Source organism: Lentzea roselyniae (assembly GCF_039537795.1).
In the GTDB taxonomy this organism is placed as follows: domain Bacteria; phylum Actinomycetota; class Actinomycetes; order Mycobacteriales; family Pseudonocardiaceae; genus Lentzea; species Lentzea atacamensis.
Map to the genome: position 1 here is coordinate 1 of NZ_BAABBE010000034.1, position 56523 is coordinate 56523.

Here is a 56523-nt window from a genome sequence, read left to right on the forward strand (position 1 = left end):
TCATCCCAGCGGCCGCCATGATCCATGGTTCCGGTTCCTTGTGGGCTCGCCGAACGAGCTCCTTCCACACCGCGTCCTTGGTCACCCAAGTGGTCTGCCGCTTGAGCAACAACACGCGAATCTCGTCGAGCGGCTCAAGCCGCGACGGAAGTCCGCAACCGAGTCGCACACCGTCGAGAGCAAGGGCATTGGGGAAGGTGGTCAGCTCGGCGAAACGCCGCTCGACGACATCGAGGCAGGACAGAGCACGATCTTGCATTTGCGGTGATCCCTTTCCGTACTGGGTTGGTCCCCCGACACCCCCTAATCGCCCTGTTCGGAGCCAAAATGATGAGGAATCACCCGATTTGGTGACATGTCGCCAGCGTGTCGCTTCCAGGGTTCAGGCCATCGTGTGGCTAGTGAGGCGCATCAGCGGAGCTGTGTCACCGTGTCGCGCCTTGGAGCGCTGAGTAGGACACACGTTCCTGTTCGAGACGGACGGCGGTACCGAGCGCGTCTTCGACAAGATCGTTGTACAGCGTGGCCTCGTCTGGATGTAGCGACCTGAGGTGTGCGTTGACCGGGGCGCTTTCGCGCACCCACTGATCCTCGTGGGCCAGCAGTGTCGCCCGGTCCATCAGCATCGAGCGAACGTGCCCGAACTTGGCCCGCAGCCGATCCAGGATGGCGAACCCGTGGGTGTCGATGTCGCCCCAGTACACCAGTTCCCGCTCCGACAACCAGCTCAGCGGTTCAAGTTGGGACAGCGCGTACCCGCCCCCGAAGACCACAACGGAATCCTCTACCGGCGGGAACGCCAGGTACGTGACATCGTTCTCCACCACGAACACCGTCGAGACCGGGAGAGGTCTCGTGGCGAGTTCGTCGACGCGGACGGCCAGTTCACTGAACCCCTCGTGGCTGCCGAGCCAACGAAACCGCACGTAGCCGGGTTTCCTGCGAAAGCGATATCGGCTGGTGAACTCCGAGTGCGGATAAGCAGGATCGATCCGATGTGCCGGGAGATGGTGGTCCAACAGGAGGCCGAGGATCTTGCGGTGGCCTTCGATGAACTTGGTGTCGACACCGGGAACGTCGACCTGGCGGACGTACATGTCGCGGGTCGCGTGGTTGTCGATCCAGAGCACAGTCGTGATCAGTTTGTCCCAGACACGGTCGAAACTGAGCGCCTCAAGGGGTTTTGCGATCATCCATCCGGCAGGTCCGGGCGCCAGTGTCTGTGTCGCATGTAGGAGTTCGGTGAAGCGCCGCACGTCCGATGTGCGGCGCAGCAGCGACCAGAGCTGGTCGTAGGAGTCGATCCAGACCCGGCCCGGCAACTCGTTCGTGCCGATGATCCTGCCGCCCACGGTCTTCGTCTCGACTCGCAGCAGGCGCTGATCGACCTCGCGCCACTGGGAGACCCACTCCTGAACTTCGCCGAATCGCGTGGACAGGTCACTGGCGGTGGGGCTGCGCAACGGGATTCCGAGCGGGACCCACTCCTCGCCGGCAGCGAACATCCTCAGGAAATCGCCGTTGTCCCAACGGCGCTTCAACCTGTTCACCACGTCGGTCGGTGTCGACCAGGTCCGCGGCGCCGCCATCAGTCGCCTCGCTCAGGCGTGTCTTGCATCGCGTGCGCTAGTTGCCGCTGCTTGTACTCCTCGATCGTGAGGCTCTGCAGGCGCGAGTAGCTACCGGTCTTGTTGTCCACGAAGCCCACCGCGGACACGTGTGGCTCGATCACATGGATCTTCTGCAGTGGCGTGACGATCAGCAGCTGAAGTCCCAGCTGTGCGAACAGGTTCAACGCGAACCGGGTCGACTCGTCGGAGCCGCGACCGAACGCCTCGTCGATCACGACGAAGCGGAAGGTCTTCGACTTCCCTCGGCCGTGGTCGAGTTTGAACTGGTACGCGAGCGATGCCGCCAGGATCGTGTAGGCGAGCTTCTCCTTCTGCCCTCCCGACTTCCCGCCCGAGTCGGTGTAATTCTCGTGCTCCGAGTCGTCGGAGTGCCAGCGTTCGGAGGCTGAGAACATGAACCAGTTGCGGACGTCTGTGACACGTTTCGTCCACGCCCGATCTGTCTCGGTCTGGCCCTCACGTCCCTTGAACCGCTCAATGATCTTCTTGACCTGCAGGAACTTCTGCTCCGAGTACTGATCCGACTCGTCACCGCCAAGCGTGCCGGTTGTGCAGTCTCGCAGTTCAGTGCGGAAGTCACGGATCTCGACGTTGATCGTGGGCTGCAGATCCAGCCGGATGTACCGGCCGGGGTTGTAGTCGATGCCGACCAGCGACTCGTTGATGGTCTCGACACGTCGCTTGATCAGGTCGACCTGTTTGTTCAGCTGGGAGTTGAACCCGGCGATGTCGCGGATGGTGTTGGTGTTGAGGTAGGTCTTGAAGTCTGTCTCGAACCTGGGCAGGTCGTCGTTGACGAGGCGGTCGTGGAACGCCCGGTACTCACCGGCCGAGTGCATCGAGTCGTCGGCTTCTTCTGTCTCCCGTGGGTACTTCTTGCGGAAGGCACTCATCTTGGCGATCGCCTTGTTGCCCGCCTTGGTCTGCTCACCCGTCCAGTACTCCACCAGTTTGGTGAGTTTTCTGTTCACCTCGTCCTGACAACGGTCGCAGTCCGCCGATGACCGCGGGTCCGCAGACTCCAGGTGCCGTGCGACGGCGTCGAAGATCTCCTGAGCCCGTGGATACGCGGGATCCGCGAGCATCTGCTCGACCGCGCGGAGCCCCGTCTCGGCTTCCTCCCGATCTCGGGAGAGACTGCCGATCCTGGTCGTCAGCGACTCCTGGTCCTTCTCCGCGGACTTGATGTCCGACGCGACGTGTTCAAGTTCCGTCGTCACCCGCTGCAGCTCGTCGGATGACTGCTCGAGGCGGTGCTTCTCGGTAGTGAGCGCCGTGATGCCGTTGACCACTGTTTGCCAGTCGATCTCGGCGTACGAGCCGAACTCGGTGAGCTTCGCCAGCGTGCCCTGCCGCTCGCTGGTCCTGCGGAAGTCCTCACTCAGGCCTTGTTTCCTGCTCAGAAGAGCGTTTCGCTCGTTCTGCACCTTGCCCGCCTGATCAAGCAGGGCATCGATCTTCTGCTCGTTGCTCCAGCCGAGAACGTAGGTGCGCCGGTCGTCGATGCGCCGGGTGTCGTTCTTCTCGTGCCAGCCCCGCGCACCCTTGATCTGGCCTTCACGCGTGATCGCCTTGGCGGCGCGGCGGAACTCGTCCATGGTGTCGACGCACTCGCAGTCGGCCCGATGCCTCAGTTCCCGTTCCAGCCATGCCGTGAAAGGAGATTCCTTGATCTCCAGCTTGGTGGCGAGCGTACGGTCACCGGCGACCGTGTCAGTCTCGCGACCGAGGCGATCGGGCACGCGGTAATAGACCAGCCGCGTGCCCAGGTTGTGGCCGTTGATCCAGTTCGACGCAGCGGTGTAGTGCTCGCTGGACACGAGCAGGGATAGGCCGAAACCGTGCAGCAGCCGCTCCGCGGCCCCCTCCCACTCCGCGCAGTCGGCGCGGACCTGGATGAGCTCACCGGCGAAGGGCAACTCCTCCTCGTCGACCCTCAGTTCGTCGCAGAGCTGGCCGCGCAGGTCCAGGCTGCGCTTCGGGATGTTGCTGCGCCGGTCCCGCAGGCTGACCAGTTCTTCGTTGAGCTCCTTTGCCTCGATCTCCAGGGTGTTGAGTCGCACGCCGAGCTCGGTGAGCCCGTTCTGCAGCTCGGCCTGGTCGTGTTCGAGAGCGCTCGCCGCGCCGACGATGTCGCGTTGCCGGCCGGAGAACTGCTCAGCGGACTCGACCGGCCGCAGGCCGGCATCGGCCAGCAGCTGGTGAAAGCGGCCGGACCGGTCCTGACGGCGGTCCCGCTCCGCGGAGTCGGTCCTGAGTTGTTTCTCGATCTCCGCCAGCCTGCCGCCACCGAACCCAGCCCGCGCCACCTTCAGCTCGATCTCCTTGCCGCGCAACGAGTCGAGCCGACCCTTGACCGCGTCGAGCTCGCCCTTGCGGCCGCCGAGATCCGACGTCAGCGTGGCGATCCGGTCGCGAAGCAGGTAGGACTTGCGGTCCGCGAAGTAGAACGGCAGCGCTTCGCGCTGCTCCTTGAGCGACTTGATCTCGGTCGCGAGCTGGTCGTACACGTCGCACTCGGCGAGCAGCGGGCGAAGCTCGGCGAGCTGCTCGCGTGCCTTGCGCACCGCGTCATGTGCCTTCGTCAGGTCCTCGAAGTGATCGACCAGCCGCTTGGTCCAGTCGGCCGCGTCGAAGGGCTCCAGCATGTGGCTGCGGACGAAGTCGTTGAGATTGCCGACAGACTTCATCGACACGGTCTGATGGAACAGCTCCATCGCCTGCTCGGACGGGATGTCCAGTCGTCGCCGAAAGTCCTTGCTGTACTGGGGGAAGTGATCGTGGGTACTGGCGCCGCCGCGACGCAGCCGCCGCTTGAGCGACGCGATGTCGCCGCCGAAGTCCGTGAAGTCCCCGGCGATCGTCAGATCCCGGTCCGCGGTCACGAAGAAGCGATTTGGCTGCCCTTCGCTGGCGCTGGCGAACCAGAACACCTGAGCGAGCGTGACCGTGGAGTCGTAGCCGACGTTGGTGAACACGCCCAGGATGACCGAGAACGAGCGGCGGTCACGCAGACCCACCGGCCTGGACGCGCCGGTCGCCTCACTGCGTTCCGACTTGTGGTAACCGAGAACGTACGACCGCAGGCTGCGTTCCCTGGCCTCGGCGCCTGCCGCCTTGTTGTACGAGATGCGGTGCGCCGGCAGCAACAGGGTCGTGATCGCGTCCACGACCGTCGACTTCCCCGAACCGATGTCGCCGGTCAGCAAGGCGTTCTCGCCGCGCACGCCGAGGGCCCACACGCGCTGGTCGAACGTGCCCCAGTTGTAGACCTCGAGCCGGTCGAGCCGGTAACCGGCCAGCTCGGTGACCTCCTCGCTCACCGGTCCTCCCCTCCGAGCTGGCGCGCGTACTCGGCGAGGCGCTGGTCGAACTCCGAGAGCCACTGCCCGTCGACGAACGCCTTCAAGATCCGCCGTACTTCGAACGTCGCGTCCTGCCCCTTGATCCTGCGCAGGAAACCCAAGTCGACAACCTTGTTGACCTGAGCGTCGATCTGGTCGACCAGCCTCGCCTCGTTGCTGCTCTCCGGCATGAACAGCCGCACCATCTCCACTATCTGGTCACGGGTGAGGATCAGCCTCGTGTCGCTGTTGCCCGCGTCGAACTCGGCAAGCTTCTTGCGCAACAGGGCCAGCAACAGGCTGACCGCGAACGACAACGCCCGCCGTGGGATCAGCCGGGGAACAGCGGCGTCCTCGTCGTCCACATCGGGTTTCGACCGCAGAAACGCATACCCCTCAGCCTCATCGATGACCACCGTTAGCCCCATGACACCGACGTAGTCGCGCACCTGTGCCTGCAGCGGGAGAAGGTGCTGCCACGCCTTCTCATGCGTATCGCGGTAAACCACTCCCTTGACCAGTTGCGTCACGGCCAACGACAGATCGAGTTCATCCTTGGCAGCGGATGTCATGCCCCCTCCACCTCGCCGGTCAGCATCTGCGTGAACGTGACCCGAGGAATGGTGGCCATTCGTTCGACACCGTCGAGATCGCGCCAGTGCACCCGTTCCCGCACCTGCTCGTCGAACACCACGCGGAACGACGGATCGCTCAACGACAGGTACGTCACCAGCTCGGTCAACCCCTGCTCCAGTGGCTGCCTGTCAAGAACCTCGGCGAGACCGATCTGGTCCCGCGTGCGCAACACCCGGCGAACCCCCTCGCTCAGTCGTTCCGGGTCGACATAGACCTGCTCGAACAGCAGCGAGGAGTCGATGTCCTCGTCCGCGGCGACGATGTCGGCGCTGTTCAACGCGACCTTCTCCGGTGGCGTGTACAGCGGGCGTTCCATCGGCAGCGCCACTACCGGAGCAATCCCCTCGACCTCGATCACGAGATCCACATTGACTTGTTCCCGCACCTTGAGTGCGTTCGACTCGATGCTGCGCAGAATGTCCATGACCCGGCGGTTCTCCAACCACACCTGATCGTCGAGAAACCTACGCAACTGCTCGGACAGCAGCCGGACCGTCGCCTGCGTACGTTCCGCCGCGTCCATCCAGTCGTAGTGGATGTGCCGCATCCTCGGGTCGGCTTCCCCGATGGCATCGAGTGCCTGCACGCGTTCGAGCAGCTCGCTCAGCTCTGTCTGCTTCTCGTGGGAAAGCAGAAAGTCGTAGAACGCCTGGAAACTCTTGCCTTGATCGGAGTCGGCGATGCTGTTGCGACTCCCCAGCACCTCGTCGAGCAGGGCGCCCTTGGCACCGTCCCAGGACGCGATCCGTTCCCGCAGATCACGATCCAGGGCCCGGAAGTTGGCCTCGACCTCGCGGAAGTCGGCGAGCAGCTCCCGCGCGATCGCCGCAAACTGCTGGTAGCGATCCTTCTGGGCCGGCGAGTCGAGCACCGCGAAGTCCCCGCGCTCGACCCGTGCGATTTCGACATCGATCTCGTGGCGGCGACGACGTAGTTCAGCCAGCCTGACCTCGGGGTCGGTCTCCGCACCGAACACCATTTGCCGGAGCAGCTCGAACACAGTGTTCAGGCGCGATTCGGTGCCGACGAACGACCGGGCGTGGAGGGTTTCGACCCACGCCAAGGCCTTCTCGACAGCTGATGTCGCGTCGTAGTGCGCCTCATCGGCAGCAACTGGGTAGTACTTGCGCAACCATCCCTTATCCGGGGCAGACCAGTCGTCCAGATACGCGCCAGCCGACTTCGGGAACCGGTGGTCGAGCCGCTCGTTCAGTGCGTGGAGCTCATCCTCCAGCCTGCCGGCCAGCTCTCCGCGCGAGATGGACCGAACGTTGTCCTCGACGAACACCTTGCCCAGAAAGCTGAGTATGAACGGCGCGTTGTCCGCGAGCAGAAGTTTCCAGGCAGGGCTGTTCTTGCGCAGCGATTCGAGATCCTCGAACTCCACGACACCTGCCTTCCGCCTGCAACGGCGTCCGCCTTCTCGAGGGTAGGGGAAAGCACCGACAGAACCGGGACAACCCATCGATGACGCATGTCGACCTCAAGCACAAGATCGTTACGCTCCGTAGTACAACGGTGTGACTAGCCTGACCATTTGACTACGACCGCGAGGGGAGAGTTCGTGAAGAGACCGAGCGGCCGATGGCGGATCGTGAAGATGACGAACTGGGACCAGGACGCCGTCGACCTCACCGAGCCAGGGTTCATCAAATTCGCCAGGAACAGCACCGGCGAGTTCGGCTTCGTCGCCATCCGCGGCTGGATGGACTGCCGGTGGACCGAGCGCGACGGCCGCCCCTTCGTCGAGTTCAGCTGGGAAGGCCACGACGAGGGCGACCAGGTCAGCGGACGCGGCTGGGCCGCACTGGCGGAGAACGGCTCCCTGACCGGACACCTGTTCATTCACCTGGGCGACGACTCGGGCTTCCACGCCGCACCATTCGAGGATCGACGTTGAGCGAATACCAGTACTACGAGTTCATTGCCATCGACCAGCCCCTCGACGCACAAGCGCAGGCCGAGGTGCGCTCGCTTTCCACCCGCGCGCGAATCACCGCGACAAGCTTTGTCAACGAGTACCACTGGGGCGACTTCCGCGGCGATCCAAGCCGACTGATGGAGCGCCACTACGACGCGCATCTCTACCTGGCCAACTGGGGCACCTGGCGGATCATGCTCCGCCTGCCCTGCGGCCTGCTCGACCTGGAAGTCGCTGAGCAGTACTGCGTCAGCGACCAGGTCACGGCCTGGACCGCCGGCCAGCACCTCGTCCTCAGCATGACCAGCGAGGACGAGTCCGGCGACTGGGACTACGACCCCGAGGTGTCCCTGTCGTCCATCGTCGGCATCCGCGACGAACTCGCTGGCGGCGATCACCGGGCGCTCTACCTGGTCTGGTTGGCCGGCTATGGCACCTGGGAGGACGACGAAGATGCTTTCGACCAGGACGAGAACGAGGAACTCGAACCGCCGGTGCCTCCTGGCCTGCGGACGCTCACCGCGTCACAGCACGCGCTGGCTGGTTTCCTCCGCCTCGACGACGACCTGCTCGCGGTGGCAGCCGAGGCAAGCCCATCGCTCCCCGATCGTGCCGAAGATCCCGAGCAGCTCGCGAACTGGCTGGCGGATCTGCCCGCCGGCGAGAAGGACCGGCTACTGCTGCACGTCGCCCAAGGACGTGCCGCAACCGCGCGAACCGAAATACTGCGCCGATTCCGCAGCATCATCGCCCCGGCGGTCGCCGCACCCGGCCGCCGGACCGTGGCCGATCTCCTGGACAGCGCCTGGCGCAGGCGTGCCGACCAGCAGCGCAAGGAAGCCGCACAACACGCCGAGGAGGAAGCCCGCCGAGAACACGCACGGAACCTTGTTCGCCAGAAGCGACTGGACGACCTGTCCCACGACGAAGAAGCCGCCTGGGCAAAGGTCGAGGTGCTGATCGCAACCCGAAAGCCCGCCGACTACGACGCCGCCGTAGCGTTACTCAGCGATCTCCAGGCCTTGGCCGAACGCGACGACCGGTTCGACACCTTCACCCTGCGCAGCATGGCATTGCGCCACGCCCATGCACGCAAACCCAGCCTCATCGACCGCCTCGACCGGGCCAGGATCTGATCGGTCGTGGATGACGATCTCTGGTCAGCAGAGGCAGCGGGCCTCGCAGAGGAACTCGAGAGCCTGCGCGCTCTCACCGCACAACTGCAGTCGGAGAACGCGCGCTTGTTGCGGTTGCTGGAGCTGACACCGAAACAGGCGGCGCCACCCGGCCCCGCTCAGACCGGTTTCTTCGAAGCACCTCCCGGCCCTGTCTACCGACAGTCAGCACCGGAGACGAAGGTGGACTTCTTCGCCGCCCTGTTCGCCGCCCGGACCGACATCTATGCCACCCGGTGGGAGAACACGCGTACCGGCAAGGCTGGATGGCTGCCGGCGGTGCGTGGCGGCTGGCGCAAAGGAGTTCGACACCAGGACCGCGACTACCTTCCGCTCGACAAAGGGGTTCTGCGCGACCATCTGACCGGTGCCGCGCATGTCGGGCTGTATCCGCTACTGGACAGTGATCTGTGCTGGTGGCTGGCGGCCGACTTCGACGGGCAAGCGGCGATGCTGGACGCCCTGGCGTATCTGAAGGCCGCCCGGACGTGGTCAGTGCCAGCAGCACTGGAAGTGTCACGTTCCGGCGTCGGAGCACATGCGTGGATGTTCTTCACCGCTCCCATACCCGCCGAGACCGCCCGCCGCCTCGGCACCGCCCTGCTGCGGGAGGCGATGGCGGTACGCGGCCGCATGGACTTGGCCAGCTACGACCGATTGTTCCCTTCACAGGACGTACTACCGGCAGGCGGCGTAGGAAACCTGATCGCCGCGCCCCTGCACGGCAAGGCCCGCCAGGACGGAGCAACGGTGTTCCTCGACCTGGCCACGATGGAACCTCACGAAGACCAATGGGCGTTCCTTTCATCGCTCGGACGGATGAGCCCAGCCGAGGTCAGCCGGGTCGCTCGCCGCGCCGGTCAAGTCACCGTCGGCGCGAGCATCGACCAGCTCAATGCGCCCGTCTCGACGAGGATCCGGGTCGCCGCGTCCCCGATCGTGCACGCCCGGCTCAGCTCTGGGATCCGTGTGGAGTCGGACGAGCTGACCCCTGCGTTGCACGCGACGCTGAAACACGCGGCATCGATGACGAACCCGCTGTTCTACGAGCGTCAGCGCCTGCGAATGTCCACATGGGATACCCCGCGGTTCCTGCGCAGCTACGACGAAACGCTGGATGGCGGACTTATCGTGCCGCGGGGCCTGGCAGACACGGTGGCATCACTGGTCGAGCAGGCAGGCAGCCGTCTGGAAGTGACCGACGAACGGCCAGCCGGAGAGACGCAGGAGTTCACGTTCACCGCCACGCTGACCTCCGCACAGCAAAAGGCCGTGAACGCCCTCCACGAACATGATCTCGGTGTACTGGTCGCGCCACCTGGAGCCGGCAAGACCGTCATCGCCTGCGCACTGATCGCAACCCATGCAACGTCCACTCTCGTACTCGTCGACCGCAAAGCCCTCGCCGACCAATGGCGCACGCGCATCGGCGACCTGCTCGGCGTCAAGGCCGGCCAACTCGGCGGCGGTCGCAGAAAGACCCGCGGCGTCGTCGACGTCGCGATGCTGCAGACGCTGGCCAGGAAAACCGACCTCGAGCAGCTCACCAGCGGCTACGGACTGGTGGTCGTGGACGAGTGCCACCACGTCCCCGCAGCGGCGTTCGAACACGCCATCAAACAAATCCCGGTACGCCGCTGGCTCGGGCTGACCGCCACCCCATACCGCCGTGACAAGCTCGACGACCTGATCGCACTGCAACTCGGCCCAGTCCGCCACACCATCGCACAAGCCACTCCCACCACCAACGACAACGCGCCCCAACTCGAGTTCGACAACGCTGCACAGCCGCCGACGCCCGTGCTTCACGTGCACGACACCGCGTTCCGCTACCTCGGTGACGCCGACCCCACGAAACCTGGCGGAATGGCAGCCATCTACCGCGAACTCGTCGCCGACCAGGCCCGGACAATCCAGGTTGTCGACGACGTGACCGCGGCACTGAAACGCGGCAGACACTGTCTGGTACTCACCCAGTGGACCACCCACGTCGAGAACCTGGCCAACGAGTTCCGCGAGCAGTCTCTCAACCCGGTCGTACTGCGCGGCGGCATGAGCACCAAAACCCGCAGGGACGCCCTCGCCCGGCTGCAAACGTCCGCAGACGGACCGCCACTTCTCGTCGTCGCCACAGGACCATTCGTCGGTGAGGGATTCGACTGCCCCGTCCTGGACACGCTGTTTCTGGCCGCGCCCATCGCGTTCAAGGGTCGCCTGGTCCAGTACGTGGGACGCGTTCTGCGCGCGCACCCAGGCAAAACCACCGCAGAAGTCCACGACTACCACGACATCAACACCGGCGTCCTGGCTTCCTCACTGTCCAAACGCGCACCCGGTTACATCAGCCTCGGCTTCCCTGATCCCCGCCGATCGAAATCGGCCTACTAACGTGCAACCAGCCGAGTTGCGATCATTGATCCGTGTTCGATAGCCCACCCGGAGCTGCTGGCAGGGCAAGCTGTGGCGCCCGACGACGGATGATCTACTTCCGACATGGTGCAGCAGCAGAGCGATCGCATGCCCCCACAGCTGCGCCTGTTCATCGAGGATGCTGAGGTCACGTAGGCAGGCTGCGACAAGCGAGGACGCATCTGTTGTCGGTCTTGTCCACAGCGGGCCCGGCCAGTTCGCGGTCAGGAGTACCCGGCCGGGTACGTGCTCAAGTCCGAGAGCCTGCTCGCACAAGCACTCGTTCAACTCTGCGACGGCCAGGTCGTAGCCTATGGGGCCGAGTCCAACGCACCATCCACCTCACGTGTCTCGTGCGGTGGCCATCAAGGTTGTACCTAGGGTGCCGGAGTTGATCACACGGCAACATCCTGCCGGCAATCTGACCGACCTGCGCTCGCACATATTGAGGCTCGTCCTGCCACTGGGCAGCGCTCACGCCACCCTCACCTGCAATAACAGAGAGAAGTACTAATGACCTCCGTCGCCGCGGACACCTCGACCGCCACTACTCGTCGCCCCTTCGTCGGCATGGCTGCCCTGTTTGCCTACCTGGCATCGATCCTCGCCGCGAACTGGGCGATCACGTACATCGGCATCGTTCCAGTCGGTTTCGGACTGCTCGCACCCGCGGGCGTCTACGCGGTCGGTGTCACTCTGACATTGAGGGACCTCGTGCAGTGGAGCCTAGGGAAGCGTGCCGCCTTGGCAGCTCTGACTGTGGCCGCCGTCTTGTCCTACTTCATCGCAGATCCAACTGTGGCAACCGCGTCCGCTGCCGCGTTCCTGGTCTCAGAGCTGATCGACTTCGTTGTGTTCACCTGGCTGGCGCCGCGCTGGGCTACCGCTGTGTTCGTGGGCGGCCTGGCAGGGCTCATCGCAGATTCCGTGCTGTTCCTGCTCATCGCTTTCGGCTCGCTGAGCTTCCTGCCTGGGCAGGTGCTGGGCAAGCTCTACGGCGTCCTCACCGCCGCCATCGTGATCGCCGTCCGCAGAAAGTGGCTCGGCGCCAACCCGGTTCGCCTCCAGTAAGACGCTGCGCGGCTGCGAAACCTTCGAGCGGACGGATCCGAACTCTGATCGATCTTGGTTCCGACGTGACCGTCGTGCGGTTCGCGGTGGTACTGGGACGCCCGCTACGCAACCACTACGGTCGCCGGTAAATCGAGTTATCACTGAAGTCATCGTCCTCGACCGGCCTCGGCATAGGCTTCCGCGGTTCAGGAGTGCCGAACGCCGGCACCGACACATCGGTGTCGAGCTGTCCTGCCTGTCCGCCGACCGCGTTCCGGAACTCGCCGAGCACGTTGGCCGCGGCGCCTTCCCTCGCCTGCCGCACCAACTCCATGAGCTTCACGGCGAGCTCGGGGTTCTGTGCGATCTTGAGATCGAGCAGAGCACCGTTCGGCGCCACCGTCACGGTCAACGCCTTGTCCTCGGAGGTGACGGTCTGTCCCGCCATCTCCAGGTTGCGGCGGAACGCGACCGCGTTGCGCTGCAGTTCCGCGGTCTTGGCCTCGAAGTCGGCCAGCCATTCATCCGGAGTCATCGTCCCCTCACTTCGTCGGCCTCGGCCCGTACTTCTCCAACCCGACTTTCTCAGGAACACCGAGACGGTCTCGGTGTATCGCCCTGTCGGGGCCCGTCACATCCTCAGTAGGCGGGTTGTCCGATGAGTAAGCGGCGAATCGCAATGACACGCCGTCGCGGTCATACGCCGTGCTCTGCCAGTAGTCGCGGGTCGCGATGTCCTTCAGCTTGTCGATGACCTCGTCCGAGACCGACTCCGCGCGGATGACGACTTCGAGGGTCAACCGCTGCCCCGAGTCGACGCCGTGCATGTAGTCGTACTTGGCGTCGGAGACTTCGGGCAGTTCCTTCCAGTCCGCCACGATCTTCTTCCCGACGTTGTCGACGTCCTCGTAGTACTGCGCGAGGACATTGCACCCGGTCAGCAGCCCGACCATGAGTACAACCAGGCCTATCAGCCGCACAACCGCACTCATTTCACGCCCTCTCTCGCCACCCGGTAACGCAGCAACTGCGACTCCAGCCCGCTGCCCCGGGTGAATGCGCCCGTACTGTCCATGAACCGGCGCACCGACGGATCCGAGCCCTCATCAAGCTGCTTCGCCACCGCGACGTAGTTCTGGTCGACTCGCGGCTTGTCCGGGTTGTCTTCGTCGTGGCGGTAGCCGCCGATTCCGTGATTACCGCCGACGGTGCCGGTCTGGTTCTCGAAGGTGACCGTCGTGCGGTTCGCGGTGTTCGGGTTATCACTGGCATCGAGGCGGGGAACGATGTCGTTCTTGTTCTCCAGCGACAGCATCTGCACGTTGTCGGGAATGTCGATCCGGCCGACAGGTGAGCCGGCGGTGATCACGTGCGTCACGTTGTATCCACCTGAGATGAGGTCGTTGGTCGATTGGGCGGCGACGATGCCGCCCTGGCTGTGGCCGACCAGCATCACCGGCACGCCACTGCCCTGTGCACCGGCCTCACGCAGCGCCCTCTCGATCCCCATTTGCAGCACGGTGTTGTTCCCTGCCATGGCGTCGATGTTGACGCCTGTATCGTTGGCGCTCTTGGGATCCCATGGCGAGTTCCAGTCCTTGGTGCCGGGGATGTCGACCACGTAACCGGTCACGTTCCCATTCGCGTCCTTGATGACTCGCACATCGATGTTGCTCTCGTCTGAGTCGTCATGCGGGTCGTTGCGTTCGTCGAGACCCAGCATGATGTCGCGCAAGCTGTGCGGCCCGGAGTCAGGCAAAGGTTCGAGAGCGGTGACGTCCGCCGTGCCGTCCGCGTAGGTCGCGGCCAGCAGATCCAACGTGGTGGCCAGATCAACGGGCACACCGAGCGAGGACAGCATGCCGGGAGACATGCCGATCAGCGTGTCGACCATGCCAGGGTGATCGACCAGCCACTTTTCCCAGTCACCGTCGTAGTTGGCGTACACATCGGCGGCGATTGCGGTGCCCGCTCCCAGCGCGGTGGCGACCGTGCCGCCCGGCACCGAAGCGACCGCCAAACCCGCCATCCAACGGGACGCGTCGAGACCCCTGGCGGCCAGCTCATCGGCAGCCTCGTAGGCCAGCTTCGTGGCACGCAAGGCGTCACCGCGCAGGCTGATGGCTGCGGAGGTGGCGGTGAGACCGTTGGGCCCATCGAGCGCTATGGCCATGGCAGCCTCGAACTTCGCCACTCCGGACGGATTCAGCAGAGCCGAGGCGAGCACGTCCGGCTCGGCGAGGAACTTGTGCCCGGCCAACGCGGTCTTGAGCATGTCATCGGCGACTTCACCGGTGAGGGCGCTCATCGCCACGAGGTCCTCGCCCTTGGCCCGGAACCCGCCGGCGCCACCGCTGATCTGAATGTCGGTGACCGGGGCAATGTCGATTTCCCGTCCCGCCGGACCGCTGGGCGTCACCGGGTTGTCGCGCATCACAGAGCTCCTGCCACTGCCGGGGCGACCCACGTGCCCAGATCCTCACGAGCGGCTGGTTCCAGTCGCACCATCCGACGCCCCGAACCGTCCGGCTCCGGTTCGAGACCGCTCCAGCCACCGTCGGTGTGCACCCAGCTGACCTGAGACGTCATACCGTTGCGGCCGACGACAAGACACCGCAAACCCCCGTCGGTCTCGGTGGCCACTTGCTGAGCGAGCGCGGCCTCACTGCCGGACAAGCTCAGTGCGGCGACAACGGCGGCTGGACCGCCGGGGTCGGCGTCGCGGAACAGCCTGGCGGCGCCCATCTCCTGCAGCGCCGACAGCGGCAGCCGCCCTCGCAACGGGGTCGGTTCTGGTCCTGCCCCGCCCAGGCGGGACTCAACACTGGATTCGATATCCGCATCCTCCGGTGGAACCGCTCGGATCAGCTCCTTGCCCAGGTCTGCCGAGGCGAACATCGACATCTCCACCGCGCCGTCGCCCAGCTCGAACAGCGACGCACCCAAAGGGCCGGAGATCGCGTGCATGCTGTGCAGTCCCTTGTCGCCGATCGCGGCGACCGTGTCCAGCATGACCATCGGCAACGCCAGGATCTCCAGGTTCTTCACCACCGACCGGTGAACCTCGCCACCCACGCCGTCGACCACCCGCTTCTTGATCAGCCCCGCCTCGGCAGGACCGATGTCGGCAGACGGCATCCACGCCGGCGGCAGCTCGACACTCGTGCGCTCGACCAGATACGCCAACTCGCCCGCGGTCAGCACCAGCCGGTGCGGTGCCGGGGTCACGCGGGCACCCCGTGCCCGCGCAGGTACTCGCCGACCTCGAGCCACGCCTTGTCGCCAGCGGGCGGCAGGTTGTCCGGCCCCCACTTCCAGCCCGTCCACGGCGGCTGCGGAGGCGACGGCGGCTGGCTACCACCGAACCCCAACACGTCAGCGACACCGTTCGCGAAATCCCTCGCCGCCTGGTTGAACGCGTCGACCGCACGGTTGAACCTGTCGATCGCACTGGTGAACCAGCCGACCACGGCCTCGGAGATCTTCTTGATCATCGCGATCAGCTCACGCACTTCCTGCGCGTGCCGACGCAGCAGCGCGGCTGCCTCGGTCAGTCCGTCCGCGGCCTTCTTCAGCTGCCGCTTGTCCCCGCCGACCGTCTCCCGGCAGCGCTCGGCCGCGACCGAATGCCACTCCATCCTCCGGGCGTCGTCGTCGAGTTTCTTGGCGCGATCTCGCACGCCATCAGCGCGTTTCTCGATGTCGCTCGCGATCCGGTCCAGCTCGTCCGGGTTCCCGTACATGCCCTCCACCCCTCACTCACAGCGAGCGAATCATGACAGGTGGTGGGCATGCATGCTCTTCACCCGGAATTGCGTGCTTCTACCTACTCGCTGACGCCACCCAGAACGCGATCTACTCACGGAACGTAGTGATCAACCCCTCAAACAGGGCAACTCCTTCTGTAACGCTCCGTAGACCGCAGGTCGACTGGCAGTATGACCGCCGGTCGCGCACCGTGGGAGCGGTGTGCTCGGGGAGGGAAGATCCACGTGTCAGGGGAGATCGTCTGCTCGTTCATCGAACTCGATGTGCTGGGAGTGGCGCTACGGCTCGACGTGCGGCAGTTTCCGTTCTCAATTCCGCACTTCGCCGTCGAAGCAGAGGAGCGGCTGAGGTTGGGGCAGGCCGCGCAGGATGACCTCATCGCACGCGGGTTGATCCGAGGTGACAACTTCGCCCCAGAGCTTGTACAGGCGCTGAACGTGTACGCGCGTGGGCGGGTCGCCATCGCCATGCGCGGTGTCACTGACCAGGAACAGCACCTCGCCCTCGCGGTGATCGACAACCACGTCGGCGTACTGGCAGTGCAGCAGGGCGAGGCGTTGCGGTTCGAACTGACGCAACCTGACTCGGTCATCCGCAGGCTCGTCGGGCTGTTGCCGCCTCAATCCGCAGGCCCAGGCACCTCGGTCACTGTGACTGCCAAAGCCGCACCGACTGGGCGGCGACGGGTCGAGGAGGACTTCTCCGAGTTCACGTTCACCTCGACCGTGCGAACGGCCGGGCACTCGCCGGCAGCGCAGCGAGCGGTGGCGGAGGACATCCTGCGGCACCCCCGGCTGGGCGGTGGCGACTTCCTCGTCACTGTCCGCGGCCGCAACACCCGGCAGAGCGCTCCGGTGACGATGAACTGGCTGGACACACAAACCGGCCGCTTTGCCGTGCTCAACAGCACCACTCCCGATGGACGGCTTCAGGCGACATACACGCCCGCTGATCTCGCCGCGCTCGACCGGCACCTCACTCACATTGTGAGGTCGGTGTCGTAATGGAACTGACGCCGCTGGTTACGCGTCGGAATCACCGGACACGGTGAGCGACGACTTGCTAACGTTGGAGCACCAGTCGGGGAGGGGCGGTTGTGACTGACATCTGGTCGAGCGTGACCGGTTTCGGCGACGCGCTGGACAGCCTGAAGGCCGTCGGTGCCAGTGGCGGCTGGGCCATCAATGAGTCCGGCGGCCAAGCCTTGATCAGCGCGGCCACAGACTTGTACGACGAGCTTGGCGAACACCTGGCTGATGCGAGGCGCCTGGGTCAGGAGCTGCCACTCGGGACGACCCCAGCAGCTCAGGTCTACAAGCCGTACCAAGCGACAGTCGCGACCGATCCGCATCAGGGCCTGATTCCGGTGCTGACGAAGCTGCGTGAGGAAGCCCTCGAGTTCAGGACCGAAGTCGAGAAGGCCATGGCGGCCTACAAGTCGACAGACGAGAGCAGCCAGCAAGGCATCAAGAAGGCCGGCGGACCCGCCGCGTGACGACTGAAGGAATGCAGTGACATCTCGCTTTGTCATGATCGCTCTGGCAGCAAGCGCTGCGATCGCTCTCAGCGCCTGCTCGGATGGACCATCCACCGGAACGCCACGTCCTGCGACAGAGACGACCACAACCTCCACCAGCGTCGGCAAGGACACTGCGTCCCTGGCTGAGACGGACCCCTGCAGCTTGTTGACCAGCAGCGAAGCATCCGAACTGGGCGCCTCGGGAACGCCGAAGCGGGAGAAGGTCGGAACCGCAGACGTGTGCAAGTGGCGCAAACCAGGCGAGGGCAATTTCGACGTGAGCGTCCGCGCGAATCTCGGTTTGGAGCAGGTAAAGCCCGACGGTGGCCAGATTGCTGACCTGACCGTGGGGAAGGGGAATCGCAAGGCGAAGAAAGTCAGCGGTGACGGCTCCGGCGTCTGCATCATCGCCCTCGATGTCTCACCATCATCACGGGTCGATGTCTCAGCGCTCGGGCGACCGAACGAGGATTCGTGCCCAGTGGCGTTGAAGCTGGCGGAACTGGTTGACCCGAAGTTGCCGTAAAGCGCTTGTCCTGACTGTGGGTTGAAGGGGTACGGGAATGAACGAGGGGCCGCGCGGTCAGTCTGGTGACGTCTATTCGCGGTACGGGCTGCAGCGTCATGGCGAGGTACAGACCGGTCAGCAGATCCATGAGCAGGTCACTGCGCTGAATCTTGCGACGCACGGACCGATCATGGGGGCCTTGATGGCCGTGGTGCAGGGCAACGGCCAGGTCGACGACCTGTTGGACGGGCAGGCCGTGAGCCTGCGCAACCAGGGCGTGTCGACCCGGCAGGCCCCGGCCGCACCCGGCGTGCACTACCTCGGAATCCCGCACCAGCAGCTGCACGAGATGGTCAACAACGGCGTCGATCCTGGCACGGTGGGCGCTGCTGGCGACACCTACACCCAGATCGGCAACAAGCTCACCGCGTTCCAGGACCGGATCGCCCGCGCGATCGGCAGCAGCGAGGCCGACTGGAGCGGCAAGGCCGCCGACCAAGCCCGCACCGCGGTCGCTGGTCTGGGCAACAAGGCTTCCGAGGCCGGGACGGCGGCCCAACTCGCGGGCACGCTGATCACTCAGCAGTCGCGGGCGTTGAGCACCGCGAAGTCCACGGTGCCGCCGCCACCTGCCGTTCCCTACGACCCCGCGGCGGCGAACGCCAGGCGGATGGCGATCACCGACCCGATCCTCTACGTCCAGCAGGCAGCTGCCGACGCAGCTGCCTTCCAGGAGCAGAAGAAGCAGCACGAGGACGCGGCGCGTGCGGTGGAGACCTACGACCGCACGGTGACGCAGACCGCGGCGGCCCAGCCCGCGTTCGCGCCCGCTCCCCCGGCACCACAGCCCCAGCCTCAACCCGAGCCCCAGCCGCGGCCCCCGATCGGCACTGGTGACTCGAACGGCCGCGGGCTCACGCCACCGCCGCAGGTCGGCGACACGACCAACACGGCGTGGTCGGCGCCGCCGGTCACCAACACCGGTGGGAACACCACCAACACCAGCGGTCTGGGCGGTGGCCAGAACAACCTCGGTCTGGGCGGCAACCAACTCGGCGATGGCAACAACAACCGCGGCGGTGGACTCAACCCTGGATTCCTGCCTGGCACCGGACCCGGTGACAAGGGTGTCGGCCGGAGCGGCGGACCCGGCGGTACGGGTGCCGTCCGCGGCGGCACCAGCACCGGCACAGGCGGCGGACGCGTGCCTGGCGGTACCGGAGTCGGCAATCCCAACGCTGCCAAGGGGTTCGGTCCCGGTGGGTCGGCGGGTGTGTTGCCCGGTGATGGTGCGGCGGGTCGTGGTGGCTCGGGTGCCGGTGGTGCCGCGAGTGGCCGCGGCGGCGCGGCCGCCGGCGCGATGGGTGCCATGGGAGCCGGTGGCGCGAAGGGCAAGGGCGAGGAGGATCTCGAGCGGACCACGCCGTCGTATCTGCTGGAACCGGACCCGGACGAGACCTTCGGTAGCGACGAGATGGTCGCACCGCCGGTGATCGGTGACTGGAGCGACCAGTAGATCGCCCAGCGTTCGGGCGGCAGCGTGATGACGACGTGGTGGCCGGGGTGTTCCCCGACCACCACGTCGCCTATCTACGGCACAAACTGAGCGCCCTGCAACGTCTGGCCCGCAAGCGCGTGGACACCATGTCGAGCACCAGTTCGGCGGTCCGGGTGACGAAGAGCTGCGGCCACATGGCTGGGTCAGCGGGTGGCTGCGGCATGTGTCGTGGTCGTTGGCCTGGTCGGCCAGTTCGGCCTAGCTCCCGAACGTTCCCGTCAGCTCTGCGCTGCTCGGAGCACAGCGTCGGCCACCGCGGTGAAACTCGGTGTCGGCGCTGCGAACAGCCCGGTGATCCAGCGCAACTGGTGCTGTCCGAACCTGCTGGGCGGTAGGTCGACCGATCGGCCGGACCGGATGTGGTCGACACCTCGCACGGCCAGTTCCGGAAGTGTCGGCCCGGTGTGCGGCGTCGTGATGAACGTCCAACGAACGCCGTGGTCGTCGGGCGCCTCGAAAACAGGGACCGACCGATCCAGCAGATTCCACGCGCGAATGCCGAGTTCTTTTGGCATGTCGAGGGCTTCGACTTCACGTCCGACGACGAGCCAGACACCTGAGCCGTACACGCCTACGGTCCAGCGGTGATCGTCCTGATAGGACTGTGCGGCAGCTTCGAACTCGGTCTGCGGCCCTTCAGCTCCACCGATTCCCAAGCGGGTCATGAGGATTCGCCTTGCGTGTGAGCCGAATCATCTTGTGACGCCAACCAGTCATGTCCCTCGTTCGCGCAGCCGCCGGCCGACAGCGCTTCTCCAAGGCGGGCTATCACAGCCCTCGACCGCTCTGCGTCCAGGCTGATGTGGTCGAGGGAACGGACAACCGCCTCGTAGCCCTTGATCGCAGCCTTCTCCTCGACGAAGAGGGTGGAGTTCTCGTTCCTCAGACACACCAGTGGCTCGTACTTGGCGAAGGTCAGCTGGGTGAACGGCCCGCGCATGCCCGCGTGCGCCCCGATCGCCGCGGGCACGATCCGAATCGTGATGTTCGAACGCACCGCCGTCCGCAGCAGGTGGTGCACCTGCTCAGCATGGACGTCGTGGCCACCGACCGGCAGTCGCAACGCGAATTCGTGGAGGAAGAAGGTGCTCTGCAGACCTGGCCGGAGGAGGGCCTGCTGCATTTCCAGCCCGGCCTTCACCCGCTCCTCCAACTCACCGACAGACACGTTGGCGGAGGCCGTGATCACCGCACGCCTGTAGGCGTCGGTCTGTAGGAGATCCGGCACTATGTGCGTCTGCCAGCTGATCAGTGTCTTGGCCACGGCCAGGTTTTCGACGAACGTACGAAGACGTACAGGCTCACACGTTCCATGCTCCTGCCACCAGCCCTTGATGTGTGTCTCCGGAAAGAGTTCCATGAGGTGATCGCGTTCGGCAGGCTTGGTGCGGCAGATGCCGAGCAGGAGAGCCAGTTCGACTTCGCTGGAGCCGCCCTTGCCGTTCACCAGTTCCGAGAGCCTGGCCTCGTCCCAGTCCGCGAGCTCGGCCGCTGCACGCGAAGAGAGACCGGCGCCTGCGATGGCCGCTCGCAGTCCATCACCGAACTCACGGCCTCGCGCCGTGGAGAACCTTTTCGGCATTGCGGAATTCCTTGCATCAGCTGGAGATCTGTCGTGCCTGGACGAACCACAGCAGACCGTCCAGCCACCGTTCACACCAGCTCACGCTTGCCGCAGCGATGTCGCAGGGATGTCGTATCCATCCGGCTTGATCAGCAGAAATGCCAACGACAAGCCGAGGTCACACGATTGGGTGTTCCTGCCGTTCAACGCCCAGCCAAGTCCAGTCTGGCCAGTTCGTCGTAACGATATGTCCGCCCGTCCCGTCGTAGCTCGACCAGCGAGACAGCTTCGACGGAAGTCTCCGCGGGCCGGAGCGCCCGCAGCCGGCTCACCAGCGGCAGCAGATCAGGAACCGGCACGGTTTGGTTGCAGTACGCGATGCTCAGGTGCGGCCGAAAGTCCTTGGTATGCATGCGATCTGCGCCGCCGAACACGTCATGAGTCGCCTCCGCCAACGTGCGGTGCAGCTCCAGCAAAGGCAACCACGGTGCGACCGTGAACCGGAGTGCGCCGCGCGAACCGGCCAAGGGACCGACGTCGAGAGCGAACGGTGCCAACGGCTTGCACTTCAGCTTGGCGATCTCGACAAGCCGGCCCACAGTGGCCCGTGCCGTCTCGTCCGTGAACGCCACGCGTCCGACGGTCAGGTGCAGCGCATCGAGCGGTACGGGGTCGAAGTCCGGCCGGAGCAGTTCGGCCTGGCACTGGCCGGCGAGGTCCTGCACGGCCTGATCGTCGTGGAACGACAGCATCCAGTGATACGTACGACGTCCCTCTAACCAGCCCGGTCGATCCCAATGGTTCTGCATTAAGTCGACCTCGGAGAACGCCTGCCAGTCGTGCGCTCGCAAAACGTCTGCGTTCTCCAAATCGGCCGGTGGGTCCAACGGGAACGTCACCGACCGATCTCCTTCATCGGCTTCTGCCAGTCACGCACTGCTTCAAGGAGAGTCGATCCAGCGTGCACAGACCCTCGTTGTTGAAGACTGCGTGCAAGTTCCTTGGCCCGCACGGCAACGGAGGCGATCGGCTTCGAGGCCGAACCCTCGAGCGCCTCCATACCCACGAATGCCGCATGCTCGAGATCGGCGTGGGCAGGCATGGTCAGGGCCGTTGCCTCGTCCAGCTTCATGAGCGAACGGCTCCAGTCGGAGTCCGAGGCTTCGACGACGGGCTCCAGATCCTTGGTCAACTTCAGCACCTGCGTGTAGTTCCCAATAGCAAGGCACGCTGTTGCGGCGTTGGCCGCGGTGCGCGCCCAGCCGTACGGCTCCAGGTCGATGCACGACGTCATGCCGACCGGGCCGTCCGCACGTTCGACCGTGTCGAAAGCGTCGCTCAGTGCTCGTTGGACTGTCTTCCGGTCGCCGAGCTTTCCGGCGGCCCGAGCCACACCGTTCGACAACAGTCGGATGCGCTGCCCTCCCTGACCGGCAAGCTCCACACCGGCTTCAGCCAGATCAAGAGCCTCCTTGTAGCGCTTCCGGTAGTAGGCCGCGAAGCTCTGCGTGCCTCTGACCCACGCCAGCATGGCGTTGTCGTTCAGCGATGTTGCGAGCAACGCAGCTTCAAGCGCGAAGTCTTCGGCATCGCTGAACTTGCTGAGGTTGACGGACATGTACGCCAGCAGCGCGGCCTGCTGAGCGCTCAACCGGGTCAGCGCCATTCGGTCGGCGTCGGTGGACACACGCAACCCGAGTTGCTGGCTGAGCCGCCGAAGGCTCAGCAGCTCAGGAGCAAGACGCTGCGGTCCTTCTTGTTCATACCGCGCGATAACGCCTTTGGTGTAGACGGCGACGGTGTTCAGCGTTTGGCCTGGGCCAAGTACGTCGATCAGTCCGGCGGCAGGGTGGGCCGGCGAGGCGGGCATCCAATCACCCGGATCCGCGTCGGCTCCATCAACTGCGGCTGCTGGTTCTGGAAGAGCAAGGATCGCGGCGAGCTCCCGCTGGGTAACACCAAGAGCACGCGCCAGACGCGGTTGAGTGAGCGGTTCCGGCGCTGAGCGGCCGCTCTCCCATCGCCACACCGCGCTGCGATCGGCTCCTACTTCCGCAGCCAACGACTCCTGCGTGAAGCCCGCGGCCTTACGCAGGTTCACGAGGTCGTGTCGTTGTGCCACCGCGCCTCCCCGGCTCCGATCGACGTCAATTGCCTTGTGGATCCTATCTGTGACCACCCGAAGAACCGCGTTTCCCTCCAAGATGCTTCATTTTCACCCGATCGGGCCATCAAACGGTTTCCGCAGGTCAACGAGGCCAGATACGACATACATGTCACATCGGCACGGAATCGACGACGTGGCTCTTTCATCAAGCTCGGTTTTGGCTGGATCACCACCGACAACGGCTGCGCTGTTCGCGCAACGACATCACGGAAGGTGATCAGGCATGGGTCGTTGCTACAAATGGCAGCCCCATGAAGGGGCTCGGCACGCGATACCTCGCGAGCTCGCGGTCAACGACGTGGGCCAGACCCTGTGCGACATAGAGGTTACGGCGCGGTCCGACGAGTGGCCAGACGAAGCACGGTGCTGGCCCACCTGCCCTGAATGCGATCTGGCTTGGCGAGAACACGAACAGATCCTTCCGTGGCCACGCCGCGCCAAGGCTCCGAGGACCAACCAGCAGGCCGACCCGCCGGCTCCCGCGGTCGACACCGGAATGGCCCAACTGGCGTGATAGCCCGGCACGTTCCTGGTGAACCATGAGGATCGCCGACAGAGTTTCCAAAGACGAGCGCCTGTCGTGGGACCGCAAGGGTGGCGTAGTCCTCGCAGCGTTCCTCGAACGCATCGGCACCGAGCACACAATCTCCTCCAACTCGAACTGCATCACGACGGATCGATGACCTTGGCCGTCAACATGCGCGACGCTGAAGCACACGACCGCATGGCCGCAGACGGCGTCCCGAAAATCCGAGCCGGCGTGGTGGAGAGCGTGATCGTCGACGCCATTGCCCTCGCCGCGGCGCATGTACGACGACTCGGCGGAGACGGGTCTATCGCCTGCGAGGTCAGGTTGCTGAGTCCACCGGATGTCCCAGTGATGCTGACGCGGAAGCACCGGTACGAAGGACTTGGTCAAGTACCGGGCTCGCGACTCCTACGGAAGGTAATTCCGGTGACAGCAGAGATCGCGTCGGATGCTGATGCGACCGAACTACGCGATGTCGCAGCACAGGTCGCGCAGGACGTCCTTCACCAGTTCGGGATCGAGAACCTCGTCGTAGTGCCGCCCAGTACTCACTAGCACCGCATCCGACTGATTCGTCAGCGGTGTCGCCTCTTCAGGCTTTCCAGTAGACGGTCTGCTTCACGACGTGCGGGCTCGGCCAGCGGCCCGTGCCCAGGTGGCACCGCCAGGATTTCTGCGCAGAAGAACAGCTGGGCCAGTAGCCCGGTCGTGGTCTCCAGATCGGCGCGACGTTCCCGCTGGATCCGCGTTGCGAGTTCCGGCACCGCCAGTGAGTTGCTCCACAGCATGGCGGCGTCCAGGCCACGTGGCGCGCGGCCGCCGGGTAACCCCGGCGCATTGCTGCGCCGAGGTCCCCTCAGAACCGTGCGTGCACCTCGTCGGTGCACACGGCTCAAGCAAGCCGCTTGGGCGGGCAGGTGCTGGTACTCGTTCTTGCGGTGCGCATTCCGCGGTAGCACGCGGTGTGTATCAAGCGGGTCTGATCGCCGCCCGTCGTCGTTCCGTTCCCGAGGTGGCGCAGGTAGTCCGCGGCTATCGCGCGACGGACGACGTGCTGCCACCACCGCTCCCAGTCCATGGGGACTGTGGCGGCTGATCGGGAGTGAGCAGATGTTCCCCGCAGAGCGGACATCGCGCGTCCTGCTTGGCGAGCAGGCGAAGCGTGTAGCCGTCAAGCGGGGGTTTGACCCGTCGACGCCGGGTGGCCCAGTACTCAGCCAAAGTCGGGTCGTCCGTGGACGCCCCGCCTCTGACCAGGCAGTGCCTGGCGATCTCGGTCCAGGAGGACTTGACCAGGAAGGTGCCGCTGTCGTGGTCACCGAAGACCCAGTGGTCGTTCCTGAACTTGTTGAACTTGCCGAAGTACCGGTTGGTGATCCAGTGCTTCGACTTCTTGGGGTGGCTGTGGCAGGCCCACTTGTACGTGAGGCGCCACATGTGGCTGTCGATGTGTTTGAACACCTCAGCGGCCACCACCCCTCGGTAGTAGGCGGCCCAGCCCCGGATGATGGGGTTGAGCCGGGCGATGACCGCCCTCTTGTTCGAGCCGCGTAGCGAGCGCAGCTCGGCTGAAAGCCGTTCCCGGTGTCGCTTGATGGAGGCCTTGCTCGGCTTGATCAGCAGCTTGCCGATGGGATAGCGGCGGATGTTGAACCCGAGGTAATCGAAGCCCTCGTCGAGGTGGACGACTCGCGTCTTCTCCTCGTTGAAGGCCAGCCCTCGTGGTTCGAGCCACTCGGCGAGCCTCGCCTTGACTTGCTCCGCCTGCTGCTTGGTGTAACAGCAGACGACGAAGTCGTCGGCGAACCTGACCAGGACCGGTGCGTTGCGCAGCGTCCTCCCCGCGCAGGAGGGGGCACTGCTGGTGCGAACGCCGGCCGCCTGCTCAAGGCCGTGAAGCGCGACGTTCAGGAGCAAGGGGCTGATTACGCCTCCCTGCGGAGTTCCCTCCACGGTGGGGGCGAAGCCCTTGCCTGCTTCGAACACCCCGGCCTTCAACCAGTCTCGAATCATGCCCCTTGCGGGAAACGAGCCGAGGACCTGGAGGAGGTGAGAGTGGTCGATCTTGTCAAACGCCGCCGCCAGGTCCGCGTCCAAGATCCACGCTCGTTTGGTGCGCTTTCCTCGCAGCGTGGTGAACAACATCTCGACCGCGTCCTGGCAACTACGACCAGGGCGGAATCCGTACGATCTGGACTCGAACTTGGCCTCCCACTCGGGTTCCAGCGCATTGCGGACCCGCCCCTGATGGCAGCGATCCATGATCACTGGAATCCCAAGTGGACGTTGCTTCCCGTTGGCCTTGGGGATATACACCCGCTTGGCGGGTCGTGGCTGCCAAGACCTCGCGCCGCGATGAACCTCGATCGCGACCTCAGCCCTGGCCTGGGAGGTCAGGGCGACCTTTCCATCCACTCCCGCCGTCTTGCGCCCAGCATTGCGCTGTGTCGCCTGTCGCACGCTCAGCAACGTGTTCGACCGGCTCCGCAGCATCAACCGTTGCAGGTTCCGGACCTTCGCCCAGTCCTGCGCCTGCGCCGCCTTGAAGATCCTCTGCCGCAGCCGCCGTACGTCATCCTCACAGGCACGCCAATCCACGGCGTCCCAGTCAAGGATCACGTCATCCGGTCCGTTCGCCATCGGCGTCTAACTTGTCCTTCTGTGCCAGCGTTTTCGGTGATCGTCTTCAAAGGCTCACCAGTCCATGTCAGCCCGTTTTCACGGCCAGGCACCAGACCCGGTATCCGGCTGGTTATCCGAGACGGTCGGCGGAGGTGCCGTCCGTGCTTGTCCCGGTTTCCCATTGCCTTTCGGCTCGCCGGCGTTCGCTTCTTGGACATCCTTTTCCCGCTCGGGACTTCAGCTCTCCTCGCGGTCGGCCTACCGTCGCCGCTCATCGCGGCCACGGACCCGGACGGGGTTTCCACGTTCCGCACGTGTGAGATGCAGCCGGGCTCGGGCGCCCTCTGAACCCCGGGGTCAGCGGTACCTACACGGTCAGCGATTGGGCGCCGACCGCCGCTTGCCGCTCCTCCACGGCGCAGACCCTGCACCCCGGCACAGCTTCCATCTATCCGAGGTCTCTGGGTAACGAGGCATCAACGAGGGTTCACTTGCGTTCGCCCATCCGGCTTTCCCCTCACCTCCAGACCCAGATGGAATGGGCTCTGGTTTGGTTTCCCCCTGAGCTTCACACCCCGCGATCACTCGCGGCGCATGTCAAGGGCGGGGACTGGCGTTCGGTACTCGCCAGGGATCACAACGTCAGCAGCTCGCCGACCCTCCTTGCCATGATCCACTCACATCGTGCGACTTCGTGTCGCAACCAGTCTTCCCAGTCGAGCAGCCAGCATTCAGGTGCGGTGAGGTTGGCCCAGCTCATGTCCGCGTGCGCCGCCGTCCACGCAGTCACCATCGTGTCGATCACCTCTGGGAACACGCTGACGATGGCGTCGGTGAGCCGGACCTGTGTCATCGGCATGGAGTGCAGCGTGGCGATCCGATCCGTCTCCACCGCGGACAGTGCGTCCAGCGAGGCGTTCAGCGTCGCCCACCAGCCGTCCGAGAGGTCCGGCATGGTGATGAGGGTGCCGCCCGGTTTGATCGGTTGCGCCGTGACCAGATCGATCTCGTCCCCGCGCCACACGAGGCCGAGCGCCGGATCGTCCCAGGTGCAGCATGCGTACCAGGCCGGCTTCGCGATGCCGGTCAGCGACGCGGCGGCGCGCAAGCCGTCGAAGCCTTGCCCGTGCGCCTTTTCCACAGTCCGCACTTCGATCCGTACCCAGGTCCCGCGGTCGGTGCGTGTGCCGATCGAACGCCGCTTGCGTACCAACGCGTTGCGGTCGAGGCGCGCTCCCAGATCGCGCTCGACCCGATCGAGGACATCCGCGGGTAGATGGACTCTCAGGTCTGGAGGCGGCATCAACGACACAAGCGTCAGCCTTCCAGAGGTCCTCGCGGCTCCAGTGCGCCACGGCGTGTCCGCCCCTGCATGGAATCACGCGATCAACGGTGGGCCTTCTCGAACTCGTCGATGATGCTGGCCGGGATCCGGCCTCGATCGGCCAGCTCGTGACCGCTCCTGCGTGCCCACTCACGGATAGCCCTGGTCTGCTCCTTCGTACGCGCCTCACCGACGATCGTGCGGGTAGCGGCACCGCGCTTGGCGCGACCACCGGTCCGGCGAGCCTTGGCCACGAAGTCACCGAGGCCATCGCGCAGCCTTCCCGCGTTCTCTGCGCTGAGGTCGATCTCGTACGTCACGCCATCAAGCCCGAACTGCACAGTCTCGATGTCGTCGGCCGTAGTGCCGTCAAGGTCGTCGATGAGCTGCACAAGAACTTTCTGCGCCATTCTTCCTACCTCACAAGTTTTATGCCGGACTGATGCAACGACAATTTAGCACCACCACACGCCCCTCACTCACACCATGGAACCGCACCGGGCGTATGCAGAGCAGACTTCTAGCTTGCACCGGAAGTGAACTAGGTGAGAGCCTCCGGCGAGTTCGCGGTGCTGGACTGGGCCAAGCACTACACCCGCAACATGAAAATTGGGGATCCTTAAGTACAGACTCCTGCACTCGACGACGTCACTTTTCTGGTTTGGGCGGCCAGAGTTCCCACCTGTTGGCCGCCCCTCTGCGCACGACGGCATCTGGGTATCGAACCTGGAGTTCGGTGAGCTTCGTGATCACCTCAGCGATCGGCAGCCCGGACGGGATGATGGCGAGCGGCGTCGGTTTCGGGGGAGCAAGAGACTCTTTGCGGGCATCGGCCGCCCGCATCAGGATGTCCCGTGCTTTCTTGAGCCGCGCTGCCCAATCTGGCCACGCTGGGCACGGCGCCGTCTCACGCACGCCGCTCTGCCAGGCGTAACCGTGCTGACTCGCAGGCCTGGCGCACTCGGAGCACATGTCCTGAGCTACCAAAGGAGGGATCGCGAGCAGCTTCTCCAATTCCCGTTCCGACGCGGCCAGTTCGCCCCGAATCTTGGACTTCTCAGCGCTCTTTGGCGGTGCTTTCGACAGCAGTGCAGCTTGCTCACTGACCAAGGACCTCAGGCGCCTGACTTCATCTTCGCGCCAGATCTTGAACATGATGCGGTGGATTTCACGACGCTCAGCGGGTAGCCGCCCCGCCTTGTCCACTACCGCTTCAGGGTCTCCCACCTCGCCCCGAAGCCTCTCGCACTTTGCCTCAAGCGCACTGTTTTCCTCCTGCGAGCCAACCCGCCACGTGCGGTCTTCTCGCTCACGCAGCTGCGCTTCACACTCCAACAGAGCGAGACGCGCGTTTTCACGGCGACCGTCGAAGTCAGGGATCCTGGCGAGGCGCTGCGCTTCCTTCTCTGCCAAGCGTTGCTTGAACTCGGCATCCGACTTCGTCCGCATCGCATCAAACTCATCCTTGGTCAAATATCGATGCCCAGGCTCCGCACGAGTCCATTGGTCGAATATGTCCACCGCTTCGGCGTAGTCGTCCGCCTGATCCTCCATAACCCACGGATTCCACAGGGACTCCTCGTGGAGTTGGATCATCAGGCTCCGGGACCGCTGGAACTCCTCCGCCGTCGAAGTCGCGCCCGGCAGAGGCTTCCAAAGAAAGCCACCATGCTCAACAGTGTGAACCACAAGACCTTTCTACTCACGCGACATGGACTCGGCTTCGTACCTCCCACAGGCGTCAAGCGCTCACGGTGTACGCAGGCCAAGCCGGTCATCGTCCGTCCACTCCGAGGACCTGCCGAGTTCCGCACAGTACTCAGCCCACGACCTACGGCTCCGGTCTGACGGCGTCGCTCGGGCCCAGTAGGTCACTTGGCCGTTGTAGCGCCAGGCGCCGGTCGCCGGTCCGTATTCACTGACCAGCTCACCCATCCGTTCCAGCCGGCCGAGAGCGACACCGAAACGGACACTGGACGCTGTGTAGGCGCGAGAGCCGAACATGGAGTGCCCTTGGTCGGCAACGTGGGCGGCGAACAGGTCAGGGAATTGCCTGCGCAGACGGTGCTCGACGATGCCGTACTCGACGAAGGGGTCACCGGCGTCCACACACCGATTGAGCGGTTCGAGCAGTTCGTCGGTCACACCTTCCTGCACCTCGCCCGGTAACTGGACGGCTTCGTGGGTGGTAAACCATTCGTGGTCGCCATGCTCCTGGTTGACACAGCGGTACTGCAGCAGGCGATCCGGAAGCCGTCGCGGCGGCAGCACATCGTCGGCGCTGAAGCACCTCGGACAGGTGATGATCACGATCGTTCCTCCGGTTCGCCGGCGAAGAGGGTGCGTTCGATCTCGTCGGGTGCGCATCGGTGGTCCTGTGCCAAGCGGGCGAGCAGGTCGCAGTAGCGCCCATAGGTTTCCGCCGGCCAGGGGCCGGTGCGGTGCAGCGATGTCCAACCGCACCGGTCACGCAGCCTGGTCGCCGCCACGCGGTCGAGGATGAGGCACGGATGGTCCGGTGCGCCGCCGCCGGCGAAGTACAGGAACTTGGTGAAGAACGACGGGCCCAGGGACCGGATCTCGTTGTATTGCCCCGGCCGCAGCAATGTGTACGCCCCGACCGGGTCACGCCGGGACACCTCCGCCGCCTTGGTGAGGAGACTCCTGGCGCGCGGCACGTCGGCGGCGATGCTGTTCAGCCGCCGCGCGTTCAACCGCAGATACCTACCTGACCCCCATGCCAGGGTGCGCCACAGCAAGGTGAACACATCATCGGATGCGGCCGCCCACACTTCAGCCCGAGTCAGTGTCGGTCCTGCCGGTGGTACGCCGGGCAGGCGCCGTGCCTTGACCACTTCGCGCCACCAAGGTCCGTTGATGGCGATTTCATGCTCGTCAACTGCCGCGCGGCGGGGCTGAGCGGGAACGGCCCAGACGGGCAGCGCCAGCCTCGTCAAGTCGGTCATCGGCATACCGCCTGCATCGCCAGATCCACGCTGCCGTTACCGAGCGGAACCTCGGCCAGCACTTGCTGGACAACAACCGCGGATTCCGACGACACGGTGAACCGCCGGGTGCGGCTCGGAACGTCCTGCAGTAACGGACGACCAAACATGAAGGATGACCTGCCAAGAGGCAGGCCGATCACGGTCGTGGTCGAGCAACACACGAACCCTGTATTCGGCTCATCATCAGCTGTTCAACCGGAAGGCGACCTCGTGAGACAGGCACACGCTGACCCCATCGTCGTCGCCGCCAAACACGCGCGGCTCCGTGAGCATCACGTCGCGCCGCTGGTCGCCCTCGCCGACCGGATCGCCGCGGCAGAAGGACTTCCTCAGGGCGCCGTGCCCTACCCCGACCCCGAGTTCGGCGGTATTCACGCACGAGCACTGTTCCTGCTCGACAGCCCAGGCCCCCGCGCCAAGCTGGAAACCGGCGGCTCCGGACTGCTCAGCATCGACAACGACGACCCCTCAGCGGCACGTGCCCACACCGCCTATCGCACTTTCCGCATCGACCGCGGGCTGTGCCTGCACTGGAACGTCTGTCCGTTCCCCACGGCGAAAGATCAGTCCAGCACGTCGGAGCGAACCCGCGCAGCGCGATACACCCGCGAACTGCTCGACCTGCTTCCCCGGCTCGAGTTGGTGACGCTGCTCGGCCGAGCAGCCGAGGACGGCTGGCGCAGAGCGGACATCCGCCAGAACCACCTCGTCGTCCTCGACGGGCCACACCCGTCGAACCGGGGAATCAACGCGGTGGCAGGCAACGCCGAACGGTTCCAATCGACCATGCGAGCCGTCGCAGTACACCTCGCCCAGCCACCACGTCTCTCCGGCAACCGGCCCGCTGCCCACTCACAAGACGCTGCTGATGGCAGGTGAACCCGACCGTTCGTACGTCGCCCAACCAGGACCGGCATACGCCCTGTGGACGGCCTAGGACCGCCACACAGCAACGAATCAGCCGCGACCACATGGCTTGCTGCGCAACGGTGCCAGCGCACACCAGCGGCGATCCCAAAGTTTTCCGTGGACAACCACCCGGTCAGGCGACCGATCCTGGAGAATCCGCTGACCCTGTTTCGCGGTGATCAACACCAGCTCTCCGGATTTTCTCCGGTTTGGCGGACCATCGTCCACAGTGGACCGGAAACGAAGATCGCCCGCCAAACCTGTTTGCGCAGGTCAGCGGGCGATTCGTATGCAGTTCATTCAAGTGGAGCTGAGGGGACTCGAACCCCTGACCCTCACACTGCCAGTGTGATGCGCTACCAGCTGCGCCACAGCCCCTTAGAAGGTCCACGTTCCCGGGAGGTTTCCCTTCCGTTCTCGTGTGGCAATACCGTACATCAAGAGGTCCACGAGATAAAAATCGGGGGTACCCAAAGCGCATTCGGCCTGGTAGGACCGGGTGATGACCGCCGGAGCGCCGTTCGACCCCAAGATCGAGTGCATGGACCCCGAGGCCCGTCGCGAGCTGCAGGAACGGCGGCTGCAGGGGCTCGTCGAGCGCCTGCTCGGCACCGACAACTTCCAGGGTGCGCTGCTCAAAGATCTTGGAGTGACGCGCGGCACAGACGTCACGCTCGACGAGATCCACCTGCTGCCGACGATCACCAAGCAGGACCTGTGGGACCACTACCCGTTCGGGTTGCAGCTGGTGCCGCAGGAGGACGTCGTGTGCGTGCACGGGTCGTCTGGCACGGGCGGGCGGCCGACGCTCATTCCCTACACCGCCAACGATGTCGAGGTCTGGGCCGAGGTCATGGCCAGGGCGCTCGCGGGTGCGGGCGCCACCAGGAGCTCGATCATCCACAACGCTTACGGCTACGGGCTTTTCACGGGTGGGCTCGGGGTGCACCACGGTGGCCTCAGGCTTCAGGCCACGGTCATCCCCATGTCGGGCGGTATGACGGAGCGGCAGGTCAGGCTCATCGAGGACCTGAGGCCGGATGTCCTCTGCTGCACGCCGTCGTACGCGCTGCGGCTGGCGGAAGACCTCGACAAGGACAACAGCATCGAGGTCGGCATCTTCGGCGCCGAGCCGTGGACCGAGGAGATGCGCCACGAGATCGAGCAGCGACTGAACATCAGGGCGCTCGACATCTACGGACTGTCCGAAGTGATCGGTCCGGGTGTGGCGTGTGAATCCCTTGACTCGGAAGGGCTTCTCAACATCGCGGAGGACCACTTCTACCCGGAGACCGACGAAGGCGAGCTCATCTTCACCACGCTCACCAAGACCGGTATGCCGCTGCTGAGGTACCGCACGGGTGACGTGGCGACGATCCACGAACCACGGGGCCGGCGGACTCTGAGGCGGATGAGCAAGCTCAAGGGGCGCAAGGACGACATGCTCGTCATCCGCGGCGTCAACGTGTTCCCGACGGAGATCGAGGCGGTGGTGCTGGAGCTCGCGAGCCCGCACTACCTGATCGTCGAGGACCGCAGGACCAGCACGCCGCAGTTGCACGTGGCGGTCGAGTCCATACAGGACATCGCGACGGCACTCGGCGCGAGACTCAAAGAACGTCTGGGCATCACGTGCCGTGTGCACGTTCTCGAGCCGGGCAAGCTGCCGCGCACGGAACAAGGAAAAGCTCAGCGCCTGGCCCGGTGGAGTCAGGGCCAGGCGCCGATCGACGGTCTCACTTAGTCAGGTCGGAGAGCCAGTTCTTGTTGTCGAGGTCGACGAGCTTGCCACCGGAGGCGACGCTGGGCGTGCCGCGGAAGCGACCCGTCTCGGGATCGCGAAGAACGGGGTCGTTGCTCGTCTTCGACATCAGCTCGTCCAGCTGCGTCTTGTAGGTGTTGTTCTGCACGCACGACTCGAAGCCGGCGGACGTGACGCCGACGTCCTTGCCCAGCTTGATGAGCTGGTCCTTGGTGTAGCCCGCTTCGCCTTCCTCCGGCTGCTTGGCGAACAGCGCCGCGTGGAACGCGTTGAACTTGCCGTCGTCGGCCACGCACAGGGCGGCGTTGGCCGAGTCGGTCGAGTAGCCCTCGGGCTTCGAGAGGCGGTTCAGCATCGGCAGGATGTGGTAGCGGACCTTCACCTTGCCGTCTTCCACGGCCTTCTTGATGTCGGTGCCGTAGGTCTTCTCGAACGTGCCGCAGATCGGGCACAGGAAGTCCTCGTACACGTCGACCGTGACCGAGGCAGAATCCTTGCCCACCAGCACCGTGCTGCCGTCGCGGACCGCGGGGGCCGAGATCACGTGGTCGGCCGGGGCCTGCGCGATCGTGTCCGTCGTGGACGTCGACGGCTTCAGCTGCTGGAACACGACGTAGCCGATGACCGCGACGGCGAGCACCGCCACGACGGCGATGCCGGCGATCACCTTGGTTCGATCGCCGCCCGAGGTACGGGCCTGGGCCACCGCACGCGCGGCCTGCTTCTTCTTCCGCGCACTGCGCTCTGCACCACCCACGGCGACGAGGGTAGCGAGCCAAACTAAAAAGAAGCTGAGTGGGCAATCACGCTTCTGGGTGGCGTGGCTTGCCGCCCACGCGCTCGCCCGTCGGGACCTCGGCACTCTCGTCGAGGCAGCCGCATTCCGGTGCTACCGCCGCGGCCGTGTGCTCCTCCTCATGTGTGGGGAGGGTCTCGGGGGCGACGAACCAGAAGGCGACGGACAGCAGCAGCGCGGCACCGGTGATGGCGAACGAGGCTTCGAAGCCGAACGAGTCGGCCAGCAGGCCCGCGCACATCGGGCCGATGATCGCGCCCAGGTCGGTCACCATCTGGAAGCCCGCCAGGACGGGGCCGCCCTTGCCGCGCGCGCCGATCACGTCCGCCACGACGGCGTTCTGCGGCGGGTTCAGCAGGCCGGCGCCCATGCCCGCGATCAAGGAAGCGGCCATGAACGTCCACACGTCACCGGTGAAGCCCATCCAGATCGTGGCGAGACCGCTGACGACGAGACCGGCGATGGCGACCGGCTTGCGGCCGCGGGTGTCGGCGATCTTGCCGGACAGGAACAGCATCGCCGCGTTGCCGCCGGCGAACACCGACATCGAGATGCCCGCCACGGCCGGGCTGTGCTTCAACGCCTCGATGACGAACACCGGCACCAACGAGATCCGCACGCCGAACACGGCCCAGCCGTTCGCGAACCCGGACGCCAGGGTCGCGCGATAGGCCCGGTGCTTCACGGCCTCACGCACCGACATCGGCGTATCGCTGTTGGACTTGTCCAGCGCCGCGAGAGTCGATCGCCGCAGGAAGAACCAGACCACGAACGCCGCGAGGCACAACATCACGCCGTACGACACGAACGGCACCCACAGCCCGAACGGCACGAGACCTGCACCGACGATCGGGCCCGCCACGTTGCCGATGAGGAAGCCCGCCGCCCACATGCCGGAGGCACGTCCACGCAGCGGTGCCGGAGTGATCCGGATCAAGAGGCCGAGAGCGGCCACAGTGAACATCGTCGAGCCGACGCCGGCCAACGCGCGCCATGTGAGCATCTCGGCGTAGCTCCCCGAGAAGCCCGACAGCGCGGTGCCGACCGCCACGATCAGGATGCCGACGATGTACACGTTCGGCTCGCCGAACCGGTTGACCAGCTTGCCGCTCATCGGCGCGAACGCCAGCCGCACGAACGCAAAAGAGCTGATCAGAGCGGCGATCGCGGTGTGACCGACGCCGAACGTGGCCGCGTACACCGGCAGTACGGGTGCCACGATCCCGAATCCCACGGCGATGATGAAGCTCGCCGCGACCAGAACCCACACCTCGACCGGCAACCGCTCGCGCACAAAGCCTCCCTTAGCCCTGCTAAGGATATGTCACGCGGCAACTAAATAACTCAGTCGAGCAGCTCATCCACTCTGCGTACATATGCCGTCACGGGATACGCCGCGACGAAGCCGCACGCCTCGGCGAACCGCTCCCCCGGACCCTCGTCGACCTGCGAGGCCACCAAGTGAGCCCCAGCCGAACGCAAGGCCGCAGCAGCAGACACCACCAACGACCGCCCAACGCCACGACGACGCCGCGCCGGACGGACGACACACTGCTCGACCAACCCCACACCGCGCTCAGCGAACCCCGACGCGAACCCACCGATCCGATCGCCGTCGTCCACCACCAACAACAAACAACGCGGATCGTCCATTCGATGCCCGAGCCACCGTGACAACCGCTCCCGGTTCCCGACCAGCTCGTCGGACAGCAGCTCGACGATCCCCGGGAGGTCCGTGTCGACGGCCCGCCGGACCTCCGAGCCCACCGAAGCAGTCCCGCGATGAACGACGGTCAAGAGCTCCTCGACCGCGTACCAGCCGGAGTCGTCGGCGATGCCCTCGATCTCGTCCACCGTCGTCGGCGACGCGTACACCACCGCCTCGGCGCGCCCCACGTCCGCGAACGTCTGCTCCAGCTGCAGCAACGTCGACGCGACCTCGACCGACGAGCCGTCCAGCGCGCAGCCGAAGTTGCCGGACGGCAGCGGGTTCTCCCGGTTGATCACGACCGCCGCACACCCGACCCTGCCGACCTTGCCGTAGCGGACCGCACCGGACGCGAGCCGCGCGCCTTCGACCAGGATCGCCAGCGATCGCGCCTGGTACGGGTCCAGCAACTCCGGGTCGTCCGGGTCGCGCAACGGGTCAACCAACTCGACGGCCTTTCCACGCGGCACCTGGACGCAGTGCGCAGTCCAGGAGGAACACCCCGATCGTCGCCCACGACAGCGGCGCCAGCACAGCCGACACCTCCGGCGAGCCGACTCGCCGCACGAACTCACGATGAGAAACGGCCTGCGCGAACCACGCCAGCCACGACCACGGCGAGCGCCACCGCAACACCGGGATCAGCCCGTACGCGAGGTGCAGCAGCCCCGCGACCACCAGCAGCACGCGCCCCCACGGCCCGAACATCTCCCTCACCGACGGCTGGATGCTCTTGCGCAACGACCGCCACGTGTCACCGAAGGAATCCAGTCCCGAGGTGGTGAGCAGCGCCGTCGCGTCGATGAACCGCACGACCCCACCGGAGTCCCTGATCAACGTCGCCAGCCCGACGTCGTCGGCGTGGGTCTCGGCGAGCGCCTCCCAGCCACCGGCCGCGAGGAACACCGAACGCCGCACCAGGATGCAGTGCCCCACCCCGAGCGCCGTGACACCGCGGCCGTCCGGTGGCGAGCCCTCGAACACCAGAGTGTTGAACGCGGGCAGCAGGAACCACCACGCCACCCCGTCTCCCCGCGCAGAAGACGACACGAGGTCCGCACCCAGCTCGCCGGCCGAAGCCACCAGCCGTCCCACCAGGTCAGGCGTGCAGGTCACGTCCGCGTCCACGAACAGCAGCCACTCCTCGTCCTGAGCGGCCCCCACGCCCAGGTGCATCGCGGCGACCTTGCCCGCCCACCCGAGAGGCGGACCGGACGACTCGATCACCTCGGCCCCGCAGGACCGGGCCACAGCGGCCGTCGCGTCCTCAGAAGCGTCGTCCACCACCACAACCCGCACGCCCGGCTGACCGACCAATCCGGACAGCAACGACGGCAAGGCGGCTTCCTCGTTGCGTGCGGGCACGACGGCCAGCACCGACGCCGACTTCGACGAAGCCGACACAGGAGGAACGTGCTTCCACTGCGCAACCGTGCGCGCGGACCGCAGTGTGGACAGGACCCCGGACACCACACCAATCATCCCCATGCCTCCACCCTGACACACTCAACAGCGTGCACCTGCCCGATCTCCCGGTGAAGTCCGTTCTCCCCGAGCTTCTCCAGACCCTCGACGACCACGGGGCCGCCGTGCTCGTCGCCCCGCCGGGCACCGGCAAGACGACGCTCGTCCCGCTGGCGCTCAACGGCAAGGTCGTGGTCGCCGAGCCACGCCGCATCGCCGCCAGAGCCGCCGCCGCACGCATGGCGAGCCTCCTCGGCGAACCCGTGGGCCACACCGTGGGCTATTCGGTCCGGGGCGACCGCAAGACGAGCAAGCACACCCGGATCGAGGTCGTGACCAGCGGTCTTCTGGTGCGCAGGCTCCAGCACGACCAGGAGCTGAAGGGCGTCGGCACGGTCCTGCTCGACGAGTGCCACGAACGCCACCTCGACGCCGACCTTCTCCTCACGCTCCTGCTGGACGCCAAAGCAGGCCTGCGCCCGGACCTGAAACTCCTCGCCACCAGCGCAACCGTTGCCGCACAACGACTCTCCGACCTGCTCAACGGTCCCGTCCTGCACACCGAGTCGCGCATGTACCCGACGGAGATCACCTACGTCCCACCCGGCCGCAACGAGCACATCGAGACCACCGTCGCCAGGGCCATCAACAAGGCGCTGTCCGAAGTGGACGGAGATGTGCTGGCGTTCCTGCCCGGCGTCAGGGAGATCAACCGGACCGCGAGCCTCCTCAACGCCGACACGGTCATCCTGCACGGCCAGCTGAGCGCCCGGACCCAGGACGCAGCGCTGAAGCCCGGCAGCCGCCAGCGAGTGGTGCTCGCGACCAGCATCGCCGAGTCCAGCCTCACCGTCCCCGGCGTCCGCGCGGTCGTCGACGCGGGCCTGGCCCGAGTCCCCCGCGTGGACCACAGACGAGGTCTCGCGGGCCTCACCACGGTCCGCGTCTCCCAGGCCGTCGCCGACCAACGCGCCGGACGAGCAGGACGAGAAGCTCCTGGCCGCGTCTACCGCTGCTGGCCGGAGCACGAGCACTCGACGCTCCCCCGCTATCCCGAACCCGAGATCCGCACGGCCGACCTGACCAGGCTCGCGCTGGAACTGGCGGTGTGGGGCACGCCGGACGGCGAAGGTCTGAGCTGGTGGGACGCCCCACCGGAGGGCGCGCTCAAGGCCGCCCAGGAGACCCTGAACGCGATCGGGGCGCTCGAACCCGGCCGCCGCGACCGCATCGCGAGCGTCGGCCTGCACCCACGGCTGGGCCGCGCGCTCATCGACGGCAGCGCGCTCGCCGGCAACCGGACCGCCGCCGAGGTCGTGGCACTGCTCGACGACAGCTCGCACCCCAGCACGGACGACCTGGCGACCGCGCTGAAAGCCCCCGGCAAGTGGCGCAAAGAAGCCCAGAAGCTCGAGAAGCTCGGCACCAACCCGACGGGCAACGGCGACCCGGCGCTCGTCGTCGCGCTCGCCTACCCCGAACGACTGGCGAAACGCCGGTCCAAGAACAGCAACGTCTACCTGATGGCCAACGGCACGGCCGTCGAGCACACCAACTCGCACTCCAAGTGGCTGGCCGTCGCGATCGCCGACCGCGAACCGGGCAGCAAGCACGGCCGCATCCGCCTCGCCGCTCCTGCCGACGAGGAGCTCGCCGTCACCGCCGCCCAAGCCCTCGTGCACACGGTCGACGACATCCGGTGGAACGGCGACGTCATCGCGAACAGCGTCCGCAAGCTGGGCGCGATCACGCTCGACGAACGCCCGCTCAACGACCTCGCCAAGTCCCAGCAGGCACTCCGCCTCGGCCTCGAGACCGAAGGCCTGGGCCTGCTCAAGTGGACCGACGCCGCCAAACGCTTGCGCGAGCGCATGGCGTTCCTGCACCGGACCCGCGACTGGCCCAGCGTCGACGACGAGAGCCTGATCCGCGCGGTCGACCTCGGCAAGGCCAAGAAGCGCTCGGACCTGGCCAAGATCGACACGACGATGCTGCTGCGCAGCCTGCTGCCGTGGCCGGAGGCGGCGGAGTTCGACCAGCTCGCCCCGGAACGCATCGGCCAGGGCAAGGTCGACTACACGCAGGACCAGCCCGCCCTTTACGTCCGAATCCAGGACGCCATGAAGTGGGCCGACACACCGCAGATCGCGGGAGTTCCGGTGGTGGTGCACCTGCTCTCCCCCGCGGGCCGTCCCACCGCCGTGACCAGCGATCTCAGGTCCTTCTGGCGCAACGGATACCTGCGGGTGCGCAGTGAGCTGAAGGGCAGGTATCCCAAGCACCACTGGCCCGAACGGCCCTACAGCAAAGGCACATGAGGGATTTCAGGTATCTCGCCGGCGCTGCCTGGGGCTGACGGCGCTGGGCCTGACCACGGTGGGAACCGCCGAGGCAGAGTCGGACTTCAGCGAGGCCGTCGTCATCGGCACCGGCTACGGAGCCGCCGTCGCCGCCCTGCGACTGGGAGAGAAGGGCGTCAGGACGACGATGCTGGAGATGGGCCGGCAGTGGAACCAGCCGGCCCGCGACGGCAAGATCTTCTGCCCGATGCTGAACCCCGACCGCCGCGCCATGTGGTTCGAGGACCGCACCGAAGCGGGAGTACTTCGAGGAGGTCCTGCCGCAGATCGACGCCGGCGAGATGTACGGCCGGTTCTTCCCGCTGGCCAACATGATGCTCACGCCGCGAACGCCGGCTACGGCACAAGGTGTTCGCCGAGATCGCCCCGATCCCCGCGGGCGGCGAGACCCTCGCGTCGCTGTACCTGGCGATCACGAAGAACCCCGAGCACGGCACGTTCCACTACGACCGCGAAACCGACGGGATCACCCTCGACTGGCGACGCAAGCAGATGAAACCGTCGATCCGCGCGGTCAAGGGCGTGTTCGACCAGATCAGCCGAACAAACCTCACGACATATCGCGCGGGCCTCTTCGGAATCGGGAAAGTCTTCTCGGACTACTTCACCTGTCACCCGCTGGGCGGTTGCCCGCTCGGCCGCGCCACCGACGCATTTGGCCGGGTCCGGGGCCACAAGAACCTCTCTACGTCACGATCACCGCGCTCGCGGAACGGAACTCGAGTCGCATCACCGCCACCGATCTGAACCTTCAGGAATCGAACAACGTTAATCTCAGCTATGGCGCACATCGTTAATCTCAGCTATGGCGCACATCGCGATCTTCCTCATGCCTGAGCGCGGACACGTCCACCCGGCGCTCGGGTTGATCGCGGAGCTCGTGCGCCGCGGCCATCGCGTGAGCTGCCCGGTCCCCGCCCCGTTCACCGCGGCGGTGACCGAGTGCGGAGCCACCGCGGTCCCCTGCACCACAACGCTTCCGAAGGAGCTGCCGGAGTCGCTCTACGACGCGGCCCAGCTCGCACTCGCCGAGGCCGAGTCCGCGCTGCCCCGGTTGGAACCGGTGTTCCGCGCGGACCCTCCCGACCTCGTGCTGTGGGACATCGCGGCCTGGGCGGGCGGCGTCATCGCGCACCGGCTGGGCGTCCCGCACCTGCTGCTGGAGAGCTTCCTGACCAGCAACTCGCACTGGTCGCTCGGCGCCTCGGTGATGCCGGCGCGGACGTTCGACTCCGCGGCGATCCGGTTCTTCACCAGGGTCCAGGGCTTCTTCGGCTGCGCGCTGCCGGAGTTCGTCTCGGGCGCGCGCCGGGCGATCGCACTGTTCCCCAGGGAGTTCCAGCCGGAGGGCGACACGTTCGACGAGCGGTTCGCCTTCACCGGCCCGTGCCTGACCGAACGCGCGTTCCAGGGCACGTGGACACCGCCCTGCGACAGGCCGGTGGTGCTCGCGACGACCGGTGTGCGGACCTGCGCGGAGGCAGCGCGTGGAATGCCGTGGCACCTCGTCACGAAGGGCAGGGTTCGCCACCCGGCACCGAACGTCGAGGTGCACGACGACGTTCCGCAGCTCGCCGTTCTGGAGCACGCGAGCGTGTTCATCACCCGCGGCGGGCTGAGCGGCGTGATGGAGGCGATGCACCACGGCGTCCCGATGATCGTCGTGCCGCACATGGCCGATCAGCGGTTCAACGGCCAGCGCGTCGAGGAGCTCGGACTCGGCGTGCTGCTCGACACCGTGACCGAGGAGAGCGTGCGCTCGCTGGTGAGTCAGCTGGCGTCGGATTCCGCGATCGCCGCACGGGTGAAGGACATGCAGCGGATGATTCAACGGGCGGGCGGCAGCACGGTCGCCGCGGACGTCGTCGAGGAGGAGCTGACGCGGTGAAACGGATCTGGGACGACGCGGTCCGCGCGCTCGGTGGCACACCGGACGCGGGTGACCTGGTCGAACGCTATGCCGAACCGCATCGCGCCTACCACAACACCTTCCACGTGGTGTCCGTGGTCCGCGACTCGTCGGCGCTGGCCGACGCGTTCGCGTTCTCGGTGGAGGAACGCGCGATCCTCGCGTTGGCCGCCTGCGCGCACGACGTGATCTACGACGGCAAGCCTGGCGAGGACGAACGCGCGTCCGCCGCGTGGGCGCGCGAACGCCTGGCCGGGATGGAAGAAGAGCACATCGCGCGCGTGGAGTCGTTGGTGCTGGCCACGATCACGCACTCGTCCGACGACCCGCTCGCGCACGTGCTGCTCGACGCCGACCTCGCGATTCTCGGTTCGGCACCGACGCATTACGACCGCTACAGCCAGGCGGTGCGCCAGGAGTACTCGCAGTACGACGACGCCACGTGGCGCGCCGGCCGGGCCCACGTGCTCCGAACGCTGCTCGACCGCGAGCACCTGTTCGTGACCGAACCGGCGCGACAGCTGTGGGACGCCGCCGCGCGGCTCAACCTCGCCCGCGAGCTTCAGTCCTTGGTGTAGAGCACCTTCGTCGCGGTGGTGAAGCGTTGGAGCGTCTCCGGAATCGGCTCGACCCCGATGCCGGGCCCGGTCGGCACGGCGATGGAGCCGTCCTCCAGCTCGAACGGCTCGGTGATGTCCTCCGCGAACCACCGCCGGGACGCGGAGGTGTCGCCGGGCAGCACGAAACCGGGCAGCGCCGCGAGCGCGAGGTTCGGCCCGCGTCCGATCCCCGTCTCGAGCATTCCCCCGCACCACACCGGAATCCCGTGTGCGACGGCGACGTCGTGGATCCGGCGTGCCTCCAGGTAGCCACCGACGCGGGCGGGCTTGATGTTGATCACCCGGCAGGCGTCCAGCGCGATGGCCGTGGCCGCGTCCCTGGCCGATGTGATCGACTCGTCGAGGCAGATCGGCGTGCGGACCCGCTGGGCGAGCAGCGCGTGCCCGCGCAGGTCGTCCTCGTCGAGCGGCTGTTCGATCAGCAGCAGGTCGAACTCGTCGAGCTTGCGCAGCTGGTCGGCGTCGGCCAGCGTGTACGCGGTGTTCGCGTCGACCTGCAACGGGATGTCGCCGAACCGTTCCCGCACCGCCCGCACCGGTTCGACGTCCCAGCCGGGCTCGATCTTGAGCTTGATCCGGACGTAGCCGTCGGCGAGGTGTTCCTCGACGTCGTCCAGCAGCTGCGCGATCGAGTTCTTGATCCCGACCGAGATCCCGGACGGCACGCGCTCGGCGGCGGCGCCCAGGAACGTGCCGATCGGCATTCCGTACGACCGCAGTTCGGCGTCCAGGATCGCGGTCTCGAGGGCGGCTTTCGCGAGCTTGTGCCCCTTGATCGCCTCGGTCCGGTGCGCGACCTCCGCGGCCGTGACCTCCGGCGTCACCCGCGGCACGAGGTGATCGGCCAGCACGAGCTCCGCGGCGGCGACGAACTCGGAGCAGTACAGAGGTTCCGGGTCGGCGGCGAACTCCGACCAGCCCTCTGCCGTGTCCGTCACGACCCGCAGCAGGAACGTGTCCTTCGTCGTCATCGTCCCGAACGACGTGCGGAACGACTGCACCAGTGGAATGGCGACGTGCAGCAGCTCAATGCGCTCGATCTTCACTTGCGCTCCAGTTCGTACCAGCCGTCGCGTGACATCGAGGTCGCCACGTAGCCGCGCTCGAAGGCGTCGACGAACACTCCGCGCACCGCTTCCCGCCACTGCCTCGCGAGGTCCCGCGACTCCTTGCGCACGTGCACGATGTCACGCGGTACCCGGCACCAGATCCGCTCGCCGTCCGTGCGCGCCAACGGTTCTCCGTCCGGAGCCGTCGACGTCACCTCACCGGCGGGTACCGACTCGTGCGATTCACGGGACCCGGTGAGGTCCCGCTGCACGGTCAGGCGGTCGCTCTGGTCGCCCTCGTTCACGCCGTCGTTCATCGGCCCGTAGAAGTCGACGGTGTACTCGGTGACGACCGCGCCGAGCTTGACCAGGTTGAACCGGGCGTTGCGCGACACCAGCGGGTCGTAGGTCCACCGCATCGACTTCGCGCCGAGCCCTGCCGCCCAGTCCTTCTGCGCGAGCTTCAACGGATGCCCGACGCCGGCGCGAGCGGCCGCGATCATCGAGTACACCGAGCCGTCCGGGCAGAAGAGCCCGGTCGTGGCCCCGGCCAGCTCGTCACCGTCGAACGCCCCGATCGTCGCGCCGCCCGCGTGCCGGATGCAGTGCAACGTCTCGGACGACAGCACGTCGGTGCTGGTCTGCCACACCTCGGCGTAGTACGCGGCGACCCTGGCGATGCCGGGGACGTCACTGATCACTCGGAACCGCAAGGCGTGCCTTCCTGACGCTGTAACCGAAGTAGATGACGAACCCGAGCACCATCCACCCGATGAACGCGATCCACGTGTCGAGTCCCAGGCTGAACATCATGTAGATGCAGAAGGCCAGGCCCAGCAACGGCGTGACCGGCGAGAACGGCACGCGGAAGCTGCGCCGCCGGTCCGGTTCGGTGCGGCGCAGGATGATCACCGCGATGTTGACCAGCCCGAACGCGAAGAGCGTGCCGATGCTGGTCGCGTCGGCCAGGGACCCCAACGGCACGAGCGCGGCGAGCACGGCGATGAACAGGCCGACGAGCACCGTGTTCGTGAACGGCACACCGGTGCGCGGGCTGAGCTTCGCGAAGATCGACGGCACCAGCCCGTCGCGGGACATCGCGTACAGGATGCGCGTCTGTCCGTAGAGGACGGTCAGCACGACGCTGGTCGTCGCGACGACAGCACCGATCGACAGCAGGATCGGCCAGATCGAGCCGCTGACGTTGTCGGTCAGCACCCGGCTCAGCGCGGCCTCGGTGCCCTCGAACGACTGCCACGGCATCGCACCGACCGCGGCCAGCGCGACCGCGCAGTACAGCGCGGTGATCACGACCAGCGAGAGGATGATCGCGCGCGGCAGGTCGCGCTGCGGGTTCTTGGCCTCCTCACCGGCGGTCGACGCGGCGTCGAACCCGATGTAGGAGAAGAACAACGTGGCCGCACCGGCGCTCATGCCCGCCAGCCCCAGCGGGAACAACGGCTCCAGGTTGCCCGCCCGGAAAGCGGTGAACGCAACCGCGCAGAACATCAGCAACGCGCCGACCTTCACCCACACCAGGATCGTGTTCGTGCGCGCACTGCCCTTGGCGCCGCCCAGCAGCACCAGCATCGAGATCACCACGACGAGCACGGCGGGGATGTTGACGATCCCGCCCGCACCCGGCGGCTGGCTCAGCACGTCCGGAATCCGCAGCCCGGTCACCAGGTGCAGCAACTCGTTGACGTACTGCCCCCACCCGACCGCGACCGCCGCGACCGAGACCCCGTACTCCAGCACGAGGCACCAGCCGCACACCCACGCGACGATCTCGCCGAGCGTGGCGTACGTGTACGAGTACGAGGAGCCGGAGGCGGGGATGAGGCCCGCGAGCTCGGCGTACGACAGCGCGGAGAACAACGCGGTGATGCCCGCGAGCACGAACGACACCACGATGGCGGGACCGGCCAGCGGCACCGCCTGGCCCAGCACGACGAAGATGCCGGTGCCGAGCGTGGCGCCGATGCTGATCATCGTGAGGTGGCCGACACCGAGGCTGCGCTTCAGCTCGCTGCCGGGGTGAGTCAGCTGGTCGATCGGCTTGCGCCGCAACACCCGCGCCCCGACGCGCTGTTGGTTGCTCATCGGGCCAACATAACGTCCGCCGGCCGGCCTATTTGCCACCGATCGGCCGGAACGTGCGGCGGTATGTGTCCGGGGGCACACCGACCGTTCGGTGGAAGTGCCGCCGCAACGTCGTGGCCGTCCCCATGCCGGACGCCTCGGCGATCTGGTCGACGCTGTCGTCGGTCATCTCCAGCAGCTCCTGCGCTCGCCTGATCCGTTGCGTGTGCAGCCATTGCAACGGCGTGGTGCCCGTCACCGCCTTGAAGAGCCTGGCGAGGTGGCGCGAGCTCATGTTCGCCTGGCGTGCCAGGTCCTCCACCGTCAGCGTCTGGTCGAGCCGGTTGCCGGCCCAGCCGAACAGCTCGGTCAGCGGATGGCCTTCCTCGGACGGCACGGGCGCGAGCACGAACTGCGCCTGCCCGCCGTCCCGATGCGGTGGCACGACGAGCCTGCGTGCCGCCGTGTTGGCCGTCGCGGTGCCGTGGTCGGCGCGGATCAGGTGCAGGCTCAGGTCGATCGCCGCCGCCTTGCCCGCGCTCGTCAGCACCTGGCCGTTGTCGACGTAGAGCACGTCCGGGTCGACTTCGACCTTCGGGTAGCGCTGAGCCAGCACGTCGGTGTGCGCCCAGTGCGTGGTCGCCCTGAGCCCGTCGAGCAACCCGGCCTCCGCCAGCACGAACGCGCCCGTGCACAACGACACGATCCGCGCACCCTTGTCGTGAGCCTTGCGCACGGCCTCGACCAGGGCCTCGTCGATCGGCTCGTCCACGTCCGCGATGGCGGGCACGATCACGGTGTCCGCCTGGTCGAGCTGGTCGAGCGGCAGATCGGGTTCCAGCGTGAACCTGCCGACGCGTACGGGCCCGTTGCCGCAGATCACCACTGGGTAGTCGAGCTGGGGCGCGGTGAAGATCTCGTAGGTCGCGGTCAGCTCGAAGTGGAGCATCCCGTCGGTCACGGCAAATGCCAGCATGTCCGAAACTGTACGCATCGTGTCGTTCCAGACACTAGTGGGCTCTGCCCTCCCCGGCTTTGATGGTCCACATGGGACACAAGATCGCGGTCTACGGCGCTTCGGGAACCACTGGCCGCTTCGTCATGGCAGAACTGGAGAAGCGCGGCTTCGAACCGCTGCCGTTCGGACGAGCACAGGCCACCGCGGACGACCCGGACGCCCTGGACCGCGCGCTGACGGGCGCCTCCGCGGTGATCAACACAGCTGGCCCGTTCGCGATCACCGCTCTTCCGCTGGTCGCCGCGGCCGAACGCGCGGGCATCCCGTACGTCGACGTGGCGGCCGAGATCGAGGCGAACGCCGACACGTTCGCCCGCGGCGCCTCCGTCCCGGTTGTGCCCGCGATGGCGTTCTTCGGCGGCCTGGCGGACCTGCTGGTCACCGCCGCGATGACCGACTGGACCACGGCCGACTCCGCGCACATCGCCTACGGCCTGAGCGGCTGGCAGCCCACCCCTGGCACGCTCACCGCCGGCGCCGTCTCCCGCGAGCGCAGGGCCGGCCAGCGCGTCCGCTTCCGCGACGGCGCGCTGCAGTACCACGACGACACCCAGCCGACCCTCGACTGGGACTTCCCCGGCGGCCCGCGCCAGGTCATCGGCGAGTTCTCGATGGCGGACATCGTCACGATCCCCAGCCACCTGCCGATCCCGTCGGTGACCTCGTACATGTCCACCACCGCAGCCCAGGGCCTGAGCCAAGCCTCAGCCCGCCAGGACCCGGAAACCTTCGAGGTGGACGTGCGAGTACGCCGCGGCACCGAAGAACGCCAGCTGACCATCACCGGCCGCGACATCTACGCGGTGAGCGCACCTCTGGCCGTAGAGGCGGTGGAGCGCCTGCTGACCAACCGCTTCAAGGTCAACGGCGTTGCCTCAGCAGGCGCGATGTTCGACGCCGCCGACTTCCTGTCCGCGCTGTCCGCCGTCCTACCGGCCACCCGCCGTGCCTGACGCCCGTCAGAACACCATCGCGACCTTGCCGCTCAACCCACGCTGCCCAAACCGCTCATGAGCGGCCCGAACGTCCCTGATCGCAAACGTCGAGTCGACCCTGAGCCCGACCACCCCGTCGTCCACGAGCCTGACCAGTTCCCCCAGCCCGGCCCCGTCTTCCCGAACCTGAATGTTCGCGGTCCGCACCCCATCCACCTCCGGCACCACCCCGGCCTGCGAAGCGATCGAGGCGTACCGCCCACCCTCAACCACAGCCCCCAGAACAAACGCCCCATAAGTGTCAAACACAGCGTCGTACCCCGTGAGCGCACGAGGATCGGTGGTCACAAGCTCCGCCCCCGGCACCTGCTGTCCCTCACGCGACACCAGCGCGTCCACCCGCACCCCACGAGCAGCCGCAACCTGCACCGCAATCCCACCCACAGCCCCAGCCGCCCCAGCAACCAGGAGCCGCTCCCCAGCCCCGACCTCCAGCCAGTCAAGCGTCTGCAGCGCCGTGAGCCCGGCCAACGGCAACGTCGCCGCCTCCACCAAACTCACCGACTCAGGCGCCCGCACCACCGCCCCAACAGGCAACACCACAACATCCGCCCAAGTCCCGCGCCCGGTCCCAAGCTGATGCGACATGGCGATCACGCGCTCTCCCACCGGCAGCTCACCGCCGATGACCACCCCAGCAAGGTCCCACCCAAGCGTGACCGACGCGTCGATCCCGAAAATCCCCTGCCGAGTCTTGTCATCAACAGGGTTGATGCTGGTAGCAACCACCCGGATCAAGACCTCGCCAGCCCCAACCACCGGCTCCGCCACATCAACAACTCGCAAAACCTCAGGCCCACCAGCCCGATCCACCCGAACAGCACGCACAACGTCCCCCAACCACGATGAGCCACAAAAAAGGAAAGCCCGCCAAGGCCGCGAAGCGGCAAGGCGGGCGGGGGTCCGGGGGCGGAGCCCCCGGCCGGGGTCTGGGGGCTGGGCCCCCAGAAAACACCCGGAACGAGCTGGCGAAAGCGGCCAAAGGCCGCTGAGCAGCCTTCGGCCGAGTGGAGGTGCCGGGAATCGAACCCGGGTCCTATGGCGGCTCATCAGGGCTTCTCCGTGCGCAGTTCGCTAGGCCTCTGCTTGACCCCACCAGTCACGCGAACAAGCTGGTGTGACGGGCCCAGTCGCTGTGAATGTCCCGAACAGTCCCCGCGACCGGGACTGCCGGTAAGCCCTCTAGCTGATGCCGGACACTAGGCCGAAGGCGCTCCTAGGCCGACAGCGTTGCTACTCGCCTCAGGCGGCGAGAGCGAACGCGCGCTTGTCGTTAGACTCGGCGCTTATTGGTTTGCGATGACGCTTGCGGTGGTCTCTCGCCTGCACCGGCACGCTTCCCCTGAATCAACGTCCACAGTCGAAACCGTTCACCCCCTTGTAGTGGTACGCCTAGCATAACGATGGCGGCCACCGAGTTCTTCCCGAGGCAGGTAGGGCTGTCCCCACCCTGGACCGGATAGCTAGCCAGATGGTCCCTGACCAGCGGGAACGACACGATGGACGGCATGAGGAAACCGAACGCGCTCGCAGCCGGGTTCTACCTGCTGACCAACCTGGTGACCGGCATCTTCTGGTTCACCCTCGCTCTGGTGCTGACCGTGGTGGGGTTCGCGACGTTCGTTCTCGGCGTCGGGCTCCCGATCCTCTGGGCGGCGATGAACGTCGTGCGCGCGGGTGCGTCGACGGAGCGGGCGTGGGTGCGGGTCGCGTTGCGCACGGACATTCCCAAGCCGTACCGCAAGCGGGTCGACGGGCCGCTGTTGCAGAAGTGGAAGCACCAGTTCACCGACCCGGCCACCTGGCGTGATTTCGGCTACCTGGCGCTGCTCGTGCCGGTGGGGGCGCTGGAGTTCGCCTCGGTCATCGCGATGTGGTCGGTCGTCGCGGCGTTGATCGCCGTGCCGTTCTGGATCGGCTACGCGCCGTTCGCCGTGGTCGTGGGCGAGGTCTGGACGATCGACTCGTTCTACTCCGCGCTGCCGGTCGCGGCGATCGGGCTGGCGCTGATCCCGTTCGCGCTGTGGGGCACGCGCTCGCTGGGCGCGGTGCACGGCAGGATGGCCCGCGCGATGCTGGGGCCGACGCGCGCCGACCAGCTGGCGATCGAGGCGGAGCGGCTGCAGTCGAGCAGGGCCCGCGGTGTCGAGGCGGCGGAGGCGGAGCGCCGGCGCATCGAACGCGACCTGCACGACGGCGCGCAGCAGCGGCTCGTGGCGGTGGCGATGGGGCTGGGCCGCGCGAAGTCCAAGATGGACTCCGATCCGGAGGGGGCTGCCGCGCTCATCGCCGAGGCGCACGCGGACGCGAAGCTCGCCATCAAGGAGCTGCGGGACCTGGCGCGGGGCATCTACCCGTCGGTGCTGGGCGACCGCGGTCTCGACGCGGCGTTGTCGGCGCTGGCTGCCCGTGTCCCGATCGAGGTCGAGCTGAGCGTCGACGTGGATCCGCGGCCGCCGACAGCGGTGGAGAGCGCCGCGTACTTCACCGTCGGCGAGGCGCTCACGAACATCACCAAGCACTCCAACGCCACCAGGGCCACCGTGCTGGTCGAACGGGTGGAGACGGGTGTGCTGGTCGAGGTCACCGACAACGGTCAGGGCGGCGCCGAGCTGAAGCCCGGTGGCGGGCTCGCCGGCCTGGCCGACCGGGCTGCCACGATCGACGGTGTGGTTGTCGTCGTCAGCCCGTCCGGCGGGCCGACTGTGATTCGAGCGGAGTTGCCGTGCGTGTGGTGATCGCCGAGGACTCGGTGCTGCTGAGGGAGGGCGTGCAGCGGTTGCTCGCCGACGAGGGCATCGAAACCGTTGCGGCCGTGGAGAACGGCGACGCGTTGCTGGACGCCGTCATCGAGCACAAGCCCGACCTGTGCGTGGTGGACGTGCGGATGCCGCCGACGTTCACCGACGAGGGCCTGCGGGCCGCCATCGAAGCCCGCCGCCGCTCTCCCGGGCTGCCGGTGCTGGTGCTGTCGCAGTACGTCGAGGAGCGCTACGCCGTGGAGCTCCTCGCGGGCGGTGCGAGCGGGGTCGGCTACCTGCTCAAGGAGCGGGTAGCCGACGTGAAGGAGTTCGTCGACGCGGTGCGCAGGGTCGCTGACGGCGGCACGAGCATCGACCACGAGGTGATCACCCAGCTCATGGTGCGCAGCAAGAAGAGCCCCGTCGACTCGTTGACGCCCCGCGAACGCGAGGTGCTCGGGCTGATGGCCCAGGGACTGTCCAACACGGCCATCGCCGCGACGCTCGTGGTGTCGGACGGCGCGGTGGAGAAGCACGTCGGCAACATCTTCGCGAAGCTCGGCCTGGAACCGTCGAACTCCGAGCACCGCCGGGTGCGCGCGGTGCTCGCCTACCTGGACAGCTGAAGCAGGCGGGCGCCGTTGTCGTGCAGGATCGCCTGCTCGGCGGCGGCGTCGAGGCCCCACGACCGGACGGCGTCGAGCTGCACCTCGTACGGGTACGGGATGTTCGGGAAGTCGCTGCCCAGCACGACCCGGTCCGCGATCCCCGCGATCCGCAGGTTCCAGTCGTCCGGCATCGCCACCATCCGCGTGGTGAACGGGACCCCGACCATGCAGGTGTCGATGTGCACGTTCGGGTAGCGCTCGACGAGGTCCAGCGCACCCCGGTAGTCCGGCATGCCGGCGTGAGCGATCACCGCGGTCAGCCGCGGGTGCCGCCGCAACACCTCGTCGAGGATCCCGAGCCCGGTGAACTCACCGGGGATCGGCCCGTCACCGCCGTGCACGACGACCGGCACGCCTGCCTCGGCCAGCTGGCCCCAGACGCCGTCCAGCAGCTCGTCACGCGGGTCGTAGCCGCCCACCTGGACGTGGGACTTGAAGCAGCGCGCACCGGCCTCCAGCGCCTTGCGCACGTACGCGTCCGCGCCGGGTTCGGCGTAGAAGGTGCCGGTCTGGACGGCTTCGGGGACGCGTGCGGCGAAGTCGGCCGCCCACTCGTTCAGCCACTCGGCCATGCCGGGCTTGTGCGGGTAGACGAGCGGTGCGAACGCGACGACGCCCAGCTCCCGCAGTGCGGTGAGCCGGGCGTTCTCGTCCGTGCGGTAGTGGATGTACCAGTCGACCCCGGACTCGCGGACGCGGTCGAAGTAGCTCCAGACCTTGTCCAGGACGTTCTGCGGCATGAAGTGGACGTGGACGTCCACCAGTGCCATCAGTAACGGCCCTTCAGCGCCCGTCCGTGCGCCTTGGCGATCTCGCGGTTGGCGTCGCGCTTCGCGATGTCCTGGCGCTTGTCGTAGGCCTTCTTGCCCTTCGCGAGGGCGATCTCGACCTTGACGTAGCCGTCCTTGAAGTACATCTGCAGCGGGATGAGCGACAGACCGGACTCCTTGGTCTTGCCGATCAGGCGCTCGATCTCCGCCTTGTGCAGCAGGAGCTTGCGCTTGCGCCGGACGTCGTGGTTCGTCCACGTCCCCGCGACGTACTCCGGGATGTGCAGCGCGTGCAACCAGATCTCGCCGTCGTCGACCTGGGCGAAGGCGTCCACGAGGGACGCCCGTCCCATGCGCAGGCTCTTCACCTCGGTGCCGACGAGCTGAATGCCCGCCTCATAGGTGTCCAGAATGGTCCAGTCGTGCCGAGCCTTGCGGTTCGACGCGATGGCCTTCTGCCCGCGTTCCTTGACCATGACGACAACTTTACGTGGTCGGCAAAGTCGTTAAAGCCGCACGTAGAGACGCAGCGTGACGTAGCCCGTCGTGGCCGAGATGACGATCGCCACGAGGAACAGCCACGGCGACACGATCAGGATGTCCAGGTACCCGATCGGCGGAATGATGCCCGACTCCGTGAGGTTTCTGGTGATCCGGTCGAGGAAGAACGCCTTGAACAGCACCAGGCCGGCGACCGCGGAGACCGCGCCGATGATGCCCGCGACGACCGCCTCGATGAGGAACGGCAGCTGCGTGTACCACCGGGTCGCACCGACCAGGCGCATGATGCCGACCTCGACGCGGCGGGTGAACGCCGACACCTGGATGGTGTTCGAGATCAGCAGCAACGCGGCGAACGCCTGGATGAGCGCGAGGATCAGGGCGACGTCGCGCAGGCCGTTCAGGCCCTCGAAGAACCGCTCGAGGAACTTGCCCTGGTCGTCGACGCCCTTCACGCCCGGCTTGCCCTCGAAGGCCTGCTTGATGACGTCGGTGCGCTCCGGGTCCTCCAGCTTGACGCGGAAGGTCGCGGGGATCGCCTCCGGACGCGCGAGCTTGAGCAGCTCCGGCTGCGCCTCGAAGATCCGCTTGAAGCGCTCGAAGCCCTCGTCGCGGTTCTGGAACACCACGGTCTCGACGCCGGAGGTCTGCTCGAGCTGGGAACGCAGGCCCGCGCAGGGCTGCTGGGTGCAGTCCTTGTCGTTGGCGCTGACGTCGTTGGTCAGCAGCACTGAGACCTCGAGCTTGCCCGCGTAGTTGGCCTGCATCTTGTCGACCATGCGGACGACGAGCAGGCCACCGCCGAGCAGCCCGAGCGAGATGGCGGTCGTGAGGATCATCGCGATCGTCATCGTGACGTTCCGGCGAAGTCCGGTGACGACCTCGCTGAACACGAAGCTGGTACGCATCGGGGGCGGGGTTCCTTGGGGGTCGGGGGTTAGGAGTGTTTAACGGCCGACGCCGTAAACACCGCGCGCGTCATCACGGACGACCTTGCCGAACGCCAGCTCCACCACACGGCGGCGCATCGAGTCGACGATGCCGTGGTCGTGAGTGGCCATGATGACCGTCGTGCCGGTGCGGTTGATCCGCTCCAGCAGCAACATGATGTCCTGGCTCGTGTCGGGGTCCAGGTTTCCGGTCGGCTCGTCGGCGATGAGAACCAGCGGCCGGTTCACGAACGCACGGGCGATCGCGACGCGCTGCTGCTCACCACCCGACAGCTCGGTCGGGAACCGGTCCTCCTTGCCGTCGAGACCCACCAGCTGCAGCACCTCGGGCACCACCTTGACGATGGTGTTGCGAGGCTTGCCGATGACCTCCAGCGCGAAGGCCACGTTCTCGGCGACCGTCTTCGTCGGCAGCAGGCGGAAGTCCTGGAACACGCAGCCGATCGACTGACGCAGGCGGGGGACCCTGCGCCGCGACATCTTGGCGACGTCGAAGTTGGACACGTAGACGCGTCCCCTGGTCGGCACCTCTTCGCGCAGCAACAGGCGCAAGAACGTCGACTTACCGGACCCGGAAGGCCCGATCAGGAACACGAACTCACCCTTGTCCACCTCGACGGACACGTCGTCGAGCGCGGGACGCGTGGAGGTCTTGTAGACCTTGGAAACGTGTTCGAGGCGAATCACGAGGCGCGAGTCTACCCATGGCCGGGGTAAAGCCCCCGTTCCGGTTAACTTCCGGCCCCGGAAGGGCGGACAGAAACCTCCACATGGCGTGGTCAGAGCGGCACAACCGGTTGACGAAAAGAGCACGTTCGGACCATCTGGCGGCCGAACGTGCTCTTCACCTCAGATCAGTTCCGCTACCCCTGCTGGGACTGCTTGCGCCACCGGATGCCGGCCTCGAGGAAGTCGTCGATCTCCCCGTCGAGCACCGCCGACGGGTTGCCGACCTCGTGGTTGTTCCGGAGGTCCTTGACCATCTGGTACGGGTGCAGCACGTAGGAGCGCATCTGGTTGCCCCAGCTGGAGCCGGAGTCCTTCAGCGCGTCCATCTTCGCCTGCTCCTCCTGCCTGCGCCGCTCGAGCAGCTTCGCCTGCAGGACGTTCATGGCGGTCGCCTTGTTCTGCAGCTGCGAGCGCTCGTTCTGGCAGGACACCACGATGCCGGTCGGGATGTGCGTGAGGCGCACCGCCGAGTCGGTCGTGTTGACGCCCTGACCACCGGGGCCGGACGAGCGGTAGACGTCGACGCGCAGGTCCTTCTCGTCGATCTCGACGTGGTCGGTCTGCTCGACGACGGGCACGACCTCGACACCGGCGAACGACGTCTGGCGACGGCCCTGGTTGTCGAACGGCGAAATGCGCACGAGGCGGTGCGTGCCCTGCTCGACGCTCAACGTGCCGTAGGCGTACGGCGCCGTGACGCGGAACGTGGCGGACTTGATGCCGGCCTCTTCCGCGTACGAGGTGTCGAACACCTCGATGCCGTAGTTGTGGCGCTCGGCCCAGCGCGAGTACATGCGCAGCAGCATCTCGGCGAAGTCCGCGGCGTCGACGCCACCGGCCTCGGCACGAATGGTGACCAGCGCGTTGCGCTCGTCGTACTCGCCGGACAGCAGCGTGCGGACCTCGAGGCTCGCGATCTCCTCGCGCAGCTTCGCCCGCTCGTTGTCGGCGTCGGCCTGGGCGTCGGCGTCCTCGGCCTCCTCCGCGAGCTCGTAGAGCAGCGGAAGGTCGTCGAGGCGTTCCCGCAGGCCGGTGATGCGACGCAGCTCACCCTGCTTGTGGGAGAGCTGGCTGGTGACCTGCTGCGCCTTCTCCTGGTCGTTCCAGAGGTCAGGGCGCGCTGCCTGCTCCTCCAAGTCCGCGACCGCGGCGCGCAGGGCATCGAGGTCCATCACCGCCTCGATGCTGGAAAGGGTGGCGGAGAGGTCCTTGATGTCTGCTTCGACGTCCGGGTTCACGACAAAAGATTACGCCAGCACCGGTCACAGTTCGCGACCGGTGCTGCTGGCGCTCTCTTCTACGCGGTCGGAATCGCGTCGAGCAGCTTGAGAACGGCCTTCGCGTGAGCCAGGCCGAACTCGGCCACCGCCTTCGCGTAGGGGTCCTCAGCGGTCTTGGCCGCGCTCTTCGCGCTCTCCTGCTCCTGACCGTACGTCGTGCGCGCGGTCGTGATCAGGGCCTCTCGCTGCTTGGCGGTCAGCGAGCCGGCGTGCACCAGGCGCAGGATGAGCGGGCTGCGGAGGTGGTCCGGGCCGGGCTCGGACAGCAGCCAGTTCTTGAAGGCCTTCTTGCCCGCCGCGGTGAGCACGTACTGCTGGCTGGACCGCGGTCCTTGCTTGCCGAGTCGCAGCAGGCCCTGATCGGCCAGCGCGGGCAGCTCGCGGTACACCTGGCTGCGGGTCACGCTGAAGAACGCGCCGAAGCGATCTCCTGCCTCCGCCACCAACTGGCCACCGGTCTTGGGTCCGTCGTGCAGCAGCCCGAGCAGGGCGGCTGCGGTCGCATTCAGGTCTGACACAACGACAACGTTCCCACGTCTGGGGGAAGCTGTCCACAATGGTCAGCCGTTCTGTCCACAGTGGCTGATCACCGGGCTAGCCTGTTGGGCCATGCGGAGCAACGAAAAGTCTCGCTGAGTAAGCGGCAGTTTCCGCGCCTCACGCGTTTGGCCGCTTGACCGTCCGTGTCCATCCCGGATGGAAAAACCCTTCGCAGAAACGAAAGTCACCCGATCTCACTCGATCGGCGGTACGACTCTCACCGGCCGGAGCCACCCGAATGGACGGACGTGAGCCTCCGTCGCACAACCTGGTGATGTCCGCGCGCACCCCTTTCCCGCGCCTGCACAACCGGGAAAATGATCATTGCCAGGCAGGCTCGCGAGAACCACGGAGGTCGGGGACGATGAACATCAAGTGGCTGGACCACAAGAAGGTGGCAGCGCACACGGTGGCGTGGATGACCGGAGGCATCCCGGAGCAGGCGGGCAAGGACGAGTGCATGGTGTGCGGCAAGCAGATCCGCAAGCACCGCACGGTCAACGGCGAGGGGCGGATCTGCTCCAGCATGTTGTGCGCCCAGTACTGGGCGGAGAACATGACCTGAAACACACCGGCCGCGCTCTTCGCGTTGATCGGGAATAAGCAGAAGGCCGGAGCCTGATGGCTCCGGCCTTCTGTCTAGTAGCGGGGACAGGATTTGAACCTGCGACCTCTGGGTTATGAGCCCAGCGAGCTACCGAGCTGCTCCACCCCGCGCCGCTTCTAGCTTGTCTTGCTGTTGTAAGTAGAACTATACACCCTCTGGAAACCCGTTTTCACCACCCCCCGCGAACCGCGATTTCCGCAGGTCATCGGCAGGTTCACCGCCGACACAGCGCGGCCTGTTCAACCTACGGGGGCCTGGGGGCTTGCCCCCAGGGCGGGGCTTGGAGGCTCCGCCCCCAAACAAATGCGAAAAAGCCCTGTTCGCGTTCT

General features: G+C 66.3%; 54 protein-coding genes, 2 tRNA genes, 1 other RNA gene and 1 pseudogene. 20 read left to right on the plus strand and 38 right to left on the minus strand.

The features are described from left to right. From ABFX45_RS38390 to ABFX45_RS38410, 5 genes and pseudogenes are all read right to left on the minus strand, one after another. Nucleotides 1-259, minus strand: a pseudogene (locus ABFX45_RS38390) (hypothetical protein); the annotation flags it as partial. A gap of 166 nt (nucleotides 260-425) precedes the next feature. Beyond that, nucleotides 426-1589: a DUF3322 domain-containing protein gene (locus ABFX45_RS38395; RefSeq protein WP_346135629.1), complete on the minus strand. Its 1164-nt coding sequence runs from the start codon at nucleotides 1587-1589 to the stop codon at nucleotides 426-428. Further along, entirely contained in the window at nucleotides 1589-4954 is a 3366-nt protein-coding gene (locus tag ABFX45_RS38400) for an ATP-binding protein (RefSeq protein ID WP_346135631.1), read from the minus strand. Before ABFX45_RS38400 ends, ABFX45_RS38395 begins: the two co-directional genes overlap by 1 nt. After that, a complete protein-coding gene (locus tag ABFX45_RS38405; RefSeq protein ID WP_346135633.1) occupies nucleotides 4951-5547 on the minus strand; it encodes a DUF4194 domain-containing protein in 597 nt (198 codons plus the stop codon). The genes ABFX45_RS38400 and ABFX45_RS38405 overlap by 4 nt, the downstream gene beginning before the upstream one ends. Beyond that, on the minus strand, nucleotides 5544-6998 hold the full coding sequence (locus ABFX45_RS38410; protein ID WP_346135635.1) for a DUF3375 domain-containing protein: 1455 nt from the start codon (nucleotides 6996-6998) through the stop codon (nucleotides 5544-5546). The genes ABFX45_RS38405 and ABFX45_RS38410 overlap by 4 nt, the downstream gene beginning before the upstream one ends. Before the next feature lie 177 nt (nucleotides 6999-7175). Here ABFX45_RS38410 and ABFX45_RS38415 point away from each other — a divergent pair, with 177 nt between their 5' ends. The 4 genes from ABFX45_RS38415 (at nucleotide 7176) to ABFX45_RS38430 (ending at nucleotide 12187) form a co-directional block, all read left to right on the plus strand. Further along, on the plus strand, nucleotides 7176-7511 hold the full coding sequence (locus ABFX45_RS38415) for a hypothetical protein (RefSeq protein ID WP_090015017.1): 336 nt from the start codon (nucleotides 7176-7178) through the stop codon (nucleotides 7509-7511). Next, a complete protein-coding gene (locus tag ABFX45_RS38420; RefSeq protein WP_346135637.1) occupies nucleotides 7508-8668 on the plus strand; it encodes a hypothetical protein in 1161 nt (386 codons plus the stop codon). Before ABFX45_RS38415 ends, ABFX45_RS38420 begins: the two co-directional genes overlap by 4 nt. Nucleotides 8669-8674: 6 nt before the next feature. Continuing rightward, nucleotides 8675-11095, plus strand: a complete 2421-nt coding sequence (locus tag ABFX45_RS38425) for a TOTE conflict system archaeo-eukaryotic primase domain-containing protein (protein ID WP_346135639.1) — start codon at nucleotides 8675-8677, stop codon at nucleotides 11093-11095. A gap of 534 nt (nucleotides 11096-11629) precedes the next feature. Then, nucleotides 11630-12187, plus strand: a complete 558-nt coding sequence (locus ABFX45_RS38430) for a VUT family protein (protein ID WP_346135641.1) — start codon at nucleotides 11630-11632, stop codon at nucleotides 12185-12187. A gap of 115 nt (nucleotides 12188-12302) precedes the next feature. Here ABFX45_RS38430 and ABFX45_RS38435 read toward each other — a convergent pair whose 3' ends face one another. The 5 genes from ABFX45_RS38435 to ABFX45_RS38455 are packed head-to-tail and all read right to left on the minus strand — an operon-like array spanning nucleotide 12303 to nucleotide 15912. Further along, on the minus strand, nucleotides 12303-12704 hold the full coding sequence (locus ABFX45_RS38435; RefSeq protein ID WP_346135643.1) for a hypothetical protein: 402 nt from the start codon (nucleotides 12702-12704) through the stop codon (nucleotides 12303-12305). 7 nt (nucleotides 12705-12711) lie between these two features. Further along, entirely contained in the window at nucleotides 12712-13161 is a 450-nt protein-coding gene (locus tag ABFX45_RS38440; RefSeq protein ID WP_346135645.1) for a hypothetical protein, read from the minus strand. Beyond that, on the minus strand, nucleotides 13158-14603 hold the full coding sequence (locus tag ABFX45_RS38445) for a lipase family protein (RefSeq protein ID WP_346135647.1): 1446 nt from the start codon (nucleotides 14601-14603) through the stop codon (nucleotides 13158-13160). Before ABFX45_RS38445 ends, ABFX45_RS38440 begins: the two co-directional genes overlap by 4 nt. Beyond that, the gene (locus tag ABFX45_RS38450) at nucleotides 14603-15397 is read right to left on the minus strand and encodes a hypothetical protein (protein ID WP_346135649.1); all 795 of its coding nucleotides are present in this window, start codon (nucleotides 15395-15397) and stop codon (nucleotides 14603-14605) included. Before ABFX45_RS38450 ends, ABFX45_RS38445 begins: the two co-directional genes overlap by 1 nt. Continuing rightward, nucleotides 15394-15912: a BAR domain-containing protein gene (locus tag ABFX45_RS38455; protein WP_346135651.1), complete on the minus strand. Its 519-nt coding sequence runs from the start codon at nucleotides 15910-15912 to the stop codon at nucleotides 15394-15396. Before ABFX45_RS38455 ends, ABFX45_RS38450 begins: the two co-directional genes overlap by 4 nt. 249 nt (nucleotides 15913-16161) lie before the next feature. On the opposite strand from ABFX45_RS38455, the gene ABFX45_RS38460 reads away from it, so the two are divergent. From ABFX45_RS38460 to ABFX45_RS38475, 4 genes are all read left to right on the plus strand, one after another. Beyond that, a complete protein-coding gene (locus ABFX45_RS38460; protein WP_346135653.1) occupies nucleotides 16162-16941 on the plus strand; it encodes an ESX secretion-associated protein EspG in 780 nt (259 codons plus the stop codon). 92 nt (nucleotides 16942-17033) lie between these two features. Then, nucleotides 17034-17432 (plus strand): hypothetical protein, encoded by a 399-nt coding sequence (locus ABFX45_RS38465; RefSeq protein ID WP_346135655.1) that lies wholly within the window; start codon nucleotides 17034-17036, stop codon nucleotides 17430-17432. A gap of 34 nt (nucleotides 17433-17466) precedes the next feature. Then, nucleotides 17467-17982: a DUF3558 family protein gene (locus ABFX45_RS38470; protein ID WP_346135657.1), complete on the plus strand. Its 516-nt coding sequence runs from the start codon at nucleotides 17467-17469 to the stop codon at nucleotides 17980-17982. A 172-nt stretch (nucleotides 17983-18154) separates the two neighbouring features. Further along, nucleotides 18155-19480 carry a hypothetical protein gene (locus tag ABFX45_RS38475; protein ID WP_346135659.1) on the plus strand — a complete coding sequence of 442 codons (1326 nt, stop codon included), beginning with the start codon at nucleotides 18155-18157 and terminating at the stop codon, nucleotides 19478-19480. 260 nt (nucleotides 19481-19740) lie between these two features. Here the strand turns inward: ABFX45_RS38475 and ABFX45_RS38480 are convergent, their stop codons facing one another. The 4 genes from ABFX45_RS38480 to ABFX45_RS38495 form a co-directional block, all read right to left on the minus strand. Next, complete coding sequence (locus ABFX45_RS38480; RefSeq protein ID WP_346135660.1) at nucleotides 19741-20187, minus strand: hypothetical protein; 447 nt, start codon at nucleotides 20185-20187, stop codon at nucleotides 19741-19743. After that, complete coding sequence (locus ABFX45_RS38485) at nucleotides 20184-21104, minus strand: helix-turn-helix domain-containing protein (protein ID WP_346135662.1); 921 nt, start codon at nucleotides 21102-21104, stop codon at nucleotides 20184-20186. Before ABFX45_RS38485 ends, ABFX45_RS38480 begins: the two co-directional genes overlap by 4 nt. Nucleotides 21105-21289: 185 nt before the next feature. After that, a complete protein-coding gene (locus ABFX45_RS38490; RefSeq protein ID WP_346135664.1) occupies nucleotides 21290-21985 on the minus strand; it encodes a 2'-5' RNA ligase family protein in 696 nt (231 codons plus the stop codon). Further along, nucleotides 21982-23208: a helix-turn-helix domain-containing protein gene (locus ABFX45_RS38495; RefSeq protein ID WP_346135665.1), complete on the minus strand. Its 1227-nt coding sequence runs from the start codon at nucleotides 23206-23208 to the stop codon at nucleotides 21982-21984. The genes ABFX45_RS38490 and ABFX45_RS38495 overlap by 4 nt, the downstream gene beginning before the upstream one ends. A 268-nt stretch (nucleotides 23209-23476) precedes the next feature. On the opposite strand from ABFX45_RS38495, the gene ABFX45_RS38500 reads away from it, so the two are divergent. Together ABFX45_RS38500 and ABFX45_RS38505 are read left to right on the plus strand one after the other, a co-directional pair. Then, nucleotides 23477-23767: an HC3 family zinc finger protein gene (locus tag ABFX45_RS38500; protein WP_346135667.1), complete on the plus strand. Its 291-nt coding sequence runs from the start codon at nucleotides 23477-23479 to the stop codon at nucleotides 23765-23767. 165 nt (nucleotides 23768-23932) lie between these two features. Further along, a complete protein-coding gene (locus tag ABFX45_RS38505) occupies nucleotides 23933-24337 on the plus strand; it encodes a hypothetical protein (protein ID WP_346135669.1) in 405 nt (134 codons plus the stop codon). 477 nt (nucleotides 24338-24814) lie between these two features. Here ABFX45_RS38505 and ltrA read toward each other — a convergent pair whose 3' ends face one another. The 6 genes from ltrA to ABFX45_RS38535 all read right to left on the minus strand — a co-directional run bounded on the left by ltrA (nucleotide 24815) and on the right by ABFX45_RS38535 (nucleotide 30694). After that, nucleotides 24815-26401: a group II intron reverse transcriptase/maturase gene (gene ltrA / locus ABFX45_RS38510; protein WP_346135671.1), complete on the minus strand. Its 1587-nt coding sequence runs from the start codon at nucleotides 26399-26401 to the stop codon at nucleotides 24815-24817. Between the two features lie 637 nt (nucleotides 26402-27038). Next, a complete protein-coding gene (locus tag ABFX45_RS38515) occupies nucleotides 27039-27554 on the minus strand; it encodes a hypothetical protein (protein WP_346135673.1) in 516 nt (171 codons plus the stop codon). 236 nt (nucleotides 27555-27790) lie between these two features. After that, nucleotides 27791-28138: a histone-like nucleoid-structuring protein Lsr2 gene (locus ABFX45_RS38520; RefSeq protein WP_346135675.1), complete on the minus strand. Its 348-nt coding sequence runs from the start codon at nucleotides 28136-28138 to the stop codon at nucleotides 27791-27793. A gap of 238 nt (nucleotides 28139-28376) precedes the next feature. Next, on the minus strand, nucleotides 28377-29324 hold the full coding sequence (locus ABFX45_RS38525) for a hypothetical protein (protein ID WP_346135677.1): 948 nt from the start codon (nucleotides 29322-29324) through the stop codon (nucleotides 28377-28379). Between the two features lie 153 nt (nucleotides 29325-29477). Next, nucleotides 29478-30038 (minus strand): hypothetical protein, encoded by a 561-nt coding sequence (locus tag ABFX45_RS38530; protein ID WP_346135679.1) that lies wholly within the window; start codon nucleotides 30036-30038, stop codon nucleotides 29478-29480. After that, nucleotides 30035-30694 (minus strand): 8-oxoguanine DNA glycosylase OGG fold protein, encoded by a 660-nt coding sequence (locus ABFX45_RS38535; RefSeq protein WP_346135681.1) that lies wholly within the window; start codon nucleotides 30692-30694, stop codon nucleotides 30035-30037. Before ABFX45_RS38535 ends, ABFX45_RS38530 begins: the two co-directional genes overlap by 4 nt. Before the next feature lie 96 nt (nucleotides 30695-30790). On the opposite strand from ABFX45_RS38535, the gene ABFX45_RS38540 reads away from it, so the two are divergent. Then, on the plus strand, nucleotides 30791-31615 hold the full coding sequence (locus ABFX45_RS38540; RefSeq protein WP_346135683.1) for a uracil-DNA glycosylase family protein: 825 nt from the start codon (nucleotides 30791-30793) through the stop codon (nucleotides 31613-31615). Nucleotides 31616-31950: 335 nt separating this feature from the next. On the opposite strand, the gene ABFX45_RS38545 is transcribed toward ABFX45_RS38540, so the two are convergent. Continuing rightward, nucleotides 31951-32023: transfer RNA gene (locus ABFX45_RS38545), tRNA-Ala, on the minus strand. A gap of 124 nt (nucleotides 32024-32147) precedes the next feature. On the opposite strand from ABFX45_RS38545, the gene ABFX45_RS38550 reads away from it, so the two are divergent. Continuing rightward, the gene (locus ABFX45_RS38550; protein ID WP_346135685.1) at nucleotides 32148-33389 is read left to right on the plus strand and encodes a phenylacetate--CoA ligase family protein; all 1242 of its coding nucleotides are present in this window, start codon (nucleotides 32148-32150) and stop codon (nucleotides 33387-33389) included. Here ABFX45_RS38550 and ABFX45_RS38555 read toward each other — a convergent pair. From ABFX45_RS38555 to ABFX45_RS38570, 4 genes are read right to left on the minus strand one after another with little or no spacing between them, the layout of a single operon-like run. Beyond that, the gene (locus tag ABFX45_RS38555; protein WP_112232577.1) at nucleotides 33382-34164 is read right to left on the minus strand and encodes a DsbA family protein; all 783 of its coding nucleotides are present in this window, start codon (nucleotides 34162-34164) and stop codon (nucleotides 33382-33384) included. The genes ABFX45_RS38550 and ABFX45_RS38555 overlap by 8 nt on opposite strands. A 46-nt stretch (nucleotides 34165-34210) precedes the next feature. After that, nucleotides 34211-35497, minus strand: a complete 1287-nt coding sequence (locus ABFX45_RS38560; RefSeq protein WP_346135688.1) for an MFS transporter — start codon at nucleotides 35495-35497, stop codon at nucleotides 34211-34213. Nucleotides 35498-35547: 50 nt separating this feature from the next. Next, on the minus strand, nucleotides 35548-36381 hold the full coding sequence (locus ABFX45_RS38565) for a GNAT family N-acetyltransferase (RefSeq protein WP_346135690.1): 834 nt from the start codon (nucleotides 36379-36381) through the stop codon (nucleotides 35548-35550). Next, the gene (locus tag ABFX45_RS38570; protein WP_346135692.1) at nucleotides 36350-37399 is read right to left on the minus strand and encodes a glycosyltransferase family 2 protein; all 1050 of its coding nucleotides are present in this window, start codon (nucleotides 37397-37399) and stop codon (nucleotides 36350-36352) included. Before ABFX45_RS38570 ends, ABFX45_RS38565 begins: the two co-directional genes overlap by 32 nt. 26 nt (nucleotides 37400-37425) lie before the next feature. Here ABFX45_RS38570 and hrpB point away from each other — a divergent pair, with 26 nt between their 5' ends. The 4 genes from hrpB to ABFX45_RS38590 all read left to right on the plus strand — a co-directional run bounded on the left by hrpB (nucleotide 37426) and on the right by ABFX45_RS38590 (nucleotide 42222). After that, the gene (hrpB, locus tag ABFX45_RS38575) at nucleotides 37426-39693 is read left to right on the plus strand and encodes an ATP-dependent helicase HrpB (RefSeq protein ID WP_109639804.1); all 2268 of its coding nucleotides are present in this window, start codon (nucleotides 37426-37428) and stop codon (nucleotides 39691-39693) included. A gap of 390 nt (nucleotides 39694-40083) precedes the next feature. Further along, nucleotides 40084-40482, plus strand: a complete 399-nt coding sequence (locus ABFX45_RS46870) for a hypothetical protein (RefSeq protein WP_346135694.1) — start codon at nucleotides 40084-40086, stop codon at nucleotides 40480-40482. A gap of 58 nt (nucleotides 40483-40540) precedes the next feature. Then, on the plus strand, nucleotides 40541-41623 hold the full coding sequence (locus tag ABFX45_RS38585; RefSeq protein WP_109639802.1) for a macrolide family glycosyltransferase: 1083 nt from the start codon (nucleotides 40541-40543) through the stop codon (nucleotides 41621-41623). Beyond that, nucleotides 41620-42222 carry an HD domain-containing protein gene (locus ABFX45_RS38590; protein WP_233440037.1) on the plus strand — a complete coding sequence of 201 codons (603 nt, stop codon included), beginning with the start codon at nucleotides 41620-41622 and terminating at the stop codon, nucleotides 42220-42222. The genes ABFX45_RS38585 and ABFX45_RS38590 overlap by 4 nt, the downstream gene beginning before the upstream one ends. On the opposite strand, the gene menC is transcribed toward ABFX45_RS38590, so the two are convergent. Genes menC through ABFX45_RS38610 form a run of 4 tightly spaced genes read right to left on the minus strand, consistent with a single transcriptional unit; the run spans nucleotide 42207 to nucleotide 46389 of the window. Continuing rightward, nucleotides 42207-43310 carry an o-succinylbenzoate synthase gene (gene menC, locus ABFX45_RS38595; protein ID WP_346135697.1) on the minus strand — a complete coding sequence of 368 codons (1104 nt, stop codon included), beginning with the start codon at nucleotides 43308-43310 and terminating at the stop codon, nucleotides 42207-42209. The two genes, ABFX45_RS38590 and menC, sit on opposite strands and share 16 nt — an antisense overlap. Then, a complete protein-coding gene (locus tag ABFX45_RS38600; protein WP_346135699.1) occupies nucleotides 43307-44014 on the minus strand; it encodes a hypothetical protein in 708 nt (235 codons plus the stop codon). Before ABFX45_RS38600 ends, menC begins: the two co-directional genes overlap by 4 nt. After that, nucleotides 44004-45416, minus strand: coding sequence for an amino acid permease (locus ABFX45_RS38605; RefSeq protein WP_112232561.1), 1413 nt, complete (start codon nucleotides 45414-45416; stop codon nucleotides 44004-44006). The genes ABFX45_RS38600 and ABFX45_RS38605 overlap by 11 nt, the downstream gene beginning before the upstream one ends. Before the next feature lie 28 nt (nucleotides 45417-45444). Then, nucleotides 45445-46389 (minus strand): helix-turn-helix domain-containing protein, encoded by a 945-nt coding sequence (locus tag ABFX45_RS38610; RefSeq protein ID WP_346135701.1) that lies wholly within the window; start codon nucleotides 46387-46389, stop codon nucleotides 45445-45447. A gap of 53 nt (nucleotides 46390-46442) precedes the next feature. On the opposite strand from ABFX45_RS38610, the gene ABFX45_RS38615 reads away from it, so the two are divergent. Then, nucleotides 46443-47366 (plus strand): saccharopine dehydrogenase family protein, encoded by a 924-nt coding sequence (locus tag ABFX45_RS38615; RefSeq protein WP_346135703.1) that lies wholly within the window; start codon nucleotides 46443-46445, stop codon nucleotides 47364-47366. A 6-nt stretch (nucleotides 47367-47372) separates the two neighbouring features. Here ABFX45_RS38615 and ABFX45_RS38620 read toward each other — a convergent pair whose 3' ends face one another. Together ABFX45_RS38620 and ssrA are read right to left on the minus strand one after the other, a co-directional pair. Beyond that, the gene (locus ABFX45_RS38620; RefSeq protein ID WP_346135705.1) at nucleotides 47373-48179 is read right to left on the minus strand and encodes a zinc-binding dehydrogenase; all 807 of its coding nucleotides are present in this window, start codon (nucleotides 48177-48179) and stop codon (nucleotides 47373-47375) included. Nucleotides 48180-48413: 234 nt separating this feature from the next. Continuing rightward, nucleotides 48414-48786: a transfer-messenger RNA gene (ssrA, locus tag ABFX45_RS38625) on the minus strand. A gap of 121 nt (nucleotides 48787-48907) precedes the next feature. On the opposite strand from ssrA, the gene ABFX45_RS38630 reads away from it, so the two are divergent. Continuing rightward, nucleotides 48908-50146, plus strand: a complete 1239-nt coding sequence (locus tag ABFX45_RS38630) for a sensor histidine kinase (RefSeq protein WP_407656992.1) — start codon at nucleotides 48908-48910, stop codon at nucleotides 50144-50146. After that, nucleotides 50134-50775, plus strand: a complete 642-nt coding sequence (locus ABFX45_RS38635; protein WP_170155166.1) for a response regulator transcription factor — start codon at nucleotides 50134-50136, stop codon at nucleotides 50773-50775. Before ABFX45_RS38630 ends, ABFX45_RS38635 begins: the two co-directional genes overlap by 13 nt. Here the strand turns inward: ABFX45_RS38635 and ABFX45_RS38640 are convergent. The 6 genes from ABFX45_RS38640 to ABFX45_RS38665 form a co-directional block, all read right to left on the minus strand. Continuing rightward, complete coding sequence (locus ABFX45_RS38640; protein ID WP_346135707.1) at nucleotides 50760-51587, minus strand: amidohydrolase family protein; 828 nt, start codon at nucleotides 51585-51587, stop codon at nucleotides 50760-50762. The two genes, ABFX45_RS38635 and ABFX45_RS38640, sit on opposite strands and share 16 nt — an antisense overlap. Further along, nucleotides 51587-52063 carry an SsrA-binding protein SmpB gene (gene smpB, locus ABFX45_RS38645; RefSeq protein WP_109639787.1) on the minus strand — a complete coding sequence of 159 codons (477 nt, stop codon included), beginning with the start codon at nucleotides 52061-52063 and terminating at the stop codon, nucleotides 51587-51589. Before smpB ends, ABFX45_RS38640 begins: the two co-directional genes overlap by 1 nt. A gap of 30 nt (nucleotides 52064-52093) precedes the next feature. Then, entirely contained in the window at nucleotides 52094-52996 is a 903-nt protein-coding gene (gene ftsX, locus ABFX45_RS38650; protein ID WP_109639785.1) for a permease-like cell division protein FtsX, read from the minus strand. Between the two features lie 39 nt (nucleotides 52997-53035). Continuing rightward, nucleotides 53036-53725: a cell division ATP-binding protein FtsE gene (gene ftsE / locus ABFX45_RS38655; protein ID WP_109639783.1), complete on the minus strand. Its 690-nt coding sequence runs from the start codon at nucleotides 53723-53725 to the stop codon at nucleotides 53036-53038. Between the two features lie 176 nt (nucleotides 53726-53901). After that, the gene (gene prfB / locus ABFX45_RS38660) at nucleotides 53902-55005 is read right to left on the minus strand and encodes a peptide chain release factor 2 (RefSeq protein ID WP_109639781.1); all 1104 of its coding nucleotides are present in this window, start codon (nucleotides 55003-55005) and stop codon (nucleotides 53902-53904) included. A gap of 59 nt (nucleotides 55006-55064) precedes the next feature. Next, nucleotides 55065-55565 carry a PadR family transcriptional regulator gene (locus ABFX45_RS38665; RefSeq protein WP_109639780.1) on the minus strand — a complete coding sequence of 167 codons (501 nt, stop codon included), beginning with the start codon at nucleotides 55563-55565 and terminating at the stop codon, nucleotides 55065-55067. 386 nt (nucleotides 55566-55951) lie between these two features. Here ABFX45_RS38665 and ABFX45_RS38670 point away from each other — a divergent pair, with 386 nt between their 5' ends. Beyond that, nucleotides 55952-56152, plus strand: coding sequence for a hypothetical protein (locus ABFX45_RS38670; protein WP_030470381.1), 201 nt, complete (start codon nucleotides 55952-55954; stop codon nucleotides 56150-56152). A 78-nt stretch (nucleotides 56153-56230) separates the two neighbouring features. Here the strand turns inward: ABFX45_RS38670 and ABFX45_RS38675 are convergent. Then, nucleotides 56231-56304, minus strand: a tRNA-Met gene (locus tag ABFX45_RS38675). Nucleotides 56305-56523 lie beyond the last annotated feature (219 nt).

Coding starts and splice junctions, on each gene's coding strand:
- ABFX45_RS38395 (WP_346135629.1), bottom strand. CDS start 1,589: ATGGCGGCGCCGCGGACCTGGTCGACACCGACCGACGTGGTGAACAGG.
- ABFX45_RS38405 (WP_346135633.1), bottom strand. CDS start 5,547: ATGACATCCGCTGCCAAGGATGAACTCGATCTGTCGTTGGCCGTGACG.
- ABFX45_RS38430 (WP_346135641.1), top strand. CDS start 11,630: ATGACCTCCGTCGCCGCGGACACCTCGACCGCCACTACTCGTCGCCCC.
- ABFX45_RS38435 (WP_346135643.1), bottom strand. CDS start 12,704: ATGACTCCGGATGAATGGCTGGCCGACTTCGAGGCCAAGACCGCGGAA.
- ABFX45_RS38440 (WP_346135645.1), bottom strand. CDS start 13,161: ATGAGTGCGGTTGTGCGGCTGATAGGCCTGGTTGTACTCATGGTCGGG.
- ABFX45_RS38445 (WP_346135647.1), bottom strand. CDS start 14,603: ATGCGCGACAACCCGGTGACGCCCAGCGGTCCGGCGGGACGGGAAATC.
- ABFX45_RS38455 (WP_346135651.1), bottom strand. CDS start 15,912: ATGTACGGGAACCCGGACGAGCTGGACCGGATCGCGAGCGACATCGAG.
- ABFX45_RS38470 (WP_346135657.1), top strand. CDS start 17,467: ATGATCGCTCTGGCAGCAAGCGCTGCGATCGCTCTCAGCGCCTGCTCG.
- ABFX45_RS38475 (WP_346135659.1), top strand. CDS start 18,155: ATGGGGGCCTTGATGGCCGTGGTGCAGGGCAACGGCCAGGTCGACGAC.
- ABFX45_RS38480 (WP_346135660.1), bottom strand. CDS start 20,187: ATGACCCGCTTGGGAATCGGTGGAGCTGAAGGGCCGCAGACCGAGTTC.
- ABFX45_RS38485 (WP_346135662.1), bottom strand. CDS start 21,104: ATGCCGAAAAGGTTCTCCACGGCGCGAGGCCGTGAGTTCGGTGATGGA.
- ABFX45_RS38500 (WP_346135667.1), top strand. CDS start 23,477: ATGGGTCGTTGCTACAAATGGCAGCCCCATGAAGGGGCTCGGCACGCG.
- ABFX45_RS38505 (WP_346135669.1), top strand. CDS start 23,933: ATGACCTTGGCCGTCAACATGCGCGACGCTGAAGCACACGACCGCATG.
- ABFX45_RS38520 (WP_346135675.1), bottom strand. CDS start 28,138: ATGGCGCAGAAAGTTCTTGTGCAGCTCATCGACGACCTTGACGGCACT.
- ABFX45_RS38525 (WP_346135677.1), bottom strand. CDS start 29,324: ATGATCCAACTCCACGAGGAGTCCCTGTGGAATCCGTGGGTTATGGAG.
- ABFX45_RS38535 (WP_346135681.1), bottom strand. CDS start 30,694: ATGACCGACTTGACGAGGCTGGCGCTGCCCGTCTGGGCCGTTCCCGCT.
- ABFX45_RS38550 (WP_346135685.1), top strand. CDS start 32,148: ATGACCGCCGGAGCGCCGTTCGACCCCAAGATCGAGTGCATGGACCCC.
- ABFX45_RS38570 (WP_346135692.1), bottom strand. CDS start 37,399: ATGGGGATGATTGGTGTGGTGTCCGGGGTCCTGTCCACACTGCGGTCC.
- ABFX45_RS38585 (WP_109639802.1), top strand. CDS start 40,541: ATGGCGCACATCGCGATCTTCCTCATGCCTGAGCGCGGACACGTCCAC.
- ABFX45_RS38605 (WP_112232561.1), bottom strand. CDS start 45,416: ATGAGCAACCAACAGCGCGTCGGGGCGCGGGTGTTGCGGCGCAAGCCG.
- ABFX45_RS38610 (WP_346135701.1), bottom strand. CDS start 46,389: ATGCGTACAGTTTCGGACATGCTGGCATTTGCCGTGACCGACGGGATG.
- ABFX45_RS38615 (WP_346135703.1), top strand. CDS start 46,443: ATGGGACACAAGATCGCGGTCTACGGCGCTTCGGGAACCACTGGCCGC.
- ABFX45_RS38630 (WP_407656992.1), top strand. CDS start 48,908: ATGGACGGCATGAGGAAACCGAACGCGCTCGCAGCCGGGTTCTACCTG.
- ABFX45_RS38640 (WP_346135707.1), bottom strand. CDS start 51,587: ATGGCACTGGTGGACGTCCACGTCCACTTCATGCCGCAGAACGTCCTG.
- smpB (WP_109639787.1), bottom strand. CDS start 52,063: ATGGTCAAGGAACGCGGGCAGAAGGCCATCGCGTCGAACCGCAAGGCT.
- ftsX (WP_109639785.1), bottom strand. CDS start 52,996: ATGCGTACCAGCTTCGTGTTCAGCGAGGTCGTCACCGGACTTCGCCGG.
- ABFX45_RS38670 (WP_030470381.1), top strand. CDS start 55,952: ATGAACATCAAGTGGCTGGACCACAAGAAGGTGGCAGCGCACACGGTG.